41 protein-coding genes are annotated in these 40503 nt (G+C 70.6%); 15 read left to right on the top strand and 26 right to left on the bottom strand.

Annotation, left to right across the window (positions count from 1 at the left end; all coding sequences use genetic code 11):
- Positions 1-183 precede the first annotated feature (183 nt).
- On the bottom strand, positions 184-549 hold the full coding sequence (locus QSK30_RS10915) for a MerR family transcriptional regulator (protein ID WP_285501927.1): 366 nt from the start codon (positions 547-549) through the stop codon (positions 184-186).
- Between the two features lie 65 nt (positions 550-614).
- On the opposite strand from QSK30_RS10915, the gene QSK30_RS10910 reads away from it, so the two are divergent.
- Both QSK30_RS10910 and QSK30_RS10905 read left to right on the top strand, forming a co-directional pair.
- Positions 615-1799, top strand: a complete 1185-nt coding sequence (locus QSK30_RS10910) for an MFS transporter (protein ID WP_285501913.1) — start codon at positions 615-617, stop codon at positions 1797-1799.
- Between the two features lie 9 nt (positions 1800-1808).
- A complete protein-coding gene (locus QSK30_RS10905) occupies positions 1809-2867 on the top strand; it encodes a DNA cytosine methyltransferase (protein ID WP_285501911.1) in 1059 nt (352 codons plus the stop codon).
- Positions 2868-3194: 327 nt separating this feature from the next.
- Here QSK30_RS10905 and QSK30_RS10900 read toward each other — a convergent pair whose 3' ends face one another.
- From QSK30_RS10900 to QSK30_RS10885, 4 genes are read right to left on the bottom strand one after another with little or no spacing between them, the layout of a single operon-like run.
- Positions 3195-4811 carry a phospho-sugar mutase gene (locus QSK30_RS10900; protein ID WP_285501910.1) on the bottom strand — a complete coding sequence of 539 codons (1617 nt, stop codon included), beginning with the start codon at positions 4809-4811 and terminating at the stop codon, positions 3195-3197.
- Entirely contained in the window at positions 4808-5620 is an 813-nt protein-coding gene (locus QSK30_RS10895; RefSeq protein ID WP_285501909.1) for a purine-nucleoside phosphorylase, read from the bottom strand. The genes QSK30_RS10900 and QSK30_RS10895 overlap by 4 nt, the downstream gene beginning before the upstream one ends.
- On the bottom strand, positions 5617-6042 hold the full coding sequence (locus QSK30_RS10890) for an ABA4-like family protein (RefSeq protein WP_285501907.1): 426 nt from the start codon (positions 6040-6042) through the stop codon (positions 5617-5619). The genes QSK30_RS10895 and QSK30_RS10890 overlap by 4 nt, the downstream gene beginning before the upstream one ends.
- On the bottom strand, positions 6039-6902 hold the full coding sequence (locus QSK30_RS10885) for a hypothetical protein (protein ID WP_285501905.1): 864 nt from the start codon (positions 6900-6902) through the stop codon (positions 6039-6041). Before QSK30_RS10885 ends, QSK30_RS10890 begins: the two co-directional genes overlap by 4 nt.
- Positions 6903-6986: 84 nt before the next feature.
- Here QSK30_RS10885 and QSK30_RS10880 point away from each other — a divergent pair, with 84 nt between their 5' ends.
- Complete coding sequence (locus tag QSK30_RS10880) at positions 6987-7640, top strand: MerR family transcriptional regulator (protein WP_285501903.1); 654 nt, start codon at positions 6987-6989, stop codon at positions 7638-7640.
- A 12-nt stretch (positions 7641-7652) separates the two neighbouring features.
- Here the strand turns inward: QSK30_RS10880 and QSK30_RS10875 are convergent, their stop codons facing one another.
- From QSK30_RS10875 to QSK30_RS10865, 3 genes are all read right to left on the bottom strand, one after another.
- Entirely contained in the window at positions 7653-7805 is a 153-nt protein-coding gene (locus QSK30_RS10875) for a hypothetical protein (protein ID WP_285501901.1), read from the bottom strand.
- Positions 7806-7820: 15 nt separating this feature from the next.
- The gene (locus QSK30_RS10870; protein WP_285501900.1) at positions 7821-8123 is read right to left on the bottom strand and encodes a hypothetical protein; all 303 of its coding nucleotides are present in this window, start codon (positions 8121-8123) and stop codon (positions 7821-7823) included.
- Positions 8124-8199: 76 nt separating this feature from the next.
- A complete protein-coding gene (locus QSK30_RS10865) occupies positions 8200-8691 on the bottom strand; it encodes a hypothetical protein (protein WP_285501899.1) in 492 nt (163 codons plus the stop codon).
- 99 nt (positions 8692-8790) lie between these two features.
- On the opposite strand from QSK30_RS10865, the gene QSK30_RS10860 reads away from it, so the two are divergent.
- The gene (locus QSK30_RS10860; RefSeq protein WP_285501897.1) at positions 8791-10062 is read left to right on the top strand and encodes a hypothetical protein; all 1272 of its coding nucleotides are present in this window, start codon (positions 8791-8793) and stop codon (positions 10060-10062) included.
- On the opposite strand, the gene QSK30_RS10855 is transcribed toward QSK30_RS10860, so the two are convergent.
- Positions 10063-11727 carry a serine/threonine-protein kinase gene (locus QSK30_RS10855; protein WP_285501896.1) on the bottom strand — a complete coding sequence of 555 codons (1665 nt, stop codon included), beginning with the start codon at positions 11725-11727 and terminating at the stop codon, positions 10063-10065.
- 127 nt (positions 11728-11854) lie between these two features.
- On the opposite strand from QSK30_RS10855, the gene QSK30_RS10850 reads away from it, so the two are divergent.
- The 7 genes from QSK30_RS10850 to QSK30_RS10820 all read left to right on the top strand — a co-directional run bounded on the left by QSK30_RS10850 (position 11855) and on the right by QSK30_RS10820 (position 21354).
- Positions 11855-13726, top strand: a complete 1872-nt coding sequence (locus QSK30_RS10850; protein WP_285501895.1) for a methylmalonyl-CoA mutase family protein — start codon at positions 11855-11857, stop codon at positions 13724-13726.
- Entirely contained in the window at positions 13723-15903 is a 2181-nt protein-coding gene (gene scpA / locus QSK30_RS10845; RefSeq protein ID WP_285501893.1) for a methylmalonyl-CoA mutase, read from the top strand. The genes QSK30_RS10850 and scpA overlap by 4 nt, the downstream gene beginning before the upstream one ends.
- Complete coding sequence (gene meaB / locus QSK30_RS10840) at positions 15896-16885, top strand: methylmalonyl Co-A mutase-associated GTPase MeaB (RefSeq protein ID WP_285501892.1); 990 nt, start codon at positions 15896-15898, stop codon at positions 16883-16885. The genes scpA and meaB overlap by 8 nt, the downstream gene beginning before the upstream one ends.
- 39 nt (positions 16886-16924) lie before the next feature.
- The gene (locus tag QSK30_RS10835) at positions 16925-17155 is read left to right on the top strand and encodes a hypothetical protein (protein ID WP_285501890.1); all 231 of its coding nucleotides are present in this window, start codon (positions 16925-16927) and stop codon (positions 17153-17155) included.
- A gap of 846 nt (positions 17156-18001) precedes the next feature.
- Complete coding sequence (locus QSK30_RS10830; protein WP_285501889.1) at positions 18002-19282, top strand: amidohydrolase; 1281 nt, start codon at positions 18002-18004, stop codon at positions 19280-19282.
- A 148-nt stretch (positions 19283-19430) separates the two neighbouring features.
- The gene (locus QSK30_RS10825) at positions 19431-20711 is read left to right on the top strand and encodes an AAA family ATPase (protein WP_285501887.1); all 1281 of its coding nucleotides are present in this window, start codon (positions 19431-19433) and stop codon (positions 20709-20711) included.
- A gap of 4 nt (positions 20712-20715) precedes the next feature.
- Positions 20716-21354 carry an RloB family protein gene (locus tag QSK30_RS10820; protein WP_285501885.1) on the top strand — a complete coding sequence of 213 codons (639 nt, stop codon included), beginning with the start codon at positions 20716-20718 and terminating at the stop codon, positions 21352-21354.
- 44 nt (positions 21355-21398) lie between these two features.
- Here the strand turns inward: QSK30_RS10820 and QSK30_RS10815 are convergent, their stop codons facing one another.
- From QSK30_RS10815 to QSK30_RS10780, 8 genes are all read right to left on the bottom strand, one after another.
- Positions 21399-21950, bottom strand: coding sequence for an AMIN-like domain-containing (lipo)protein (locus tag QSK30_RS10815; protein ID WP_285501884.1), 552 nt, complete (start codon positions 21948-21950; stop codon positions 21399-21401).
- 5 nt (positions 21951-21955) lie between these two features.
- Positions 21956-22519 carry an AMIN-like domain-containing (lipo)protein gene (locus QSK30_RS10810; RefSeq protein ID WP_285501883.1) on the bottom strand — a complete coding sequence of 188 codons (564 nt, stop codon included), beginning with the start codon at positions 22517-22519 and terminating at the stop codon, positions 21956-21958.
- A gap of 22 nt (positions 22520-22541) precedes the next feature.
- Positions 22542-23099 (bottom strand): AMIN-like domain-containing (lipo)protein, encoded by a 558-nt coding sequence (locus tag QSK30_RS10805; RefSeq protein ID WP_285501881.1) that lies wholly within the window; start codon positions 23097-23099, stop codon positions 22542-22544.
- A gap of 70 nt (positions 23100-23169) precedes the next feature.
- Positions 23170-23655, bottom strand: coding sequence for an AMIN-like domain-containing (lipo)protein (locus tag QSK30_RS10800; protein WP_285501879.1), 486 nt, complete (start codon positions 23653-23655; stop codon positions 23170-23172).
- A 17-nt stretch (positions 23656-23672) separates the two neighbouring features.
- Complete coding sequence (locus QSK30_RS10795) at positions 23673-24215, bottom strand: AMIN-like domain-containing (lipo)protein (RefSeq protein WP_285501877.1); 543 nt, start codon at positions 24213-24215, stop codon at positions 23673-23675.
- 5 nt (positions 24216-24220) lie between these two features.
- Positions 24221-24757 (bottom strand): AMIN-like domain-containing (lipo)protein, encoded by a 537-nt coding sequence (locus QSK30_RS10790; RefSeq protein ID WP_285501875.1) that lies wholly within the window; start codon positions 24755-24757, stop codon positions 24221-24223.
- A 5-nt stretch (positions 24758-24762) separates the two neighbouring features.
- Complete coding sequence (locus QSK30_RS10785; protein ID WP_285501873.1) at positions 24763-25293, bottom strand: AMIN-like domain-containing (lipo)protein; 531 nt, start codon at positions 25291-25293, stop codon at positions 24763-24765.
- A 66-nt stretch (positions 25294-25359) separates the two neighbouring features.
- Positions 25360-25821: a gamma-glutamylcyclotransferase family protein gene (locus QSK30_RS10780; protein ID WP_285501871.1), complete on the bottom strand. Its 462-nt coding sequence runs from the start codon at positions 25819-25821 to the stop codon at positions 25360-25362.
- Positions 25822-25959: 138 nt separating this feature from the next.
- Here QSK30_RS10780 and QSK30_RS10775 point away from each other — a divergent pair, with 138 nt between their 5' ends.
- A complete protein-coding gene (locus QSK30_RS10775; protein WP_285501869.1) occupies positions 25960-27360 on the top strand; it encodes an NAD(P)H-quinone dehydrogenase in 1401 nt (466 codons plus the stop codon).
- 537 nt (positions 27361-27897) lie between these two features.
- Positions 27898-28239, top strand: coding sequence for a DUF4190 domain-containing protein (locus QSK30_RS10770; RefSeq protein WP_285501867.1), 342 nt, complete (start codon positions 27898-27900; stop codon positions 28237-28239).
- 131 nt (positions 28240-28370) lie between these two features.
- Here the strand turns inward: QSK30_RS10770 and glpK are convergent, their stop codons facing one another.
- Both glpK and QSK30_RS10760 read right to left on the bottom strand, forming a co-directional pair.
- Complete coding sequence (gene glpK / locus QSK30_RS10765) at positions 28371-29882, bottom strand: glycerol kinase GlpK (RefSeq protein ID WP_285501865.1); 1512 nt, start codon at positions 29880-29882, stop codon at positions 28371-28373.
- A gap of 28 nt (positions 29883-29910) precedes the next feature.
- The gene (locus QSK30_RS10760) at positions 29911-30651 is read right to left on the bottom strand and encodes an MIP/aquaporin family protein (protein WP_285501925.1); all 741 of its coding nucleotides are present in this window, start codon (positions 30649-30651) and stop codon (positions 29911-29913) included.
- A gap of 200 nt (positions 30652-30851) precedes the next feature.
- Between QSK30_RS10760 and QSK30_RS10755 the strand changes: the two genes are divergently transcribed.
- Positions 30852-32612 (top strand): glycerol-3-phosphate dehydrogenase/oxidase, encoded by a 1761-nt coding sequence (locus QSK30_RS10755; protein ID WP_285501864.1) that lies wholly within the window; start codon positions 30852-30854, stop codon positions 32610-32612.
- Positions 32613-32685: 73 nt separating this feature from the next.
- On the opposite strand, the gene QSK30_RS10750 is transcribed toward QSK30_RS10755, so the two are convergent.
- The 7 genes from QSK30_RS10750 to QSK30_RS10720 all read right to left on the bottom strand — a co-directional run bounded on the left by QSK30_RS10750 (position 32686) and on the right by QSK30_RS10720 (position 39395).
- Positions 32686-33420 (bottom strand): ESX secretion-associated protein EspG, encoded by a 735-nt coding sequence (locus QSK30_RS10750; RefSeq protein WP_285501862.1) that lies wholly within the window; start codon positions 33418-33420, stop codon positions 32686-32688.
- 51 nt (positions 33421-33471) lie between these two features.
- Positions 33472-34773 (bottom strand): PPE domain-containing protein, encoded by a 1302-nt coding sequence (locus QSK30_RS10745; RefSeq protein WP_285501860.1) that lies wholly within the window; start codon positions 34771-34773, stop codon positions 33472-33474.
- A gap of 23 nt (positions 34774-34796) precedes the next feature.
- Positions 34797-35180, bottom strand: a complete 384-nt coding sequence (locus QSK30_RS10740; protein WP_285501858.1) for a transcriptional regulator — start codon at positions 35178-35180, stop codon at positions 34797-34799.
- Positions 35181-35302: 122 nt separating this feature from the next.
- On the bottom strand, positions 35303-35839 hold the full coding sequence (locus QSK30_RS10735) for a GNAT family N-acetyltransferase (RefSeq protein ID WP_285501856.1): 537 nt from the start codon (positions 35837-35839) through the stop codon (positions 35303-35305).
- Positions 35840-36613: 774 nt separating this feature from the next.
- Complete coding sequence (locus QSK30_RS10730) at positions 36614-37105, bottom strand: DUF1707 SHOCT-like domain-containing protein (protein ID WP_285501854.1); 492 nt, start codon at positions 37103-37105, stop codon at positions 36614-36616.
- A 46-nt stretch (positions 37106-37151) separates the two neighbouring features.
- Positions 37152-37595, bottom strand: a complete 444-nt coding sequence (locus QSK30_RS10725; RefSeq protein WP_285501852.1) for a DUF1707 SHOCT-like domain-containing protein — start codon at positions 37593-37595, stop codon at positions 37152-37154.
- Positions 37596-37619: 24 nt separating this feature from the next.
- Complete coding sequence (locus QSK30_RS10720; RefSeq protein WP_285501850.1) at positions 37620-39395, bottom strand: acetyl/propionyl/methylcrotonyl-CoA carboxylase subunit alpha; 1776 nt, start codon at positions 39393-39395, stop codon at positions 37620-37622.
- Positions 39396-39519: 124 nt separating this feature from the next.
- Here QSK30_RS10720 and QSK30_RS10715 point away from each other — a divergent pair, with 124 nt between their 5' ends.
- Positions 39520-40221 carry a hypothetical protein gene (locus tag QSK30_RS10715; RefSeq protein ID WP_285501848.1) on the top strand — a complete coding sequence of 234 codons (702 nt, stop codon included), beginning with the start codon at positions 39520-39522 and terminating at the stop codon, positions 40219-40221.
- The last annotated feature ends 282 nt before the right edge of the window (positions 40222-40503 follow it).

Raw genomic sequence — 40503 nt, 5'->3', positions numbered from 1 at the left:
AACCGGCTCAAACGCCACCGTGCCGTGGCCACCCGGTACGACAAGCTGGCCGTGCGCTACGAAGCCACCGTCTATGTCGCCGCGATCAACGAATGGCTCTGATCGACTTCGATACAGGCCCTAGCCGAGTCCCGGAGTGGCGCATGTCCGCGCGACCGCTGCGCCCTCCGGGTGGCCCTCCGATCAGCCGCGGTTGGCCAGGACCGCGTCCAGGTACTCGGCGATCGCGTCGCGGTTGCGGGTGAGGCAGTTGACCCGTTCGGTCATCCGGTCGCGCTCGTGCTCGAGGGTCGCGATCATCTCCGGGGTGGCGTCGGCGAAGACGATCGCCCGCGGCTTGTCCAGGCAGGGCAGGATCTGCTTGATGATCCGGGTCGGCAGCCCGGCGTCGAGCAGTCCCCTGATCTGCAGGACCCGGTCGACGTTGTACTCGTCGTACTCCCGGTAGCCGTTGGGCGACCTGGCGGGCACGATCAAGCCCTGCTCCTCGTAGTACCGCAGCAGTCTGCGCGGTGTGGCCGTCCGGTCGGACAGCTCGCCGATGCGCACTGTGGTCGTCCTCACGCCGGGATCGCTGGACCCTCACACAAGTGTGATGGTTCGACGATACCGGTATGCGCACCGAGCTCCGACAACGAACCCCGGCCCTCATCGCGTTGGCCACCGCGGCTTTCATCACCGTGCTCACGGAGGCGTTGCCCGCGGGCGTCCTGCCGGCCATGAGCCGGGACCTCGGCGTCAGCGAGTCAGCCATGGGGCAGTCCGTGACGATCTACGCGGTGGGCACCGCCATCTCGGCCATCCCGCTGTTCGCCGCGACCGCGAGCTGGGGCCGCAAGCGGGTGCTGCTGCTGGCGATCGTCGGGTTCGCGGTGGCCAACACCGTCACGGCGGTCGCCGACGTCTACGCGCTGACCATGGTCGGCCGCTTCGTCGCCGGGATCGCGGCCGGGCTGGTGTGGGCGTTGCTGGTCGGGTACGCCCGCCGTCTCGCGCCGCCCGGGTCGCAGGGCAAGGCGATCGCGATCGTGATGGCGGGCGTGCCGGTGGCGTTGTCGCTCGGCGTGCCCGCGGGCACCTTCCTGGGCGGGGCACTGGGCTGGCGGGTCACGTTCTGGGTGATGACGGCGGTGGCCGTCGGGCTGCTGGTGTGGATCACCGCGCTGGTGCCCGACCAGCCCGGTTCGCCGGGTGGCCGCCCGCCGGTCTTGCGGACGCTGGCGATCCCCGGGGTGTTCCCGGTCCTGTTCGTCACCCTGGTCTACGTGCTGGCGTACGCGATCCTCTACACCTACATCGCGAGCTTCCTGGAGCGGCTCGGGATGGGGGACCGGGTGGACTTGGCGCTGCTGATCTTCGGGATCGCCTCCATAGCCGGGATCTGGGCGGTCGGGACCTATGTGGACCGTCAACTGCGCGCGCTTTCCCTTGGTGGACTGGCCTTGTTCGCGATCGCGGTGACCATGTTGGCCGTGCTGTCCGACAGTCCGTTCCTCGTGTACACGGCGCTGGCGGCTTGGGGCCTGGCTTCCGGCGGTATCCCCACCCTCCTGCAAACCGCCACCGCCAACGCGGCGGGCGAGTCGGCTGACGTCGCCCAGGCCATGCTCGTCACCTTGTGGAACGCGGCCATGGCCGGGGGCGCCATCCTGGGTGGTGTGCTGCTCGCCCAGGTCGGGCCCGTCGTGTTCCCGTGGACCGGTCTCGCGCTGCTGACCCCGGTCTTGCTCGTCGTCCTGTTCGCCCGCCGCCACGCCTTCCCGGCGCGGGTCCTGCCGGCGAGCCGGGACGGGCACTAATATCTGGCCATGACGTCCTCACCGCCGGTCGACATGGTCGACCTGTTCGCAGGCCCCGGCGGCCTGGACGTGGCGGCCCGGTGGCTGGGGCTGGGCGTGCACGGCATCGAGTGGGACCGCAACGCCTGCGCCACCCGAGCGGCGGCGGGGCTGGGGACCACGCGCGACGACGTGCGCGGGTACGGCCCCGCGGACTTCCCGGACGCCACCATCCTGGCGGGCGGCCCACCCTGCCAGACCTACACCGTGGCCGGCGGCGGCGCGGGTCGTCGTGCGCTCGAGCAGGTGCTCGCCTTCGTCAAGCGAATGGCGGCAGGAGACGACGGAGTCGCCGCCGAACTCGCACTGCTGGACGACGAACGCACCGGCCTCGTCCTGCAACCACTGCGGTGGGCACTGGCGGCGGAGCAGTTGGGTCGGCCGTATGAAACCATTGTGCTGGAACAGGTTCCGGCCGTCCTCCCGGTCTGGGAAGCGGTCCGGGAAGCGCTGGAGGGAATCGGCTACCGGGCCACCTGCGGCATCCTGAACACCGAGGAGTTCGGCGTACCGCAGACCCGCAGGCGAGCCATCCTCATCGCCCGTCGCGACCGGCAGGTGAGTCTGCCCGCACCGACGCATCGGCGGTACCGCAAGGGGATGCTCCAGTCCGAAGGGGACAGTCGGCTGCGTCCCTGGGAGAACATGGGATCCGCACTGCGCAGGCCCTCGCCGTTTGTCGTGATCTCGAACTACGGTACTGGCGGCGACCCCAAGGCGCGCGGCAGGCGCACCTCTGCTGAACCTGCCGCAACTGTGACCGGCAAGATCTCTCGCAATCGCTTGGTCGCTGCTGATGGCACGGAGCTGGACCGCTTCACGTTGGCGGAGGCGGGAAGGCTGCAGAGTTTTCCTGTCGATTACCCGTGGTCTGGGGGAGACATCGCCCAGCAGATCGGGAACGCGATCCCGCCTCGACTGGCGGCGCATGTGCTGGCGGCGGCCCTGGGGATTCAGCTGGATGAGACTGCGTTGGATGGTGCGGTGGAGAGCAAGTGGCGTCTCGCTGCCGGGAGGTTGGTCGGCTAGGTGGAGGTGCCCCGCGCAACCTGCTGATGCACAAGCAACTGTCGCCCCACGCTTCCACCAACTGCAGGGGAGAGGCCGACCCCACTCAACCGCAGCGGATAAGCCGCCTCCGCTGGAACGCAAGTCCCGCTACGGATGCTCGATCTAGTGGACTCGCTTCGTGTGGGGGAGGAGTACCGCTAAACTTGCCGTGTGGTGGGGATGCCCTTCACCCGCCCTTTTTTCGCCACCGCGGTGCTCTAGGGGCCCCGCGCGAAGTGAGTTCACTAGATCGAGCCCCGCTTCTAACTCGGGCAACGAAGACGGCAACCAAAGGACGCTGCAGCGTCAGCGCAGCAGTTCCTCAACCTCCACCGCCAACGCCTCAAGCCGCCCCACCGCCGCCCCATCAGCCGCAGGCGCCACGACCTCCAGGTATGCCTTGATCTTGGCCTCTGTCCCAGAAGGCCGAACGATCACCCGCACCCCGTCGCCCACATACCGCAGCACGTCCGCCTCCGGTAGCAAGTCCTCGGCCACCACCGCGACGCCACCAAGGGTGGTGGGTGGAGTCGATCGTAGTCCAGACATCAGCGTGCGGATTCGGCCCAAATCTCCCACCCGCAACGAGATCTGCTGCGTCAGATGGCGCCCATGCGCCACTGCCAGCGCCTCTAGGGCATCCACCACGGTCTTGCCGGAAGCCCGCAATGTGGCCGCCAGGTCGCAAGCCAGTACCGCCGCCGCGATCCCGTCCTTGTCTCGAACAGAGCCGGGGTCCACACACAACCCCAAAGCCTCTTCGTACGCGTAGATCAGGCCATCGCCCGCGCGGACCAACCACTTGAAGCCGGTCAGCGTCGCGGCGTACCGGGCCCCGTGCGCTGCCGCAATCGAGGCGAGCATCGACGACGACACAATCGTGTTCGCCACCAATGGGTTCACCGCGTCTGAAGTGGACAACATGTGCTCGCCGAGCAGGGATCCGGTCTCGTCGCCCGTCAGCATTCGCCAGTTGCCGTTGGTGTCCTTGACGCCTATCGCGCACCGGTCCGCGTCCGGGTCCAAGGCGATCGCCAAGTCGGCGTCCACCGCTACCGCCTTGGCCAGTAGTAGGTCGGTTGCGCCGGGCTCCTCCGGATTTGGGAACGGCACCGTCGGGAAATTCGGGTCTGGTACGGCCTGTTCGGCCACTATCCCCACGTCGACGAATCCCGCCTGGTGCAACGCCAATGCCAGAGGTCCGGCGCCTACCCCGTGCATCGCCGTCGCTACCACGCGAAGCTCGCGTGCGGTTCCGCGTGGCAGCACGGCCACGCTATCTACATAGGACTGAAGGATCTCGTCGCCGAGTGTGGTGCATGCCGAAGACCGCTGCACCGAGACGGCGGCCGGGGCGGCGGCGATGGCTGCCTCGATCGCGGCGTCCGCGGGCGGGATGATCTGTGCGCCACCGTCGTCGTAGAGCTTGTAGCCGTTGTCCGCTGGTGGGTTGTGCGACGCCGTGATCTGCACACCCGCGACTGCTCCCAGTGACCTCGTCGCGAACGCCAGCACTGGGGTCGGTAACGGCTGTGGTAGCACTCGGACGTCGAAACCCGCTCCCGCCAATACTTCCGCAGCGTCCACATAGAACACTTCAGAACCGTGGCGCGCGTCTCGGCCGACGACCACGGTGCCGCCCGCGTGGCCCTGGGAGAGCAGCCACGTCGCCAGTCCGGCCGTCGTGCGGATCACCACCGCGCGGTTCATGCCGTTCGGCCCGGCGCGCACCGGGCCGCGCAGGCCTGCCGTGCCGAAGGTCAGCGGCCCGGACATCCGGTCTTCGAGCTCCTCGACCGCGCCCGGGTCGCCGCCCATCGCGCGGGCGACGATCGTCTGCAGCTCGAGCTTGGCGGCCGGGTCGGGGTCGTCGGCCAGCCAGCGGAACGCCCGGTCCCGCAGGGCCGGGGTCAGCCTGGTCACGACCGGACGACCAGCTCGCGCAGCAGCCCGCCCATGCCCTCCGCCGCGACCCGGCCCGCCTCCAGCACTTCCTCGTGGTTGAGCGGTTCGCCGGTGATGCCCGCCGCCAGGTTCGTGACCAGCGACAACCCGAACACCTCGACGCCCGCAGCGCGTGCCGCGATCGCCTCGAGCACGGTCGACATGCCGACCAGGTCGGCGCCGATCGCGCGCAGGTAGCGGATCTCCGCGGGGGTCTCGAAGTGCGGCCCGGGCAGGCCCGCGTAGACGCCCTCGACCAGCGTCGGGTCGATCTCCCGCGCGACCTTGCGCAGCCGCGGCGAGTACAGGTCGGTCAGGTCGACGAACTCCGCGCCCACCAGCGGCGAGCGCGCGGTGAGGTTGATGTGGTCGCTGATCAGCACCGGCTGGCCGACCCGCACCCCCTCCAGCAGGCACCCCGCCGCGTTGGTCAGCAGCACCGACTTGATCCCGGCCGCCGCCGCGGTGCGCACGTTGTGCACCGCGCGGGCGACACCGTGGCCCTCGTAGAGGTGCGTGCGGCCCAGCATGACCAGGACCCGCTTGCCCTCGACCTCGATCGAGCGAACCGTGCCGCCGTGGCCCTGGACCGTCGGGGCGAGGAAGCCCGGCAGGTCGGCCATCGGCACCTCGGCGGCGGGCGTGCCGAGGCCGTCGACGGCGGGCCGCCAGCCGGAACCGAGGATGAGCGCGAGGTCGTGGCTGTCCACGCCGGTGCGGTCCGCAAGCGCTTTCGCGGCCTGGTCGGCGACGTGGCGGGGGTCGGTGTCGATGTCGATGCCGGTCACACTGCGGAGCCTACGCGGGGTTTCATGCGCAGCAGGAGGAACACCGGTACCCCGATCGGGGACAGCAGCACGGTGAGCACGAGCAGTGGACCCATGATCAGCGGGTGGATCCGGCGCTCGCGCGACTCCAGGTACATCCACCGCCCGATGAACAGGTCCCAGGCCAGGACCTGGGCCCAGATCAGCGTGACGGCGTTGTCGTCGCCCAGGAACGCGGTGAACTTCGCCAGCGTCGGCTGCGAGACGGCCGCCCACAGGTCGGGGAACACCGGGATCGCGGCGATCGCCCAGACGACGATGCCGGGCAGCAGGATCAGCGGGCTGCTGATGACCCGGTGGGTGACCGACCAGGTCGGCGCGAAGACCATCAGCGCCCAGAACGGCGCCACGACGTAGAACGCGAGGTCGAACAGGGTGCTCACGCGGTGACCTTCTCCCGTGCGGTGACCAGGCCGATGGCGACCCCGACGGCGATCACGCCGAACGCGGTGCCGGTGGCCCAGTCCGGGTGGATGATCGACTGGCCGCGCAGAGCCTGCCAGGTGACCAGTGCTACCAGCGCGCTGTAGCCCAGGGCGAGCGTCCAGATCACCCGGACGGCGGCGGGTTCGGGGCGGCGGCGGACCGCCAGCGCGACCAGCGGGAGCAGTTGCAGGGCGTGCATGCCGATGAAGTGCGGGACGCGCAGGTCGCCGCCGGTGGTGGACCAGTTGACCAGCGGCAGCCCCGGACCGCCGTCGGGGACGCCGACGCTGTGCGCGCCGATCACGTTCTCCACGCCGCTGGAGTTGCCCAGCATCAGGCCGCCGAGCAGCAGCCCGACCAGCGAGATGAGCATGCCCCAGCGGATCGCCAGCTGCTCCGACCGAGTCCCCAGCCGCTGCGCGGCGATCTTGATCGTCAGGAGCAGGGTGCCCACCCAGAGCACCACGATCGTGGCGCCCATGATGCTGAACAGCATCCCGTCCAACTCGGTGGTCTGGTTGAAGTGGCTGCGCCTGCCGCGCACGACCTGGCCGACGATGATCGCCATCTCGGCGACCGAGGCCAGCACGACGGTGGTAGCGGTGGCGTTGATCAGGCGGGTGCGCGGGGCCAGCGACAGCAGCCAGGCCCAGCTCAGGCCGAACGCCACGAACGAGAGGCTGAACTTGAGCGGCTTGAGCCAGATCGGCGAGCCCACCAGCACGCGGTCGTCGACGAGCAGCCCCACCGCGCTGACCAGCGCCGTCGCGGCCATGAGCGCGGTGAACAGGAGTAATGGTCGGTGCCAGGTCCGCATCGGTTCGCCCCTCGATTATGGATAGTGGTGCTGTCTACTATCGATAAGTACGCTATCCGGGGTCGGTTGTCGAGAGGGGTTTCGGTGCGGATAGGCGAGCTGAGCAAGCGCAGCGGCGTGGCGGTGCCAACGATCAAGTACTACCTGCGCGAAGGCATGCTCCCGCCCGGCGAGCGCACCAGCCCGAACCAGGCCCGCTACGACGACACCCACCTGCACCGCCTGCGCCTCGTCCGAGCGCTGATCGACGTCGGCGGGCTGTCGGTGGCGGCGGTCCGCGGCATTCTGTCCACTGTGGACGCGCCGGAGTCCGATATGGAGGATCTGCTCAAGACGGTGCAGAAGGCGGTGCTACCGGTCCCGGAGCCCGCGGCCGTCGACGCGCAATCGTCGGCGGAGAAGGAGATCCACGACCTGGTCATCGAACTAGGCTGGGACGTCTCCCCGAAGCACTTCGCGGTGGAGGCCCTGGCAACCGTCCTGGTGACGGCGCGATCGCTGGGACACGACCGGTTCCTGGACTTCATCCGCCGCTACGGACCGATCATGCAACAGATCGGCGTCGCGGACCTGGACTACGTCGTGGGCGCCCGAACGGTGGACGACCTGCTCGAGGCGGTCGTCGTCGGCACCGTCCTGGGCGACTCGGTGATGATCACCCTCCGCAGACTCGCCCAAGCCTCGGAAACCGCCACCCGCTTCCCCGGCGGCGGCGATCGACAGTCCCTTTCGGATTGAGCCGGCCCCGGTTCAGCCGGCGGTGGCCGCTGGGCTCGGTAGTGTCTCGGCGCGTTCCAGGTCGACCAGGCGCAGGTACTCGCCCATGCTCAACCGGCCGGAGTTGAACTCCTCGGCCAGTGCTGTGACGGCGTCGGTCGGCATCTGGTCCTCGCTCTGGTGCACGCGCTCACGGCAGGGTCAGTGACTCGAGTAGCTGATCGTCAGGATGGCGACCACGGGGTGTGCGTCCCCGTCCGGCCGGGTCGTGAAGTTGTCGTGGTATTGGTAGTCCACCCTGGCCATCGAGGACAGCTCGTAGTGGATGGTCCGCGACCACCCCACTCCCTGCGGGCGGCCGAACTTGCCGCGCAGGAAGCAGGAGCCCGCGGTGTCCGGTTTCTGTCCGGGCCTGTTCGCCAAGTGGTCCCACAGCTCCTGGGCTTGGTCGAGGCCCACCCGGTCGACCATCTCCTTCCAGTGCCCGTGGAACTTGCGGTGCACCAACACCCGGTAGCACGGCGCCTCGCCGGGACCTGATCCTGGGCGTCTGGCGGGTTGGAAGGGCTGGTAGGCGCGGTCAGGTGCCATCCGGTCTCAATGCCTCGGTCAGGTCTTGGGCGGCCAGGCTCCCGCGCAGCACAGAACGCCGGAGCGGGTCTTCCACCTGCCGCGCGGTCGTACGCCAGGCTTCGACGCACTCGCGCAGTGTCGCCAGTGCCCCGTCGGCGTACGAGGCCACGAGCGCCTCGTGCAGCTCGCTCAGGAACTCCCTGATGTCCTCGGTGTCGAAGACCCGCAGCCAGGCCAGCTCACCCAGGGTCGAGACGGACAACGGCTCGCCGCGCTCGAGCAGTCGTTCGAGCCGCAGGTGGGCGGAGTTCCACCGGGCGAGCTCCTCCAGCAGCTCGACCTTGCCCTCCGGGAGCATGACGAAGGCCGAGCCGTCCTTGTCCCGCAGTCGCGCGCGCCCCGATCTCGCGGCGTCCATGAACTGCACTCGTCGCTGGGTGGCCAGGTCACTGGGTTGAAAGATCATGTCGTCCACGTCGGTACCCTCCGCCATCATCATAGGTACGATCCTGGCTGTCGGCAAGGTAAGATCTTGTGCACGATCCTGCCTAGCGGAGGTGCGTGAGCCTTGTTCGATCGCTTCGATGCACGTCAGGTCATGTTGACGGAGGCGGCTGAGGCCTTGTCCGGCTGGCGCACGGTGAGCCTGGTCTCCGCCCTCCGGGAGGCGCTGCACGGCAGGACGTCCTGGCCGCCCGCCCTCGTCAGGAACGCGGGTTCGCTCCAGGCGATCGTCGACGAGCTGACCGTGCGCGGTCTGGACGGTGACAGCATCGTCCGCTTCGGTCTCGGTCCGGAGTTGATCTCGAACGTGGTCACGACGTTCCTGCCCCGGTGGCTTCCGTCGGTGCGCGTCGAGGGCTCGCCGTTCGACGCGGCGAGCGCCACCACCCCCGACGACCACGCGGGTGGCTGGCAGCGGATCCTGTGGTCCGACATCGAGCGCGCCACGGCCGCTGTCGGCGCCGGGCGCCCCGGTCTCGACCACGTGACGGCGGTGGTCGGGGCGATCGTCACGAAGGTGCTGCCGTGGACCCGAACGGCGCCGTTGGCCGACCTGCTCGCGTTGCGCCCACCCGCCGTCGCGCCGGAACCCGATGTCGACCTGGCCCTCGAACGGGACGTCGTCCCGCAGTACCGGTGGATCGTCGAGCGGCTCTCGGTGACCCGCTTGACCGACTGGAGCACCACCTCCCTGCACCTCGAACACCGCTGGATGGCGGGTATCGACCCACCGCCCTGCGCGGAGGTGATCATGGCCGACCGGCTCGTGGTGGCTGCCGAGCTGAACGCCGAGATCGCGCGTCGGGCGACCACGGTGTCGGCGGGCGCGTCGTACGAGACCCCGGTCGGCCTCGACGGCGCGTTGGCGTCGAACATGATGCGGCACGCCGTCGGCCTGCTCGTGGACGGCCGGGCGCGGGAAGCGGCGGCCCTCTACGAGTTCGCCGTCAGCCAGAACCCCGAGGACGCCTCGGCGGCCAACAACTTCGGGTTCTGCCTCATGGCCTTCAACCCCCGGGCGGCCCTGGAGCAGTTGCGGCGCGCGGAGGTCCTCGGCTACCAGCCCCGGTGCGTCAACATCTACAACCGGGCGCTCTGCCTGGCGCTGCTGGACGACCACCGGGCCGCCCTGGGGGTGCTCGACGACCACTGGGCGGGCATGGGCGGCGGCAAGGCGATCCTGTGGCAGCTCGACGGTGGTCGACTGGTCTTGGCGGCCGACGCGGACTGCTGTCACGTCGCCGCGCTGCTGGCGTTCCAGATCAGCGGACTCGTCAGCGACCGGGAGTCGGCGCTGCGCTGGTTGTCCAGGGCCACCAGGGTTTCCGTCCGGAAGCAGCTGGGACCTGGCCGGTCCGACTCGTGATCAGCCCAGGGTGCGGAATTCCGGGGCGATGCGCGCGAACAACCCCCGCCTGCCGGTGTCCTCCTGTTCGACTGGGACGGTCACGCTGACGACCCACAGGTCGTTGCCGCGGGGCAGGATGTTGGCGAACGACGACCGGTTGACGTTGGTCCCCGACGGCATGTTGCCCGCGGTGTCGATGCTGCGGTAGGTGAGTTGGGTGGCGGGTTCCGGGGTGCCTGAGTCCATCGGGGTGGTGCCGACCGTGCGGTAGCTGGGGGTCCGGCCCGCCAGCACCCGCAGGTACTGCTCGGCGGTGTACTTCGGGTAGAAGTTGGGGAACCGCTCCACCACCAGTTCCGAGGCGCCGTCCGGGGAGACCCAGTGCACCCGGGTGCTGTTCGGGAGGGTCTTGGCCGAGCGCTGCTCCACGAACTTCACCCAGTCGCCCGGGACCGGGATGGCGAAGCTGCCGCCTTGTTCACCCGCCAGGGTCGCGGCGTCCGCTGTTCGGGGGACCAGTTCACGCAGCGGGGCCGAGGCCTGTTGGGACGCGGTGGTCGGGGCGCCGGGGGGCAGGATCGCTTCGCCGCCGACCGTGCGGGTGAGGGCGAAGCCGCCGACGGTCGCGGTGAGGAACAGGACTACCGCGCTCACCGCCAGCAGGCCGGTGGCGAGCGGGGTTCGCCGGGGGAGTGGCACCTCGGGGGCCGGCACCTCCAGGAACGGCAGCGGGCCGGGGACCGCCGCCAGCGGGGCGCCGGTGTCGGTGCCGGACTCGACGGCGGCGGGCTTGGTGAGCACCGTCCGTGCCTCTTCGGGCGGGGTGGGTGCCAGGGCGAAGCTGTCGTACACCGGGCTGCCCGGTGGCGGTAACAGCGGGTACAGCAGCTCCCGGACCTCGCGCAGCGGCATTCGCTCGATCGGGTCCTTCACCATCAGGCCGGTGATCACCTTGTGGATCGGCCCGTCGTAGGTCAGCGACGGCACCTCGGCGTCCACCACCTGCGCGACGATCTCCATCGCGGGCGCGTCGGCGTCGTAGGGGGCGTGCCCCTCGACCGCGGCGAACAGGGTCGCGCCCAGGCCCCACAGGTCGGCCTGGGGGGTGACGGCCTCGCCGGAGGCGATCTCGGGGGCGATGTAGCAGGGCGAGCCGAGCATGATCCCGGTGCTGGTCATCGTCCGCTCCGAGACGTTGCGGGCGATCCCGAAGTCGGTCAGCTTGACCCGGCCGTCCGGTCCGACCAGCACGTTCCCCGGTTTCACGTCCCGGTGCACCACGCCCGCCTCGTGCGCGGCCTGCAGCCCGGCGGCCACCGCGTCGCCCACCACGGCGGCCTGTTCGGTGGACATCGCGCCGTTGGCGGTGAGCAGTTCGGCCATGCTGGCCGCGGCCATGAACTCCATGACCACGAACGGCTCGTCGTCCTCGCGGGCCACGTCGTGCAGCACGATCACGTTCGGGTGGGACACCACCGCGATGGCCCGGGCCTCACGCAGGGTGCGCTCGCGGAGTTCGGCCACCTCACCGTCGGGTGGCAGTCGAACCTGCTTGACCGCGACCGGTCGGCGGAGGAACTCGTCGTAGGCCTCCCACACCGTGCCCATCGACCCCTCGCCGAGCAGCCTGCGCAGCCGGTAGCGGCCCGCTACCAGGCGCTGCTCGGACTCGGGGGTGGACACGGCGCCATTCTGACCGATGCGGTGGTCGGACCGGGGTTAAAGCACGACTTAACCCGTCGGTAACCGCGATCAGCCTCACACGGCGGTCACCTGGTGTCCCGGGCCGGTATCCGTAGCATTGCCGGGCATGACATCCCCCTCCGCGCCGCACACCGAGCCGGACGACCTGGTCCTCGCGGGTGAGTTCGCCGCCGCGGGCCGTGAGCAGTGGCAACAGCTGGTAGAGCGGGTGCTGCGCAAGACCAACTCGGTGCCGGAGGGGTACGACGACCCGGTCGAGACGCTGCTCGCCACCCGGACGTACGACGGCGTGATCCTGAACCCGCTCTATACCGAGGCCAAAGCCGTACCCGGTTACCCCGGCCTCCCGCCGTACCTGCGCGGTGGTCGACCGGAGGGCAACGTCGCGTCCGGGTGGGACGTCCGGCAGCGGCACGCCGACCCCGGCACCACTGCCGAGACCGTGCTGGCCGACCTGGAGAACGGCGTCAGCTCGCTATGGCTCGTCGTCGGCGCCGCGGGTCTCCCGGTCGACCGGATCGGCGACGTGCTCCGCGACGTCTACCTCGACCTCGCCCCGGTCACCCTGGACGCGGGCGCCGAGTTCGCCGCGGCCGCCGAGGAGCTGCTCCGCGTGCACGCGGACAAGGGCATCCCGGCCAGCGAGGTCAAGGGCAACCTCGGTGCCGACCCGCTCGGCCACCACGCCCGCACCGGTCAGCACCAAGACCTCGACGGCGCCGCCGAGCTGGCCCGCAAGACCGCCGCCGACTACCCGAGGCTGCGCTCGATCGTCGTCGACGGCCTGCCCTACCACCAGGCGGGCGGCTCCGACGCCGAGGAGCTGGGCGCCGCGCTCGCCGCGGGCGTCGCCTACCTGCGGGCCCTTACCGCCGCGGGCCTGGACGTCGACGCCGCCGCGGGTCAGCTGGAGTTCCGCCTCGCCGCGACCGCCGACCAGTTCCTCACCATCGCCAAGTTCCGCGCCGCGCGCAGACTATGGGCTCGGGTCGCCGAGGTCAGCGGTGTCACCAAGGCAGGCTCACCGCGGCAGCACGCGGTCACCTCGCCCGCGATGGTCACCCGCCGCGACCCCTGGGTGAACATGCTGCGCACCACGCTCGCCTGCTTCGGCGCGGGTGTCGGCGGCGCCGACGCGGTCACCGTCCTGCCGTTCGACCACGCCCTCGGCCTGCCCGACGGCTTCGCCCGCCGGATCGCCCGCAACACCCAGGCGGTGCTGCTCGAGGAGTCCCACCTGGCCGGGGTGATCGACCCGGCGGGCGGGTCCTGGTACGTCGAGACCCTCTCCGACGAGCTCGCCAAGGCCGCTTGGGCGTGGTTCACCGAGATCGAGCGCGCGGGCGGCCTGGTCGCCGCCCTCGACGCGGGCCTGGTCGCCGACCGGCTGGCCACGACCTGGGCGGCCCGCTCGGCCAACCTGGCCACCCGGGCCGACGCGATCACCGGGGTCAGCGAGTTCCCCAACCTCGCCGAGCGGGCCCCGGTCCGCCCGCCCGCGCCTGCCGCGCCCGCGGGCGGCTTGCCCGTGGTCCGGTACGCCGAGGCGTACGAGGAGCTGCGCGACCTGTCCGACCGGGTGCTCGGCGAGACCGGTGCCCGGCCGCGGGTCTTCCTCGCCACCCTCGGACCCGTCGCCGCGCACACCGCGCGCGCGGGTTTCGCCGCGAACCTGTTCCAGGCGGGCGGCATCGAGACCCCGACCGGCGGCGTGATCACCGACGCGGAGACCGCTGCCGCCCGGTTCACCGAGAGCGGCGCGGCGGTCGCCTGCCTGTGCGGCTCGGAGAAGTCCTACGCCGAGCTCGTCGGACCGGTCACCGAGGCGCTCAAAGCAGCTGGCGCGACCCAGGTCCTGTTGGCGGGCAAGCCTTCCGATGACCACCTTCGTTCCGGTGTGGACGGTTTCGTGTTCACCGGCTGCGACGCGCCGCAGGTGCTGCGCGCCACCCTGGAGACGCTGGGAGTCACCGCATGAGCATCCCCGATTTCTCCACCGTCGAGCTGGGTGAGCCCGCCGCGACCACCGCCGCCGACTGGCGGGCCGCGGTGCAGGACAGCACCGGCAAGGGCGCGGACGCGCTCGCCTGGGAGACCCCGGAGGGCATCGGCGTCAAACCGGTGTACTCCGCCGCGGACCTCGACGGGCTCGACTTCCTGGGCACCTACCCGGGGATCGCGCCGTACCTGCGCGGGCCGTACCCGACGATGTACGTGAACCAGCCGTGGACCATCCGGCAGTACGCGGGCTTCTCCACCGCCGAGGAGTCCAACGCCTTCTACCGGCGCAACCTCGCGGCAGGCCAAAAAGGACTGTCGGTCGCCTTCGACCTGGCCACCCACCGCGGTTACGACTCCGACCACCCGCGGGTGGCGGGCGACGTCGGCATGGCCGGGGTGGCCATCGACTCGATCTACGACATGCGCCAGCTCTTCGACGGCATCCCGCTGGACAGGATGAGCGTGTCGATGACCATGAACGGTGCCGTGCTGCCGGTGCTGGCGCTCTACGTGGTGGCCGCCGAGGAGCAGGGCGTCGCGCCGGGGCAGCTGGCCGGGACCATCCAGAACGACATCCTCAAGGAGTTCATGGTCCGCAACACCTACATCTACCCGCCGGGGCCGTCGATGCGGGTCATCTCCGACATCTTCGGCTACACCTCCCGGAACATGCCGAAGTACAACTCGATCTCCATCTCCGGCTACCACATGCAGGAGGCCGGGGCGACCGCCGACCTGGAGCTGGCCTACACGCTGGCCGACGGCGTGGAGTACCTCCGCGCGGGCCGCGACGCCGGGCTCGACGTGGACAAGTTCGCGCCCCGGCTGTCGTTCTTCTGGGCCATCGGGATGAACTTCTTCATGGAGGTCGCCAAGATGCGCGCGGCCCGGCTGCTGTGGGCCAAGCTGGTCAAGGGGTTCGACCCCGCCGACAGCAAGTCGCTCTCGCTGCGCACGCACTGCCAGACCTCCGGTTGGTCGCTGACCGCGCAGGACGTCTACAACAACGTGATCCGCACCTGCGTCGAGGCGATGGCCGCGACCCAGGGGCACACGCAGTCGTTGCACACCAACGCCCTGGACGAGGCGCTCGCGCTGCCGACCGACTTCTCCGCGCGCATCGCCCGCAACACGCAACTGCTGCTGCAGCAGGAATCCGGCACCACGAGGGTCATCGACCCCTGGGGCGGCAGCGCTTTCGTCGAGCGGCTCACCTACGAGCTGGCGCGCAAGGCGTGGGGCCACATCAGCGAGGTCGAGGCCGCGGGCGGGATGGCGCGGGCGATCGACGAGGGCATCCCCAAGCTGCGCATCGAGGAGGCCGCGGCGCGCACCCAGGCGCGGATCGACTCCGGGCGGCAGCCGGTGATCGGGATCAACAAGTACCGGCTGGCCGAGGACGAGCAGATCGACGTGCTCAAGGTCGACAACGCGGGCGTGCGGGCGCAGCAGGTCGAGAAGCTGCGGCGGCTGCGCGAGGAGCGCGACGCGGACCTGGTCGAGCGCAGGCTGGCGGCGCTGACCCGGGCCGCCGACGCCGACGGGAACCTGTTGGAGCTGGCCATCGACGCGGCCCGGGCCAAGGCCACGGTCGGCGAGATCTCCGAGGCGCTGGGCAAGGTCTGGGGGCGGCACGCGGCGCAGATCCGTACCATCTCGGGGGTGTACCGCGACGAGGTCGGCCAGGTGTCCAATGTGGAGGACGCGCGCGCGGTCGTCGAGGCGTTCGCCGAGCAGGAGGGGCGCCGCCCCCGGATCCTGGTCGCGAAGATGGGGCAGGACGGGCACGACCGCGGCCAGAAGGTGATCGCCACCGCGTTCGCCGACCTCGGCTTCGACGTCGACGTGGGCCCGCTGTTCTCCACCCCGGGCGAGGTCGCGCGCCAGGCCGTCGAGGCCGACGTGCACATCGTCGGGGTGAACTCCCTCGCCGCGGGCCACCTCACCCTGGTGCCCGCGCTGCGCGAGGAGCTGGCCGCCCTCGGGCGGGACGACATCATGATCGTCGTCGGCGGCGTCATCCCGCCGCAGGACTTCGACGAGCTGCGCGCGGCCGGGGCGGCGGCGATCTTCCCGCCGGGCACCGTGATCGCCGACGCGGCCGCCGAGCTGCTGCGCAAGCTGGCCGAGCAGCACGGGCACGAGCTTGGCTAAGCCGGTGGACGTGCGCGCCTACGCCAAGGGGGTGCTCGCCGGGGACCGGGGCCTGCTGTCCCGGGCGATCACCCTGGTGGAGTCCCGGCGCGCCGACCACCGGGCGCTGGCCCAGGAGCTGCTCGTCGAGCTGCTCCCGCACGCCGGTGGGGCGCACCGGGTCGGGATCACCGGGGTGCCCGGCGTCGGCAAGTCGACCTTCATCGACGCGCTCGGCACCAACCTGACCGGCGCCGGGCACCAGGTGGCGGTGCTCGCCGTGGACCCGTCGTCGACGCGCACCGGCGGCAGCATCCTCGGCGACAAGACCCGGATGTCGCGGCTCGCGGTCGACCCGGCGGCGTTCATCCGCCCGTCGCCCACCTCCGGCACGCTCGGCGGGGTGGCCAAGGCGACCCGGGAGACCATCGTGCTGATGGAGGCGGCCGGGTTCGACATGGTGCTGGTGGAGACCGTGGGCGTCGGCCAGTCGGAGACCGCGGTGGCCAACATGGTCGACTGCTTCCTGTTCCTGACCCTGGCGCGCACCGGCGACCAGCTCCAGGGGATCAAGAAGGGCGTGCTGGAGCTCGCCGACGTGATCGCGGTGAACAAGGCCGACGGGGCGCACACCCGCGAGGCCCAGAAGGCCGCCCGGGAGCTCGCGGGCGCTATGCGGCTGCTCCGATCGGCCGACGCACCGCCGGTCCTGACGTGCAGCGGGGCGGAGAACACCGACCTGGACAAGGTGTGGGCGGAGATCACCGCGCACCACGCGCGGCTGACCGCGTCCGGGGAGCTGGCGGAGCGGCGCAGGCGCCAGCAGGTCGACTGGACCTGGGCGATGGTCCAGGACACCCTGCTCACCCGGCTGCACGCGCACCCGGCGGTCCGGGCGCTGACTCCGGTGCTGGAGGACCAGGTCCGGGCCGGGGCGCTCACCCCGACGCTGGCCGCCGAGAAGATCCTTTCGGCCTTCGCGCAGCGTGGTGACCCGGACTAGTCTGGTAGTCGACTTCTCCCCTACCTGGAGGGCCGCCTGTTGCCCACTCGCCGCACTCGGCTGCTGCTCGTCGTGCTCCTCGGGGTCCTGATGACCCTGACCGCGCCGCTCGCCTCGGCGCAGACGACCGCGCCGTCCGGGCCCGAGATCGTCGCGCCGCAGGTGTCGGGGGACGCGAAGAGCAAGCTGGTCGTGGGGATCACGGCGGCGGTGCTGCTGGGGATCGTGGTGTACGGGAACCGGGTTCGGGCCAAGCGCAAGAAGGGGTAGGCGCTGGTCTGGGGTGCTCGTGCGGGGTTGCCGTCTTCGTTGCCCGGGGTTCGGTCTGGTGGGTTTTGCCGCCCTGGGTTGCCCGGGTTACAAGCGTGGGCTCGCCCTGGGAGTGCTTGGCGAGGTGCCGTCTTCGTTGCCCGGGTTAGAAGCGGGGCTCGATCTAGTGAACTCGCTTCGTGTGGGGCCCCTAGAGCACCGCGGTGGGAAAGAAGGGCGGGTCAAGGGCATTCCCACCACAGGTCAAGTTTAGCGGTGCTCTCCCCCCACACGAAGCGAGTCCACTAGATCGAGCATCCGTAGCGGGGCTTGCGTACCAGCGGGGTGGGGATCTTGTCGCGTAACTGGAGGGCGGCCTTTTCGCCGCGGTACCAGCGGGAGCGGGCTGCCGCTGCGGTCTGGTTGGGGGCGGCCGTCGCTGCGCTGCGGTTGGTTGGTTGGTTGGTGTTTGTGTGGTTGTGGCGGTTGATCGGCGAGTTCCTGGGAAACCTTCGAAGGGCGGCCCAGCGGGGCTGTGTGTTCGGGTTTCGGTGTTGGGTGTTCGGTGTTCGGGCGGATTGAATCAATGGCGTTGGGTTGCCGAGGGTGCTAGCGGGGATCGGCCATCGGTGCGGCCTACCGCCCGTTTGGGTGATCTTGGGGGGTGAACTGCGGTTCACCCCGGTGCGGGAACCGATCATCTTGATCACTTCACCAGTGAGGCCGAACACTCCCGCCCGTTCGTCGCAGCTCCGCGACCGCGGGCCGTTCTTCCCCGGGATCTGGTCGGGGGTGTCAGCGGTATGCGGCAGTATCGAGGCAAATGGACACCGCAGCCGAGAACGAGAACATACCCGGAGGGGTCGCGTGACTGTGCTGGATTCGCGGCCTGACCTGCCATTTGACGAAAGAAGGTCGGACCCTGCCGTGCTGATCACACCCAGTGGGGTCAGTATGCCCAGTGTGGAGGATCTCGGCGCGGGACGTGGGCCCGACTGGCTCGACCAGTGGCTGGCCGCCAACGCGGCGGACGTGTTGGCCTGGTTCCGGCACATCCACGCCCACCCCGAGCTGTCCCGCCAGGAGTTCGCCACCACCGAGCTGGTGGCCGGGCTGCTCAAGTCGTTCGGCCTGCAGCCCGAGCTGCTGCCCAGCGGCAACGGCCTGGTCTGCGACGTCGGCGAGGGCGAGCGCTGCGTGGCGCTGCGCGCGGACATGGACGCGCTGCCGATGACCGAGGCCACCGGTCTGCCCTACGCGGCGGACACCCCCGGTGCCGCCCACGCCTGCGGCCACGACGCGCACACCACGATCCTGCTCGCCACCGGCATCGCGCTGGCCTCCGCGCCCAGTCTGCCCGGGCGGGTCCGGCTGGTGTTCCAGCCCGCCGAGGAGGTCATGCCCGGCGGCGCGCTCGACGTCATCGCCGCGGGTGGGCTCGACGGGGTCGAGCGGATCTTCGGCCTGCACTGCGACCCGCGCACCGAGGTCGGGCGGGTGGGCACCCGGGTCGGTGCCATCACCTCGGCCACCGACCTGCTCGAACTGCGCCTCACCTCGCCCGGTGGGCACACCTCGCGCCCGCACCTGACCGCCGACCTGGTGCACGCGCTGGGCACCGTGATCACCGGCCTGCCCGCGCTGCTGTCCCGCCGGATCGACCCCCGCTCCGGCACCGTCCTGGTGTGGGGCGCGGTGCACGCGGGCGAGGCGGCCAACGCGGTCCCGCAGGAGGGGCTGCTGCGCGGCACCCTGCGCACCGGTGACCACGACGTCTGGGCCGACCTGGAGCCGCTGGTCGCCGAGCTGGTCCAGTCGCTGCTCGCGCCCACCGGTGTCGGCTACGAGCTGACGCACCGCCGCGGCGTGCCGCCGGTGATCAACGAGCGGGAGAGCACCCAGTACCTGCGCACCGCGATCGAGTCGGCGCTGGGCGAGGACGCGCTGGCCGGGACCAAGCAGTCCGCGGGCGGCGAGGACTTCGGCTGGTACCTCGAGCGGATCCCCGGCTCCTTCATGCGGCTGGGCGTGTGGTCGGGCGAGGGCCCGATGCGCGACCTGCACCAGCCCACCTTCCAGCTCGACGAGCGCGCGCTGCTCGCGGGCATCCGGGTGATGACGCACACCGCGCTGGCCGCCCTGTCCTAGCCCTCTCCCCGCACCCTGCCAAGTGGTCACAACACGCCTTTCGTTCTTGCCTTGCTCGCGTCTGGCCTGCTGACAGAGGTAAGTTGTCGCACATCCTCGACGAAATCGAGGCTGTGACGGCGTGTTGGGCGCCAGAGAGGAGCGGGACGTGTTGATCCGCTTCGAGGTATCCAACTTCCGATCGATCCTCGAGTCGGTGGAGCTCTCGTTGGTCGCGGTGGATCTAGACCGGGAGGAGGCTCGCCCGATCGCCAACATCGGCGCGAGCCTCCTCCCAGTGGCCGCGATCTACGGGCCGAACGCCTCCGGCAAGTCGAACATCCTCGCTGCCCTGTCCTGGCTCCGGTCCGCCGTCGGCAACTCGCTGCGGCTGTGGGACGACGTGATCCCGGTCGAGCCGTTCGCCTTCGCCGACGGCGCGGGCAGAATGTCAGAGTTCACCCTCGAGTTGACTGTCGCCGGGGTGCGGTTCGAGTACGTCGTCGAGCTGACTCGCGATGCCGTTCACTACGAGGGCCTCTTCCACTACCCGGAGAAGAAACGCCGCCGCGTCTTCGAGCGTGTGGGAGGGGAGCTCACGCTCCAGCGCGGTCTGGGAAGCCTGTCGGGTACGCGCGAACTGTTGACGCCTCGAACACTCGCGCTCTCCGTCGCCCGCAGGTTCGGTGAGCCCGTGGTCTCAGGCTTTGCCCAGCAGTTGCTAGACGTACAGATTCTCGGACCACAGCCACGGACAAGACGTGGCTTTCTCGATCTGCGTTCGACCCGCAGGTTGTTCGACGAGAACACCGACGACAACCAGCTGACACTGGACGACGCTGGAGGCGGCCCTGCCGAGTCCAGGCGTGCCAGTCGCGAGCAGGCGTTGGCCTTGCTCCGGATGGCGGACCTGGGAATCGACGACGTGCTGGTCGAAGACCACCAAGTGGTTCTGGGGAGCGATCCGGAGCAAGTGCGGACGCAGCGCCGCGTGCGTCTCGTGCACCGCACTGAACACGAACGCGCACCGCTGAGCTTCAGCGCGGAGTCGGAGGGAACGCGTACCTGGTTCGAGACAATCGGTCCTGTTCTCGCGGCGCTCGGATCAGGTTCCCTGGTGTTGTTCGATGAACTGGACGCGAGCCTGCACCCCACCTTGTCCATGCACTTGGTTCGTCTCTTCCAGTCCCCTGCAACCAATCCTCTGGGTGCTCAACTGGTGTTCACCTCCCATGACACCAGTCTGCTCAACCACCTTAACCGCGACGAGGTCTGGTTGACCGAGAAGGCGAAAGACGGCACAACCCGACTCGGTGCTCTCGCCGAGTTCGCGGGCGAGCGGGTCAGGAGGTCGCAGAACTTGGAGAAGGCATACCTGCACGGACGCTTCGGTGCGCTGCCGGAGGTCGACCGCGTCGAGATGCTGCGTGCACTCGGCTTGATCGGCTGAACCGATGGGACCACGCAGGACGAAGGCCAAAGACCTTCGACGGAAGACCGCGAGCAGGCCAGAGCGCAAGACCGTGGTGGTGTTCTGCGAGGGTGAGGCATCCGAGCCCGACTACGTCAACGCGTTGAAGCGCCTCCCGGATGTCCGTGCCAGTACCGCGATTGACATCGAAATCGATCCCGATCAAGGCGTTCCGATGACCTTGGTTCGCCGGGCCGTCGAGCGCGGCAAAGACGACGAGGTCGATGAGTGCTGGTGCCTCTTCGACGTCGAGTGGCCCCAGCACCACCCCAACCTCAAGCAGGCCATTCACTTGGCCGAGCAGCACGGAGTCCGGCTGGCGATCTCGAACCCCTGCTTCGAGCTGTGGCTCCTCCTGCACTTCACAGATCAGACCGCATTCCTGAACACCGACGACGCCGAGCGGCGCAGTCGCGCGTTGGAGGGCCGAGCGGGCAAGCGGATCGATGCCGACCGCTACATGACCAGTCGGGCTATCGCGGCTGAACGGGCTGCCCGGCTGTCGTGGCGGCACCAGGAGGACCGGACTTCGGCACCGCACGACAACCCTTCGTCGACCATGTACAGCTTCCTGGAGGCGATCGAGTCGACGATCCATTGTGGACCTAGTGGTGATCGGTGAGTGGCCGGGGAGGGTCCCCCTGCGGATCCTCCCCGGCCTGCCGCTCACCAGGAGTGCGCGACGTCCACCACCAGGCGGCCGCGGCCGCCCGGGTCGGTGATGGTGAAGGCGCGGAACGGCAGCCGGGCGCGCACGCCCAGGCCGACCGTGGTGTCGCCCTCGAAGGTGCCCGCCCAGGTGACCTGGCGGAACGTCCGCCACCCGGTGACGTCCACCAGTTCCGTCCAGCTGTCCGGGTGCAACGTCAGCTGACCGTCGTCACCCCACGACCGGTTGCGGGCGACGACCTGCAGCTTCGCCCCGCCACGGACCGGGACCACCTCGCCCGAGCCGTCGGTGGTCACCTCGTCGACGTAGTTGACGAAGTAGCCGCCCGCCCCGGGGCTGGCGATGTCGAAGACCAGCCGGTCGAAGCAGTCCTGTTGGCCGCCGCGGATCCCGACCACGAAACCGTAGCCGGGGATCAGCTGGTCCTTGGCCTGCGAGCCCCAGGTGATCCCGCAGTACGGCGCCGCCAAGGCCGTCGTGGCCCCGGCGACCGTCATGCTCGCGACCAGGGCGAGCGCCGCGATCGCCGAGAGCAGTCGTCGTCGCACGGCGGTCACCACGTGTGCGCGACGTCGATGACGATGCGGCTCGCGGTGCCCGGACCGTCCAAAGTCGACACCCGGAACGGCAGTCGGGCGCGCACGCCCAGGCCGATCGTGGTGTAGCCCTCGAAGCTGCCCGCCCACGCGACCTGGCGGAACGTCTGGTAACCCGTGACGTTCACCAGCTCCGCGCGGTTGGGCGGGTTGTAGGTCGAGTGGCCCGCGTCGTCGTAGGCCGGCGCGTAGGCGGTGATCTGGAGCTTCGCCCCACCGCGCAGCGGGACCGGCCTGCCGGAGCCGTCCTCGACGACCTCGGGGACGTAGCGCACGGAGTAGCCGTGCGCACCCGGGGCGGCGAAGTCCAGCACCAGCCGGTCGTAGCAGTCCTGCTGTCCACTTCGGACGTTGGTGAGCGGCCCGCGCTCCAGGCCGCCCGCGTTCTTGTCCCCCGAACCCCAGGTGATCCCGCAGGCCGCCCGGGTCGCCGACGCGGTCGACGAACCCGCGACCGCCAACGTCCCCGCCACCGCGACCGCCAGGACCGCGGTGAGCAACCGTCTCCAGTTTCCCTTCATAGCTTCCTCCCTCGTATCCCCATCACCACTGATGGGCGACGTCGACCACCAGGCGTTGCGTGGTGTGCTCGTCCCCGTCGAGCCAGAACGCCCGGAACGGCAAGCGGGCCCGCACACCGAGCCCGAACAAGCCGACGTTGTTGTCGTCCCCGGCGAACGCGATCTGCCGGAACGTCTGGAACCCCCGCACATCCGCCGCTTCCGCCGGGTTGGGCGGGTCGTAGAGCAGGTGCCCGGTAGCGCTCCAGACCGATGCGGGCGCCGTGCTGACCCGCAGCCTCGCCCCGCCGCGCAACGGGACGGGCGCCCCGGTGCCCAGGTCGATGACCTGGTCGACGTAGCGGACGTCGAACCCCTGCGCGCCCGGTTCGGTCAGTTCGATGACCACGCGGTCGTAGCAGTCGTGCCTGCCCGCCCGCACGTCGTACAGGGTGTTGATGGACCGCTGCACCACCACCGTCTTGGCGGTGGAACCCCACGTGATCCCGCAGTACGGCTCGGCGGTCGCCGGGACCGCCCCGGCCAGTGTCCCCATGAGACAGACGGCCGCGAGTACCGCGAGTGCCCTGCTTCCCCTCATGTTTCCCCCTCGGACGGTTACCACTGGTGGGCGATGTCGACGACGAGCCGGGTCAGCTCGTCCGGGCCGCTCAGCACGAGCACGCGGAACGGCAGCCGGGCCCGCACCCCACGCCGAACGGGCCAGCCGAGTACCAGCTCCCGGTGTACACGACTTGCTGGAGGGTCCGGTACCCCCGGACGTCGACCACCTCGGTGCGGTCCGGCACGCCGAACACCCCGTGCAGGGTCGACTGCGGTGAGACGAGCAGCCGCGCCCCGCCGCGCACCGGCATCGGGCGGCCGGTGGCGCTGTCGATGATCTCGTCGACGTAGCGCACGTCGTAGCCCTGCGGCCCGTAGTCGGCCATGTCGACGACCAACCGGTCGTAGCAGTCGTGCCTGCCCGCCCGGACCTGGTACATCGAGGTCTCGACCGCCACGGTGACCGACTTGGGCGTGGAGCCCCAGCTGAACCCGCAGTACGGCGCCGCCGCCACCGGGCTCGCCGCGGCCACTGTCCCAGTGAGACAGACGGCCACGACCATGATCAGTCTTCGAATCCTGCTCCTCTTCATGTGTCCCCCTCGGACGGTTACCACTGATGAGCGACGTCGACGACCAGCCGGGTCGGTTGGCCGGGTGCCTGGAGCACGAAGGCGCGGAACGGCAACCGCGCCCGCACCCCCAGTGCGAGGTAGGAGCCCGCGCGGTGCTCACCCGCGTAGGCGATCTGGCGGAACGTGCGGTAGGCGCCCACGTCGACCAGTTCGGTCCGCGTGGCGGGATCGGCGAACTGCCCGTTGTCGGAGTCGAGCAGCACCTCCAGGTAGGCGCCGCCGCGAAGGGTGATGTTCTGCCAGGTCAGGAAGTCGAAGATGTGGTCCTGGTAGCGCACCTGGAAGTCCTGCCCGGCGTACCCGGTGAAGTCGACGACCAGCCGGTCGTAGCAGTCGTGCTGTCCGGCGCGCACGCCCCGGATCACCGACTCGGGTTCGGTCCACCGGGACTTCTCACCCGAGCCCCAGGTGATCCCGCAGAACGGCGCGGCCGCGGCGGTGGGCGGCGCCACCAGCACGATCGTCCACATCAGACAGAAGGCGGTCAGTACCCGCAGGGCTCTCACGAGGTTTCGCATCCCGATCACCACTGGTGTGCGACGTCGATGACCAACCGCGACGGCTGGCCCTGGGTGTGCAGGGTGGAGACGCGGTAGGGCAGGCGGGCCCGGACGCCCAGCGCGAGGTAGACGCCGCCGCGGATGAAACCCCGGTAGGCGACCTGCCGGATCGTGCGGTACCCGCGCACGTCGATCAGGTCGGTGCGCCCCGCCGGGTCCCAGGACTGGTAAGGATCGGAGTTGAGTCGCACCGCCAGGTTCGCCTCGCCCCGCAGCGACAGCTCCTCGCCGGCGATGAAGTCCCAGACCACGTCCTGGTAGCTCACGTCGTAGTCCTGCTCCTGCGCGTCGGCCAGGTCCACGACGAGGCGGTCGTAGCAGTCGTGCCGCCCGGCGCGCAGCGCCAGGATCGTGGAGGTCTCCCCGACCCACCACTGCGACTTGTCGGTCGAGCCCCAGGTGATCCCGCAGTACGGCTCGGCGGTCGCCACCGCCGGAGCGGTGAGCGCGAGTGTCCAGGTCAGACCGGCGGTGGCCAGCGCCCGCGCGGTTCGCCGCACGCCGATCACCACTGGTGGGCGACGTCGATGACCAGCCGGGTCGGTCGGCCCGGGGTGCGCAAGGTCGAGACGCGGTAGGGCAGGCGGGCTCGGACGCCCAGCGCCAGGTAGAGGCCGGAGCGGTAGCGGCCGGTGTAGGCGACCTGGCGGAACGTCCGGTACCCGCCGACGTCCACCAGCTCGGTCCGCTTCGCCGGGTCCCAGAACTGGTTGGGGCCGGAGTCCAGCAGCACCATCAGGTACGCGCCGCCGCGCAGGGCGATCGGCGCGCCGGTGACGAAGTCGTAGATGCTGTCCTGGTAGCGCAGGTCGTAGTCCTGCTCCTGCGCGTCGGCCAGGTCCACGACGAGGCGGTCGTAGCAGTCGTGGCGCCCGGCGCGCACGCCGGTGATGGTGGACTCGGCCGCGACGAACCACTGCGACTTGTCGGTCGAGCCCCAGGTGATCCCGCAGTACGGCTCGGCGGCCGCGGCCGGGATCGGAACGGTCAGCCCCGTGGTGAGCAGGGCAGCGATGAGAGGTCTTCGGTAGTCCATGCCTCATCTCCTCGGATCGCGTTCAGCGATATCCGAAGAGACGTGCGACACATCCGGGCGTTGTGCTCAGCTGGCGGTGGCGGGCCCGATTCCACTGCATGGCCTAGTGCGCAACCCCGTGACGTAGTCGGCCGGTGCCCCAGCCGCCTCAGCGGCATCAGCGACCACACCGATGTAGCGAGCCGAGGGCAGACCGCCCTCGTAGGCGTCGAGGACGTAGAGCCAGGCGAGCACCGAGCCCTCCAGGGTCTGCACCCGCAACCGGATCTTGGAGTGCAGGCCCAGCTCGGAGCCCTCCCACCGGTCGAGGTTGACCTCGTCGTCGGTGACGTCGTAGAGCACGACGAACACCTGCGACCCCGGTTCCTCCACGATGGTCGCCAGCGCGCCCTCCCAGCCGAGGTCCTCACCGCCGAAGGTCAGGCGCCAGCCGACGAGCCACCCCGTCCCGGCCATCGGCGAGTGCGGGGCCCGCTGCATCATCTGGCCCGGATCCATGTTCGACCCGTAGGCGGCGTAGAGCGACACGCGGACAGCCTAGCCACACACCCACCGGGTGGCGGGAAGCCGCGCGGCTGGATCACCTTTTCGCGGCCACCCGGGACCCGGCCGTGGTCGCCCGCGTACCGTGACCCGCGAGCGCAGACGGGTGAACGGAGGACTCAGGTGACCCGCATCGTGATCATGGGCGGCGGCCCGGCCGGGTACGAGGCCGCCCTCGTCGCCGCGCAGCACGGTGCCGAGGTGACCGTGGTCGAGCGGGACGGCCTCGGTGGCGCCTGCGTGCTCTACGACTGCGTCCCGTCGAAGACCTTCATCGCCTCCGCGGGCGCCCGGGTGGCCTTCCGCGACGCCGACGAGCTGGGCATCGGCACCGACGACGTCGACTCCACCGTGCACCTGCCGGTCGTGCGCGGCCGGGTCCGCGGCCTGGCGCTGGCCCAGTCCGCCGACATCCGCAACCGCGTGCAGCGCGAGGGCGTGCGGGTCGTCAACGGCACCGCCCGGTTCTGCGACGACCGGCACGGCATGGCCGCGCACCGGATCGCCGTCGAGACCGGCGGCACCACCGAGGTCGTCGACGCCGACGTCGTCCTGATCGCCACCGGCGCCACCCCCCGGGTGATCCCGGGCGCGGAGCCCGACGGCGTGCGGGTGCTCGACTGGCGGCAGATCTACGACCTGGAGGAGCTCCCCGAGCACCTGGTCGTGGTCGGCTCCGGGGTCACCGGCGCCGAGTTCGCCTCGGCGTTCATCGAGATGGGCGTCAAGGTCACCGTCATCTCCAGCCGCGACCGGGTGCTCCCGCACGAGGACGCCGACGCCGCCGCGGTGCTCGAGGACGTCTTCTCCGAGCGCGGCACCACGCTGGTCAAGCACGCCCGCGCGGAGAAGATCGAGCGCGACGACAAGGGCGTCGTGGTGCACCTCAAGGGTGGCGAGACCGTCGAGGCCAGCCACGCGCTGATGACCGTCGGCTCGGTGCCCAACACCGCCGACATCGGCCTGGAAAAGATCGGCGTCGAGCCCGGTCCCGGCGGCTTCATCACCGTCGACCGCGTCTCGCGCACCACCGTGCCCGGCGTCTACGCCGCGGGCGACTGCACCGGGGTGCTGATGCTCGCCTCGGTCGCGGCCATGCAGGGCCGGATCGCCATGTGGCACGCGCTCGGCGAGGGCGTGGCGCCGATCAAGCTCAAGACCGTGGCCGCGAACGTGTTCACCCACCCCGAGATCGCCACCGTCGGGATCAGCCAGCAGGCCATCGACTCCGGCGAGGTCCCGGCGCGCACGGTGATGCTGCCGCTGGCCACCAACGCCCGGGCCAAGATGGAGGGTCTGCGCCGCGGTTTCGTGAAACTGTTTTGCCGTCCGGCCACCGGCGTGGTCATCGGTGGGGTGATCGTGGCGCCCAGCGCCAGCGAGCTCATCCTGCCGATCGCACTGGCCGTGCAGAACCAGCTCACCGTGGACGACCTGGCCCTGACCTTCTCGGTGTACCCGTCACTGTCCGGATCGATCACCGAGGCCGGTCGCCAGCTGATGCGGCACGACGATCTGGACTGAGTTCCCCCGATCTGGTGGTTTAACCCCCACGTTCACTCCATCGTGTTTAATGTGTGCCCGTCTGCTCGCCAGTGGGTAACCGTCATTACGCGAGAAGGAGTGAAACTCTGGTGTCGCTCTTTCGATTGACCTAACTGAGCCGGTACCCCTGGAGGACCAAACCGCTACGGAGGCTGACATGCCGCATCGGACCGAGTGCCCGGAGTGTCTGGGCTCGGGACTCGCCCCCAACCGTCGGGACTTCTGCCCGCGCTGCGGTGGGATCGGACAGGTTCCCCGCGCGCGGGTCGCCGTCTCGGCACCGCTGATCAGATCGACGATGTCCTGACCCAGCTCGATTCCACGTGAGAGCCATTCGCCTGGGGCGCCCTTGGAGGCGAGGACGGCCCAGGCGAATGGCACGCGGTCCCCGAACGATTCCGGCGGTTTTCCGCCACAAATCTCGACCGCGCGTTGCGGTCGCGTCACGCGCGTAACGGACCCCGCGTGCGCCACGACCCCTGGAGGCACATTCCCCAACCAGGAGGCGCCGTTTCCATGAGCTATCCCCACCCCGACCAGACCGGCCAGGGCCACCCGCAGCAGCAGGTCGCCTACCCGGCTCCGCAGCCGCAGCAGGCCTACTACGTCCAGGCGCCGCAGAACGGCGTCGGCACAGCGGGTTTCGTCACCGGTCTGCTCGGGATGCTGCTGTTCTTCGTGCCCCTCGTGGGCATCGTCCTGTCCATCATCGGCGTCGTGCTCTCCGGTGTGGGCATCGGCAAGTCCGGCCGCGGCCAGGCCAGCAACCGCGGTCTGGCCATCGCGGGTCTCACCTGCGGTGTCATCGGACTGGCCATCTGGCTGATCCTGGTCATCGCGGCCGCCTCGGTCCTCTGAGGTCGCCGCGGCGGAGATCGGGGTTGCCCACCGAGTGACCCGCCCCGATCCGCCGCCAACGGGCCACCCGACGCGCGGCTGGGGGCATCAGCGCGCGGCGGGCGGCCCCACCCCGGCACCTCCAGTCCTCGTCAGTCCTCGTCCACCCAGTCGAACGTGCGGGTGACCGCCTTCTTCCACTGCCGGTAGGTCTTGTCCCGGGCGCCCTCGTCCATCGACGGTGTCCACTCCTTGTCCTGCGCCCAGTTCGCGCGGATGTCGTCCTCGCCCGCCCAGTAGCCCACGGCCAGCCCGGCGGCGTACGCCGCGCCGAGCGCGGTGGTCTCGGCGACCACCGGGCGGATCACCGGGACGCCCAGGATGTCCGCCTGGAACTGCATCAGCAGCTCGTTGCCGACCATGCCACCGTCCACCTTGAGCGCGGTGAGCGGCACACCGGAGTCGGCGTTCATCGCCTCGATCACCTCGCGGCTCTGGAACGCCGTGGCCTCCAGCACCGCCCGCGCGAGGTGTCCCTTGTTGACGAACCGGGTGAGCCCGACGATCGCGCCGCGCGCGTCCGAGCGCCAGTACGGTGCGAACAGCCCGGAGAACGCGGGGACGAAGTAGCAGCCGCCGTTGTCCTCGACCGAGCGGGCGTGCTCCTCGATCTCCGCGGCGCTGCCGATCATCCCGAGGTTGTCCCGGATCCACTGCACCAGCGAGCCGGTGACCGCGATCGAGCCCTCCAGCGCGTAGATCGGGTCGTTTGCGCCGATCTTGTAGCACACCGTGGTCAGCAGGCCGTTCTCGCTGAGCACCTGTTCGGTGCCGGTGTTGAGCAGGACGAAGTTGCCGGTGCCGTAGGTGTTCTTGGCCTCGCCGGGCGACAGGCACGCCTGGCCGAAGGTGGCCGCCTGCTGGTCGCCGAGGATGCCCGCGATCGGCACCCCCGCGAGCGCGCCGCGCTCGCGCACCCGGCCGTACTCCTCCGAGGAGGACCGGATCTCCGGCAGCATCGCGAGCGGGACACCCATCTCCGCCGCGATGTCAGCGTCCCAGGCCAAAGTGGACAGATCCATCAGCAGCGTGCGCGAGGCGTTGGTCGGGTCGGTGGCGTGCACGCCGCCGTCCACCCCGCCGGTCATGTTCCACAGCACCCAGGTGTCCATGTTGCCGAAGAGCAGGTCGCCCGCCTCGGCCTTGGCCCGCGCACCGTCCACGTTGTCCAGGATCCAGCGGATCTTGGGACCGGAGAAGTACGTCGCCAGCGGCAGACCGGTCTTGGCCCGGTAGCGCTCCTGGCCGCCGCCGAGGTTTCCCAGCTCGGTGGCGATCCGGTCGGTGCGGGTGTCCTGCCAGACAATGGCGTTGTAGACCGGTTTCCCGGTCTTGCGGTCCCAGACCACCGCGGTCTCGCGCTGGTTGGTGATGCCCACCGCGACGATGTCGGTCACGTGCAGGTCGGCCTTGGCCAGCGCGCCCGCCGCGACCGCCCGGGTGTTCTCCCAGACCTCCTCGGGGTTGTGCTCGACCCAGCCCGCGCGCGGGAAGATCTGCTCGTGCTCGCGCTGGTCGACCGCGACCACCTCGCCCGCGTGGCTGAAGATCATGCAGCGGGTGGAGGTGGTGCCCTGGTCGATCGCGGCCACGTACTCGGTCATCGGCTCTTCGCCTCTTCCTCGGCTCGGGTCAGGACGGCAGGACGCGGGCGATCAGGCCCGCGATGACGGCGCCGACCAGCGGGCCGACGATGGGCACCCACGAGTACCCCCAGTCCGGGGAACCCTTGCCCTTGATCGGCAGGATCGCGTACGCGATCCGCGGCCCGAGGTCGCGGGCCGGGTTGATGGCGTACCCGGTCGGGCCGCCGAGCGAGTTGCCGATGCCGATCACCACGAACGCCACCGCGGCGTAGCCCAGCGCGGCGTTGCCGAACTGCGGCAGGCCGCTCTCGCCCATCTTCACCCCGGGGCTGGTCAGGATCCAGAACACCAGGACGAAGGTGCCGATCACCTCGGTGACGGTGTTCCACGCGTAGTTCCGCTCGGTCGGGCCGGTGGCGAAGATCCCGCGGGTGTTCTCGGGCTCGTCGTGGGTGTCGAACTGGAGCTTGTAGGTCAGCCAGCACAGCACGGCGCCGATGAAAGCGCCGACCAGTTGGCCGAGGAAGTACGCCGGGACGTCGGCCCAGGGCAACTTGCCCGCGCTGAGCAGGCCGACGGTGACGGCCGGGTTGAGGTGCGCGCCGCTGGGCGCGGCGATGCTGGCGCCGACGAACACCGCGAAGCCCCACCCCATGTTGACCAGCAGCCAGCCACCCTGGAAACCCAGTGACGAGCGCAGCACGGTGTTGGCCACCACGCCGGTGCCGAGCAGGATCAGGGCGGCGGTGCCGAGTAGTTCCCAGAGGACGATCTCCCAGAAGTTCAGGTCCACGGCGGTCTCCCTCGCGCTGCCGGAAGCGAGGGGCAGGCCCGGGGCGGGGCCAGGGCCTGCGGCGGTGCCTACCCTGAGTGAGATCGGACGCTACCCCCCGGTCGTTTGACTGTCCATGGGTTGACTGCTCAACTTGCCGCCAACGGGTAGCGTGGTCGAGGTCGGTCCACCGCAGCCGTGCAGGGAGGCGAATCATGGCCAACCGCAAGCCCGCCGCGTTCGTGCCACGCTCCACATCGGACTTTCCCGGCGGGCGCCTCGGCCCTGCCGAACGCGCCGAGAACTGGCGCAGACTGGGCGCGGAGACCTTCGACGTCGTGGTCATCGGCGGTGGTGTGGTGGGCGCCGGGGTCGCGTTGGACGCGGCCACCCGCGGCCTGCGCGTGGCCCTGGTCGAAGCCCGTGACCTGGCGGCGGGCACCTCCAGCCGGTCCAGCAAGCTCTTCCACGGCGGCCTGCGCTACCTCGAACAGCTGGAGTTCGGCCTGGTCCGCGAGGCGCTGCGCGAGCGCGAGCTGATGCTCACCCGGCTCGCCCCGCACCTGGTCAAGCCGGTCAGCTTCCTCTACCCGCTCACCCGCCGGGTGTGGGAGCGGCCCTACACCGCCGCGGGGCTGTTCCTCTACGACCGGATGGGCGGCGCGCGGTCGGTGCCGGGGCAGAAGCACCTCACCCGGGCGGGTGCCCTCCGGATGGTGCCCGCGCTCAAGCGGGACGCCCTCATCGGCGGCATCCGCTACTACGACGCCCAAGCCGACGACGCCCGGCACACCATGACCGTCGCTCGCACCGCCGCGCACTACGGCGCCGTCGTGCGCACCTCCACCCAGGTCGTCAGCTTCCTGCGCGAGTCCGACCGGGTGTCGGGCGTGCACGTGCGCGACGTCGAGGACGGCCAGGAGACCGACGTCCGGGGCAACGTGGTGATCAACTGCACCGGCGTGTGGACCGACGAGCTGCAGCGCGCCTCCGGCAGCCGCGGCCGGTTCCGGGTGCGGGCCAGCAAGGGCGTGCACATCGTGGTGCCGCGCGACCGGATCGTCTCGGAGTCCGGGCTGATCCTGCGCACGGAGAAGTCGGTGCTGTTCGTGATCCCGTGGCGCAACCACTGGGTCGTGGGCACGACCGACACGGACTGGAACCTCGACCTGGCCCACCCGGCGGCCACCGAGAAGGACATCGACTACATCCTCGAGCACGTCAACTCGGTCCTCGCGACACCGTTGACGCACGCGGACATCGAGGGCGTCTACGCCGGACTCCGGCCGCTGCTGGCGGGGGAGAGCGAGGAGACCTCGAAGCTCTCGCGCGAGCACGCGGTCGCCCGGGTGGCGCCGGGCCTGGTCGCCATCGCGGGCGGGAAGTACACGACCTACCGGGTGATGGCGGCCGACGCGGTGGACGCCGCGGCGGTGGACCTGCCCGGGCGGCTGCAACCGTCGATCACCGACCAGGTGCCGCTGCTGGGGGCCGACGGCTACCACGCGCTGGTCAACCAGGCGGACCTGCTCGCCGCCCGGTACGGGCTGCACCCGTACCGGGTGCGGCACCTGCTGGACCGGTACGGGTCCCTGGTACACGAGGTGCTGGCGCTGGCGGGGGACGACGCGGAACTGCTCAAGCCCGTCGACACCGCACCGGACTACCTGCGGGTGGAGATCGTGTACGCGGCCACCTCGGAGGGAGCGCTGCACGTCGAGGACGCGTTGGCCCGTCGGACGCGGATCTCGATCGAGTACCCGCACCGGGGCGAGGACTGCGCACGCCAGGTCGCGGAGCTGATGGGCGCGGTACTCGGTTGGGATGAGGCCCAGACGGCTCAAGAGGTGGACACCTACCTCGCGCGCGTGGCTGCGGAGCGGTCCTCGCAGGACAAGCCGTCCGACGAGGCGGCGGACGCCACGAGGTCCGCGGCACCAGAGGCCCGACCCCACCTACTGGAACCGATCGTGTGAGTGGGATGGTCCGAGTACTGCGCTGACCTTGGTCTGACGAGTGCGCCCGAGATCAGCGGGCGGGAGTCCAACCTCAATCGAGCAGTGCGGCGACCTGGTGCAGGAGTGCGCGCGGGTCCGCGGGGGAGATCGTCGTCCACGGATCCGGTGGCGGGGTGCGGACCTGCAAGTACCGCCCTGCCTCGGTGTCGAACCAGCTGATCACCCGGGGGTTGCGCACCCGGCGGCCCCAGCGGTCGCGGGTGGCGGCGCCGAACTGGCCCCGCGCGGTCAGCGGCGTGATCATCTCGGCGACGGCGCGGGCGTCGTCCGCGCGGACGCCGTGGGTCGACAGCGCCCGGTCCAGTGGTCCCGGGGCGGTCGCCGCGGTCGCGAAGTCGTTGGCGGGCATGGTGACCGAGCGACCCGGACCAGGTCCGCGCCGGGGCAGTACCGACACCGCGTGGCGGGCCAGGCCGGACTCGTCCGCGGCTTGGAGCGTGAGCGAATTCCCTTGCAGCACAGCGAGAACCGCTTCACTGTCGCGGGCGGCGGCGAAGATCCGCTGTGCGTGGTCGGGGGCGGTCCACACGCGTCCGTCGATCTCGCGGGACGGGCGGTCGAGCAGGTGCAGCAGCCGGACCAGCTCCGGGTCCACGTCCATCGGGCCGCCGAGGCCGCGTTCGGCCAACCCCGACCACGCCTGGCGCACCAAGCGGGACCGTTCGACATCCGTCCGGCCCGGCGAGGGGACCTTGAGCACCAGCGGCACCAGTTCGACGCCGAGGTGCTCGGTGAGCACGTCGAACTCCAGGGCCGAGACCGTCACCGGTCCCGGCCCCGTCGACTCGAACAACGCCGACCCGGACAACGCGCCCGCTCAGCCGCCGATCACGCCGGGCGGGAGCTGGACGTCCTCGCCCAGCACGTCCACCGACTCGGTGACCTGCTCGGTCTCGCTCAGGTCGCGCCTGCGGCCACCGACCTGGCGGGTACCGCTGCTGCCCGACCCGCCGGAGGTGCCCGCCTGGTCCGGCGCGTCGCCGAACCACTGGCTCGACCCCAGCGCGTCAACGCCGAACCGGCGCATGGCCATCTTGTCGTTGCCGCCCATGCCCGCACCCGCACCCGCGCCCGGCGCCATCGGGGCGCCCGCTCCGGTGTTGGCCGCGGTGGACATGCCCGGGGCCGCCGCGCCGGAAGAGTTGGCGGACAAGGCATCCGCGCCGCCGGTGTACTGGCCGCCGCCCACCCCGCGACTGCCGCCCGCGCCACTACCGCGCCGCGCGCGCTCCTCGTCGGAGGAACCCACGCCGTTGCGCGCGCCCGGGCCGGTGTACGGGACCTCGTTCATCGGGGTCGCGCCGCTGAGCATGCCCGGCTGCACGACTGGCCTCCGCACGACCTCCGCCTGCTCGGTGAACGCCGCGCCGGAGAGACCCACACCCTGGCCGCGGCCGCCGACGCCGCCGAAGTGGCCGCCGTCGGACCCGCCGCCACCCACGCCGACACCGTGGTAGCCGGGCGGGCGGTGCCGCTGGTCGTGGCCGGGCGCGGGGACGTTCACGTGCCCGGGGGCGAACGACGAGTGCGTCGACTCGATCCCGTCGCCGCGGTTGCGGTGCTGGTCCCGCACGCCCAGCAGCTCCGCGGGCGCGGTGAACCCGGTCAGCACGCTGAGGTTGGTGGTGGTGCTCAGCTCGTAGGCCGCCATCACCTCGAAGGCCTTCTGCTCGCCCGCCGACTGCGCCGACTCCAGCGGCTCGGCGTCGACCTGCACGGCCACGACCTGCGCCGCGGGCGGCACCGCCGGGTCGGGCTGGGGCGCCGGGACGTCCTCGGGCCGCGGCATGTCGGCGCGCGCCTTGGCGATGTAGTCGCCCTGGTTCTCCACGGCCGCGCGCATCTCGGCCGCGTTGTCCGAGGCCGCCTGCGCCCAGGTGGCCAGCGGGGTCAGCCGCTCCTGCGCCGCCCCGGCCGCGCGCCCGGCCCACACCGCGGACGAGCTGTCCAGGGTGTTGCCCAGGTCGTGGCTGATGTCGGCCAGCGCGGCCGTCAGCTGCGCCCACCGCCGCGACGGGTCGGCCGAGGCCTGCGCGCCCGGACCGTCGTGCAGCATCAGGTACAGCTCTTTGTGCGTGAACCCCCGCCAGCGCTTGGCGTCGGTTGCCTGCTCGGTCATCGCCTGTCCCCTCGCCCCTGCGGTCAGCCCGCTGCGCCCTTCTGGGTGACCGTCGCCTGGTTGTCCTCTTCGAGCAGGCGGTACTGCTCGGTGATCGTCTCCAGGGTGTGCACGGCCGTGTCCAGCTGCCTGCGGTAGGCCCGCAGCGCCTCGATGGCCGCCTGCTCGTGGTCGACGGTCAGGGCGTTGATGCCCTTGCCCGCGTCCTGGCTCACCGGGTCCTTGGCCCACGGCTCGACCCGCAGGCCGGTGTCGGCCAGCTCGAGCTCGTGGTCGACCCGGGCCAGCGCGGTCGCGAACGCCGAGCGCAGCCCGGGGACCGCCTCAGGCGTTACGTCCAGCAGATCGTCGCGGTGGTCACCCCCGTGCCCACCGTGCCCGCCGTGTCGGTTGTTCCCTGGTGGCACGTCGCCTCCCCGTGACTGCCTGTGGTGTGTCGACTCTATCGAGTCGCCACGATCGGTTTCGACCGTTCCGCCGCAATTTTGTAGACGTGCATCAGATCGGCTTAGTTCCGTTGGTCCGCGCTCTACTTACCGTCTGCGTCTACCGCTGCGTTACGCAGGATCAACACTATGTCGCCATTGTCGGTGTCGCTCAACGGAGTGAACCCCACCTTGGCGCCAACCCGCGCGGACGCGGTGTTGTCCGGCCGGTGCACCCAGCGGACCTCGCGCAGGCCCAGCGCGCCGAACCCGAACCGCAGCATGGCCGCGACGGCGGTGGTGGTCATGCCCTTGCCGCGGCCCTCGGGGTGCGCCCAGCAGCCCGCCTCGGCGGTGCCGCGGTCGAGGTCAAGGTCCTTGAGCAGGACCTCGCCCATGAACAGGCCGGTCGTCGGCTCCGCCACGGCCCAGGAGAACCGGGTCTCCTCGGCCCAGTTCTTCGCGCGCTCGGCGATGTAGTGGCCCGCGGACTCCAGGTCGTGCACCTTGATGTGCGGCAGGAAGTGCCTGCTCACCGGATCGTCGAACCCGGCCAGCAACCGCGGCCGGTCGTCGAGCCTGGGGTCGTCGCGCATCGCCCGGAGGTAGTAAGCGCCCGCGTTGATCTCCACCGGTTCCACGCCCGGCACGCTACCGCGCCCCCGGTGAGGCTGGGGGAACGGTTCCACTCGGAAGATTGTTGAACAATCCTACGTGCAACCAGTTCGCTTGTTCACACGTAGGATTGTTGAACAATTCTACGTGTGAACTCTTTACGAGGGAGCTGCGAGACTGGCCAGTTCCTGATCGAAACAGCTCGGGGTGGGATCTGCAGCGATGGGCCGGGGGCTGAGGGAGGCCACGAAGCGGGTGGCAGGGAGTGGCTTGTTTGGTGGGTGAGGCTGGCGGAAAGGCCGGTGCAAGGAGTGGCTTGTTGGGCGAGTGCGGCCAGTGGAGCAGCCAGGTGAGCACGGTCAGCTCGGAGACAACCGTTCAGCCCGCTCGGCAGCGGTGGCCCGGGTCTGTCGTCGAGCGGGAGCGGCGGAAGCGCCCAGTTGGGGCGAGGCCGCGGAGCGAGCTGCCCGTTCGGCGGGCGAGGCCGGCGAACAGATCGCCGGCTTGGCGAGCCAGGGGTGGCTTAGGGAACCGCCTGGTCGGTAAGCGATGCCGGCCGGAATGACCGGATGCGGGGGAGCAGCCGGGCTGATGACCAAGGGCGACAAGGCAGGGACCAGGCTGGGCGTGATCAGCGAGGCGGCCAGGAGCGGGAGTTGGCCCCGGGGCCGGGGGGCAGGGGCAACCGCCCGGGGAGGTGCGGCGAGATCTGGAAAGCGGCCTGGGATGGGTGGCGGCCAGAGTGGGCATTGGCCGGGGATCAAGGCGGCAGCCAGGGCTTGGGAGAGCGGTGAGGTCGGTCAGTGCCAGCCGCGGCCGTGGGGGCGGCGGTAGCCGCGGTTGCGGCGGTCGAAGTTGCGGCGTTCGTGTTGCCACTCCTCGCCGAAGAGGGCGCCGCCGATGGCTGTCACCGCGAGTGGGAGCAGCAGGATCGGCCAGGCGTGCACCACCGACAGGAACAAGATCACGCCCACGATGGCCGACAGCGGCACGAGGGCGGCGAACACCCGCTGTCCCACCGGTCGGGCCTCCCAGCCCGTCACGTGCCGCGGCGGTGGCGCCGCCGGAACCGGCGCAGGGGCGGGGGCCCCGAACGCGGGCCGCGGCGCGGGCAGGTCGGTGAACAGCACCTGCAGCTCACCCCGCGTCTTGGCGGTGGTGATCCGGGCGCTGCGTTCGCCGTACTCCTCGATGTCGAGGCGGCCCGCGCTCATGTGCTCGCCGAGCGCGCGCAGGGCGTCTTCCCGCTCGGTGTCGCCGATGCGCAGCTCGGACGGCTCGATCTCGCTCACACCGACGATCGTACGGACCCGCCGTCGACAAATCCTGAGTTCGCTCTCAGGGACGGGCCTTGAACGCCTCCTCGGCGGCCCCCGCGACGATCGTCAGGCCCACCGCGGCCACGATCGTCCACCACATCCCCAGGAACACCGTGAGCAGGATCGCCCCGGGGATGCCCAGCACCATCATCAGCGCGCAGAACATCCCGACCGCCGCGCTCCTGGGCGTGGCGACCAGTCCCTTGTCGTTGGGCAGCCCCACCGCGTGCTTGAGCCGGTCGCGCGGGCCGACCGCCGCGCTCAGGTCCGGGTGCGGGGCGGGCAGGTCGGTGAACAGCGCCTCGATGTCGCCGCGGGTGCGCGCCGCGACCGCCCGGACGCAGCGGAACTCGTACTCCTCGATCTCCAGCCGCCCGGTGGACATGTGCCGACCGAGCAGGGCGACGGCCTCGTCCCGCTCGGTCCCACTGATCCGGATGCCGGCGTCCCGCCCTTGCGACATGGCGCGCATTCTAGGGACAGCGGGTCAGTCCTTGATTTCGCAGATCACCGAACCTGTGGTGACCGTCTCACCCTGGCCGACCCCGAGACCGGTGATCGTGCCCGCCTTGTGCGCGGTGACCGGGTTCTCCATCTTCATCGCCTCCAGCACCACGACCAGGTCGCCCGCGGCCACCTGCTGGCCGTCCTCGACCGCGATCTTGACGATGGTGCCCTGCATCGGCGCCGCCACCGCGTCGCCGGAGGCCGCCGCGCCGGACTTGCCGCCCGCGCGCTTGCGGGGCTTGGCCTTCGCCGCCGCGCCGCCGCCGGAGCCGATCGCCAGGTTGCCGGGGAGGGAGACCTCGAGCCTGCGCCCGCCGACCTCGACCACGACGGTCTGCCGCTCGTCGGCCTCTTCCGCGTCGGCGCCGCCGGTGAACGGCTCGATGGTGTTGTCGAACTCGGTCTCGATCCACCGGGTGTGCACGTGGAACCCGTTCTCGTCGCCGATGAACGCCGGGTCGCGCACGATCGCGCGGTGGAACGGCACGACGGTGGCCATGCCCTCGACCACCAGCTCGTCGAGCGCGCGCCGCGAGCGGGCCAGCGCCTGCGCGCGGTCCTCGCCGGTGACGATCACCTTGGCCAGCATCGAGTCGAACTGCCCGCCGATCACGGTGCCGGACTCCACACCGGAGTCGACCCGCACGCCCGGGCCCTCGGGGGCGCTCCACCGCGTCACCGTGCCCGGCGCGGGCAGGAAGCCGCGGCCCGCGTCCTCGCCGTTGATCCGGAACTCGATGGCGTGCCCGCGCGGGGTCGGGTCCTCGGTGAACCGCAACTCCTCGCCCGCGGCGATGCGGAACTGCTCCAGCACCAGGTCGACCCCGGCGGTCTCCTCCGAGACCGGGTGCTCGACCTGCAGCCGGGTGTTGACCTCCAGGAACGAGATGGTGCCGTCGGTGCCCACGAGGTACTCCACGGTGCCCGCCCCGGAGTAGCCCGCCTCCTTGCAGATCGCCTTGGCGGAGCTGTGGATCTCGGCGCGCTGCGCGGCGGTGAGGAACGGCGCGGGCGCCTCCTCGACCAGCTTCTGGTGCCTGCGCTGCAGCGAGCAGTCGCGGGTGCCGACCACGACCACGTTGCCGTGCTGGTCGGCCAGCACCTGCGCCTCGACGTGGCGCGGCTTGTCCAGGTAGCGCTCGACGAAGCACTCGCCGCGGCCGAACGCGGTGACCGCCTCGCGGACCGCGGAGTCGAACAGCTCGGGGATCTCCTCGATGGTGCGGGCGACCTTGAGGCCGCGGCCGCCACCGCCGAAGGCCGCCTTGATCGCGACCGGCAGGCCGTGTTCCTCGGCGAAGACGATGATCTCCTCGGCGCCGTTGACCGGCTCCTTGGTGCCCGGCACCAGCGGCGCGCCCGCGCGCAGCGCGATGTGCCGGGCGGTGACCTTGTCACCCAGGTCGCGGATGGCCTGCGGGGTCGGACCGATCCAGGTCAGCCCGGCGTCGATGACGGCCTGGGCGAACTCGGCGTTCTCGGAGAGGAAGCCGTAGCCGGGGTGCACCGCGTCCGCGCCGGAGCGCTTGGCCGCGTCGAGCACCTTGTCGAAGGACAGGTAGCTCTCGCCCGGCGTGTTGCCGCCGAGGGCGAAGGCCTCGTCGGCCAGCCGCACGAAGGGCAGGTCCCGGTCCGGGTCGGCGTACACCGCGACACTGGCCAGACCCGCGTCCCGGCAGGCCCGGACGACCCGGACGGCGATCTCGCCGCGGTTGGCGATGAGGACCTTGTTCAGCGCCTTGGCAGACTCGGACACGCCGGTTCCTCCTTGGTCGAAGCTTGGGGCGAGTTTACGGACACCCGCTTGAGGCGGAACCGAGAGCAACCCCACATTCACTCGATACCCTCCCCCTGACTTCGCTTTCACCCGGAGGTGTCCTGTGGCTGGTCGGCGCGCCCCCACCGCGGTGGTGCTCGCCATGGTGATCTGCGGCCTGGTGCTGGCGGCCTCGCTCACCGGCGCCGCGGTGCTGCGGGTGCGCAACAGCTCGGGCCACACCATGCCCGGGCCCACCAGCGACACCGCGGTCACCACCGGCAACGCGTGCAAGCGCGAGCCGTGCCAGACGCTGGCCACCGCCACCGTCGGCGGCACCGTGGTCGAACTCGTCGCCGACTCCGGCGCGGCCTCGGGCAGGCTGCACATCGGTGTCCCCGGGGCCACCCGGCAGATCATCGAGGCGACCATCACCGACATGGGTGTCACGCTGAGCCAGGACTCATTGCAGTGCGTGCCCGCCGCCGTCTCCGCGTGCCTGATCCGCGGGGTGGGGGACAAGGGCACGGCCGGGCAGATAGTGGTCGGCCGCTCGGACAAGTGGAGCCCGCTGGGCCGGGCGTTCGTGTCGCGGGCCGGGTTGCTGAGCCTGGCGCCGGTGCTGGGCGACTCGGCGCCGGAGGTGATCGCGGTGCAGTGGGACTGCGCGCGCGGCGAGGACTGCGCTCGGCGGCCGGTGTACGCGCAGGTGTTCGGGCTGGGTGGGCAGGAGGTGGGGTGCACCCGGGCTTTCGCGCGGGTGGACCTGCTGCCTGGGTGGCCGAACATCGCGCCCGCTGCTGCTTCGTTGCGCGACTGCCCTTGAGTTTGCTGGGCTTGCTGCTCGGTGGCTGCTGGTTGGCTGCTCTGGTGGGTTGTTCTGGTGGGCTGCTTGTGGCTGCTCTGGTGGGGTTTCGCCTCGGTGCTTGCTCCGGCGGGTGTGCGCGTCGGGGTTTGTTTGACGGGTGGCGTCGGGGCTTGCTTGGCTGGGTGTGCTCGATGGGGTGGAGTGGCTTTGTTTGGGGCCCCTAAGAAAAGAGGCGCCGGGGTGAAGCGGGTGGGGAAGGGATCACCCACGCCGGGACCAGGCTAGCGCCTCTTTTCTCCC

The sequence above is a fragment of the Actinokineospora sp. NBRC 105648 genome, from assembly GCF_030269645.1.
Lineage (GTDB): Bacteria > Actinomycetota > Actinomycetes > Mycobacteriales > Pseudonocardiaceae > Actinokineospora.
Note: the sequence above shows the minus strand (reverse complement) of the source record. Positions and strands in the feature narration are given on the sequence as shown.

Bases quoted from the DNA above. Each gene is read 5' to 3' on its own strand.
- QSK30_RS10910 (WP_285501913.1), top strand. From the start codon at position 615: ATGCGCACCGAGCTCCGACAACGAACCCCGGCCCTCATCGCGTTGGCC.
- QSK30_RS10905 (WP_285501911.1), top strand. From the start codon at position 1,809: ATGACGTCCTCACCGCCGGTCGACATGGTCGACCTGTTCGCAGGCCCC.
- QSK30_RS10885 (WP_285501905.1), bottom strand. From the start codon at position 6,902: ATGCGGACCTGGCACCGACCATTACTCCTGTTCACCGCGCTCATGGCC.
- QSK30_RS10865 (WP_285501899.1), bottom strand. From the start codon at position 8,691: ATGATGATGGCGGAGGGTACCGACGTGGACGACATGATCTTTCAACCC.
- QSK30_RS10860 (WP_285501897.1), top strand. From the start codon at position 8,791: ATGTTGACGGAGGCGGCTGAGGCCTTGTCCGGCTGGCGCACGGTGAGC.
- QSK30_RS10850 (WP_285501895.1), top strand. From the start codon at position 11,855: ATGACATCCCCCTCCGCGCCGCACACCGAGCCGGACGACCTGGTCCTC.
- scpA (WP_285501893.1), top strand. From the start codon at position 13,723: ATGAGCATCCCCGATTTCTCCACCGTCGAGCTGGGTGAGCCCGCCGCG.
- QSK30_RS10820 (WP_285501885.1), top strand. From the start codon at position 20,716: ATGGGACCACGCAGGACGAAGGCCAAAGACCTTCGACGGAAGACCGCG.
- QSK30_RS10810 (WP_285501883.1), bottom strand. From the start codon at position 22,519: ATGAAGGGAAACTGGAGACGGTTGCTCACCGCGGTCCTGGCGGTCGCG.
- QSK30_RS10805 (WP_285501881.1), bottom strand. From the start codon at position 23,099: ATGAGGGGAAGCAGGGCACTCGCGGTACTCGCGGCCGTCTGTCTCATG.
- QSK30_RS10800 (WP_285501879.1), bottom strand. From the start codon at position 23,655: ATGAAGAGGAGCAGGATTCGAAGACTGATCATGGTCGTGGCCGTCTGT.
- QSK30_RS10795 (WP_285501877.1), bottom strand. From the start codon at position 24,215: ATGCGAAACCTCGTGAGAGCCCTGCGGGTACTGACCGCCTTCTGTCTG.
- QSK30_RS10785 (WP_285501873.1), bottom strand. From the start codon at position 25,293: ATGGACTACCGAAGACCTCTCATCGCTGCCCTGCTCACCACGGGGCTG.
- QSK30_RS10770 (WP_285501867.1), top strand. From the start codon at position 27,898: ATGAGCTATCCCCACCCCGACCAGACCGGCCAGGGCCACCCGCAGCAG.
- glpK (WP_285501865.1), bottom strand. From the start codon at position 29,882: ATGACCGAGTACGTGGCCGCGATCGACCAGGGCACCACCTCCACCCGC.
- QSK30_RS10755 (WP_285501864.1), top strand. From the start codon at position 30,852: ATGGCCAACCGCAAGCCCGCCGCGTTCGTGCCACGCTCCACATCGGAC.
- QSK30_RS10745 (WP_285501860.1), bottom strand. From the start codon at position 34,773: ATGACCGAGCAGGCAACCGACGCCAAGCGCTGGCGGGGGTTCACGCAC.
- QSK30_RS10725 (WP_285501852.1), bottom strand. From the start codon at position 37,595: ATGTCGCAAGGGCGGGACGCCGGCATCCGGATCAGTGGGACCGAGCGG.